Source organism: Undibacterium sp. 5I2 (assembly GCF_035019605.1).
Lineage (GTDB): Bacteria > Pseudomonadota > Gammaproteobacteria > Burkholderiales > Burkholderiaceae_D > Undibacterium.
This window is the reverse complement of record NZ_JASJVS010000038.1, coordinates 1-42892: the sequence shown is the minus strand read 5'-3', so window position 1 is coordinate 42892 and position 42892 is coordinate 1. Positions and strand designations below refer to the sequence as shown.

The window sequence follows — 42892 nt, the reverse complement described above, 5'->3', positions numbered from 1 at the left end:
GACGATGGAAAAGACTCTGGAAGGGGTTTGCATCCCCTGCCATCGCGTCGCTCCTTCGAATGCGAGCGTTGGGTATTCGCACAAAAAAACAAAAACTTAATTAAAAATCCCACGGAATTTGACGAACAGCCAAAAAAAGAAGGGCCAGTGATTTTCACTGGCCCTCTTTGTTTAAATCAAAAAGAAGCTGTTTTTGCTCGCAAACTGAAAATATCAGATTAGTCGCAACTTATGGGTCCCCCCACATCAAACCCGCGCTCCCCTATACCCTACAATCAGCCACAAGCACCAACATACCCGCAAGACACGCAACGGCTGCAGCCATCGATTTTTTGCAAGGCGTAAGCGCCGCAGTCCGGGCATTTTTTACCGGTGGCGACATAGCTGATCGGGGCATTGTCGCCCTCGTATGCGAGGTCGTCGAGGCCGTATTGCTGCATGCGCGAGCGGAAGCGTTCGGCCAGTACATGCACCGGAATCTGATTGCCGGCGGCATCGAGATAACCGCGTTTCATCAAGATGCGTTGCAAGGAATAACCGATCGCCGCGACTTCCGATTCATGGAACAGCGGCGCTTGGCTGCCATCGTCCTTGGTCAAGGTGCCGCAGCGTACCGTGCCTTTGTCCCACACCACTTCGCGCATGTCGGCCAAGGCTTTGGAAATTGAACCACCGGAACGCGCGGCCATCGACAGCAAACGCATGCTGGCAGTAATCCATTGTTGGCCATCGTTTTTCTGCCCGGCCGGCATGAAGAATTCGAACGGTCGCTCTATCGTTACGCGTTCGCCGCCGACCATGCCTTGCACATGAATGAAGCTGACCGTCAGGTAGACGGTTTTTCTGCCTTCGTAAGTCATGTACTGTACTTTTGAGGTGACCGATTCGAGGTCGCCGAATGGTCGGCCATCGAATTGTCTGCGCAATAAATCTTCGTCGGCAATGACTTTGTTTTCGACGGCGGCGCTCGCTTCCGGTGCGGCACCTGCCACCGATAACACGCTGCCGAGTATGCTGTTAGGGCGATACGTGGCTAAACCTTTGAGGCCGGCTTGCCAGGCTTCCATGTACAGATTTTGGAAGTCGGCGTACGGATAATCGGCCGGTACATTGACGGTTTTGGAAATCGCCGAGTCGATGTAGGGTTGCACTACTTGCAGCATCTTCATGTGATCGCTGGCCGACATATTGAGGGCCGTAACAAATTGCTGCGGCAATTTACTGTCATCGCTGACATCGTTGCCCATGTGACGATACAAACGCCAAGCGTGATCGGCCACTTCGTAAATGCGCGCATCGCCGACGGCCATGCGTTTTTTACGGTTGTACACCCAGGAAAATGCCGGCTCGATGCCATTGGAGGCATTGTCAGCAAAGGCCAGGGTGATGGTACCGGTCGGCGCGATCGAGAGCAGATGCGAATTGCGCAAGCCGTTTTTCTTGATCGCTGCGCGTACCGCTTTCGGTAAGCGTTGGGCGAAACTGCCGGCCAAATAGTTTTTGCTGTTAAATAAGGGAAATGCGCCTTTTTCACTGGCCAGATCAGCCGAAGCCAAATACGCGGCGTCGCGCATCGCTTCCGATACTTGGCGTGCAAATTCGCGGCCGTCGTCGCTGTCATAGCGAATCCCGAGCATTACCAAGGCGCTGCCGAGGCCGAGGAAGCCAAGGCCGACGCGGCGTTTGGCCATGGCTTCGGCTTCTTGGCGATCGAGTGGCCAGGCCGTGGCGTTGAGTACATTGTCGAGCATGCGCGTGGCGACCGTGACGACTTCGACGAAGGCGGGGAAGTCGAAACTGGCGGCCGCTTCGAAGGGGGCGCGCACGAAGCGGGTCAGGTTGACTGAACCCAAGCAGCAGCAACCGTAATCGGGCAAGGGTTGTTCGGCGCAGGGATTGGTGGCTTCGATGGTTTCGCAGTAGTACAGATTGTTTTCCGCATTCATGCGCGAGAGGAACAGGATGCCCGGTTCGGCGTGGTCGTAAGTCGACTTCATGACAACATCCCACAAATCGCGTGCGCGTATGCTTTCATACACCCAGATGCCATCGTCGCGGCGATAAGCGCCGGCTGCTTTCTTACTTTCACTCGGTTCGGCCTTGTGCACCAGCGCGTAATCAGCATCGCTGGCAACGGCTTGCATGAATTCGTCGGTGACACCGATGGAGATATTGAAGTTACTCAGGCCGCCTTGGTCTTTGGAACGGATGAATTCGAGGATGTCGGGGTGATCGCCACGCAATACGCCCATCTGGGCACCGCGGCGGGCACCGGCTGATTCGACGGTGGAACAGGAGGCATTGAAGACTTGCATGAACGAGACCGGACCAGAGGCGCGTGAGCGGGTACCGCGCACCAAGGCGTCTTTCGGACGAATGCTGGAAAAATCATAGCCGACGCCACCGCCGCGCCGCATGGTTTCAGCGGCATCGGCCAAGGCAGCATAAATGCCGGGCTTGCCGTCAGTCGGGCTGGAAACCGAATCGCCGACCGGTTGCACGAAACAATTGATCAGGGTGGCGTGCAAATCCATGCCGGCGGCAGAATTGATGCGCCCGGCCGGGACGAAGCCGCTTTGCTGCGCCCATAAAAATTGTTCTTCGTAAAATTCGCGTGCTTCTTCCTGCTCCACGCTGGCCAAGGCTTTGGCAACACGGACTTGCACATCGTGGATGCTGGCTTCTGTGCCTTTAGCATATTTTTCGAGCAAGACGTCGAGGGAGATTTCCTGTGGGGCCATGTGTGTGATTCCTTGGGGGTTGATTCGGGAGCAGCGTGTATTGTATTCCAGCGCGAGCAAGTCGTGTCGGACGCCCCTCTCAGCGGTACTTGAATCGCTGACAAGATTGACTGTTATCAATTTTTGATCACGGCTTCCAGCGGTGCTGCCAGGATGTTTATTTAATAAAGGTTTGTAACAGTGCCATGGTTCTGGCCGTCGCGCCTTGGTGGTGAAGAAAGAAGGCATGGGCCGCTTGTCCCATGCTGTGGCGTGGTTCGGTCTTGGCCAGCAGGGCCAGAGCCTGTGCCAGCATGGCATCGGCATCGGCCACCCGTACGGCGGCACCGGCGGCGATGGCTTGATCGGTAATTTCCGAGAAATTGAAGGTGTGCGGACCGGTTAAGGCCGGCTTGCCCATGGCAAAGGCTTCAATCAAATTGTGGCCGCCGAGCGCGACCAGACTGCCGCCGACAAAGGCCAAATCGGCCGCTGCGTAGTACATATACATTTCGCCCATGCTGTCGCCGAGCAAGACATCAATGTCGCTCATGGGGCTGCTGTCGCTTTCCAGTTGCGAACGACGGACAGTGCGCAGGCCGCGTTGCATCAGCAATTGCGCCACCTCATCGAAACGTTGCGGGTGGCGTGGTGTGATGATGAGCAGTGGCTTTTCGGGCGCGCTGGTAGTCAGGCGCATCCAGGCGTCGAGTATCAGGCTTTCTTCGCCGTCGCGAGTGCTGGCGCACAGAAAAATCTGACGTCGACCCAAGCGCTCGCGCAAGGCCGCGCCATGTTGCGCCATCAAGGGCGGTGGGGTAACGTCAAATTTCATATTGCCAGTGATGGACATGCGCGTCATGCCGAGTGCCAGCAAGCGTTCGGCATCGGGCTGTGATTGCGCACCGACGATGGCCAGAGCATGCGCGGCCGGCACCATCAAGGCGGCTAAACGGCGCGCCTTGCCCAGTGATTTTTCTGATAAACGGGCATTGACCAGGCACACCGGTATCGCCTGTTTGCCACATTGTGCAATCAGATTCGGCCAGACCTCAGTTTCCATCAAGATACATAGTTGCGGGCGATGATGGCGCAGGAAACGCCGCATCATCCAATTGATGTCATACGGCAAATACACCTGGCGCAAGCGCGGGGCCACATCGGCAAACAAGCTTGCACCGGTGGCCCGGCCGGTCGCCGTCATATGTGTGAGCAGTAGCTGATGCTGCGGATAGGCCGATAGCAGAGCGCGGATCAGCGGTTCGGCAGCGCGCGTTTCGCCGGCCGAGACGGCATGCACCCACAGGCAGGCCGGATGATCGCCGACACCGCCAGCAGCACCGAAGCGCTCGCCGATATGCCGACGATAACCGGGTTCCTGACGTCCGCGCAGCCATAAGCGGAGCAGGGCAAATGGCAGAGACAGACCCCAAGCCAGAGAATAGAGTAGACGCATGACTTATCTTTTTTTTTAAATTCACCAACACGATACCAATCAGGACGAGCAGATTTAATCGCAGCGGATTAAGTCCGTTCCTGCCGCAGTCAAACAGAAGGGCGGTGGCTAAAACAGGGTAGCGCAAAAGCCTGACGGATAAAACACAGTAGACCGCGTTATTGCCCCCAGACCGCCCGTTTGGGGTAATGATACCGACTAACAGCCCTTTTGCGACAGCTTCTGAAAGAAGCAGGACTATACCCTAAGTCCGGTCGCGCATCATTTTCTTATTCAATAAGCGCCAGATGGGTGCCAAGCCGACGCGCCGTTGTTGTTGGATCAAGCGACGTTTGGCCCACATCTTCGGTAGCCCGCGCAAGGCATCGCGTTTGGCGCGCAGAATCACGGCAGCCTGACCATGGACGATGAAATACCCTATCGTCAGCAGATTGAGTAACAAGTGCAGTGGCAACAGCAGCCAAAACAAAGCGCCCGGCATATTCTTGATGAAGGTCCAGACCAGATTGCGATGGCCATGGTAGACCGAGAAATCACTGCGCTTGCCGGTGATGGCCGAGCCGAGATGGAAGGCGACCGAATCATGCACGTACAGGCAGCGCTGGCCGAGTAATTGGTAGCGGAAACCGAGATCAATATCTTCAACATAACAGAAGTAATCTTCATCGAAACCACCGATCTGCTCGAACACATCACGACGGTACAGGCCGGCGGCGGCACAGGTGGAAAAAATTTCGCGGTCTTGCAAGTGCTCCGGCTGTAAAGCTTGGCCATGGGCTTCGCGCCAGACCAAACCACTGATGTGGTAGGCGTCACCGACGCCATCGAGCAGAGTGCCGGTATTGGCATCCATCAGGCGGCTGCCGAAAATGGCGAACTCGGGATGGGCGACGGCGGCTTCGGCCAATTTGGCCAGCCAATCCGGTTCGGCGAAGGCATCGGGGTTCAGCAAGGCGATCCAATCGCAGGCCGGGTCAGCCAGCCGTACCGCTAAGTTATTGCCGGCGGCGAAGCCGAGATTACTGCCGGCGTTGATCACGCGTACAGTCGGAAACTCCAGGGCTACGGCAGCCCCTGAGCCATCGCTGCTGGCATTGTCGATGACCAGAATTTCATGCGGCGCAAAAGTTTGCCGCAGCAAGGCGGCGACACTACGGCGCAGCATGTCGCCGCCATTCCAATTGACGATGACGACGCAGATTTTCGGGCTGGCAGGAGTGGCGATGACGGGCATGGATACTTTACAAGGAAGACGGGGTAGCCGGCGGATACGCCGCCAGCAGCGACTGCAGCGCCTGCAATACTGCAGTCGGCGACGGTGGGGTGCCGGCGTCGCCGAGGTTGATGATTTTGTTCGACCAGTTGCCGGCGGTTTTCCATTTCGGTGAGGCGCAATACAACTCTATGGTCGGGGTTTCATAGGCGGCGGCAATATGGGTCAAGCCGGTGTCGACGCCGATGGCGATGGCAGCGGCTTGCGCCAAGATAATCGCTTCGGCCATACTCAGGGCTGGCAGCACGCGCGCGTTGGGTAAGGCGGCGGCCATGGCCTTGGCTTCGGCGTGTTCCTCAGCAGTCCCCCACGGTAGCAAGACCGGTAAGCCGAGTTCGGCCAAGTGGCCACCGATGAGCAGCCAATTTTCACGTGCCCATTTTTTGGCGGCCCCGGCGCTGCCATGAAAAAATACGGCATATGGCGTGCTCGGTAACCAGTCCGGCTGCCCGGCTGGTCGCGTAAGGCCGAAGCTGGCCGGGCTGTCGACCGTATAGCCACCAGCGGCCGCTGCGACCAGCCGGCCGCGCAGCACAGCATGGGTCTGGCGTGCTACCGGCACGCTGTGATCGTGAAAAATTCGCGAGATACCTTCGTAACCGGAGCCGGTGGTACCGTTGGCCAAGCCGATTTTGCGCCCGCCCGCGGTGCAGCGTGCCAGTCCCATGATGAGACCGGTTTTCAGCAAGCCTTGGGTATCGAGGATCAAATCATAGCACTCGCGTCGCAGCTCGCGATAGAACTGCTGGATTTCCGCACGGGTGCCGGCACTGCGCAAGCTCTTGCGCCAGCGCCGCAACGCAAAGGGAATGATGCGTGCGACACCGGGATGCAGGCGCACCAGGTTGACATAGGCTTCTTCGACCACCCAATCGATGCTGGCCGTTGGGAAATGGCGTAATAAATCATCGACGACTGGCAGATTATGCAAGACGTCGCCCATGGACGACACGCGGATGAGCAAAATTTTCACGTGCAGGCGCTCACTCAGAATGGCATTTTGGCATCTGGCTTAACGGCCAGAATAGCTTGTTTCAAGGCGTCCTGAATGCGCGCCAATGCCGCCGGCGTTTCTGCTTCGAAACGCATCACCACCACCGGTGTGGTATTGGACGAACGGGCCAGGCCGAAACCATCAGGATATTCGACGCGCAAGCCGTCTATGGTGATGATTTCATCGGCGCCAGGAAAGTTCGCATTGGCTTGCATGGCGGCGATGAGTGCGAAGTTTTCGCCTTCAGCCAATTGTAATTGCAATTCCGGTGTCGAATTCGACTGTGGCAAGGCGTTGAGGGTGGCGCTCATGTCGGCCAGACGGCTGACGATTTCTAACAAACGTGCACCAGCGTAGAGGCCATCATCGAAACCATACCAGCGGTCTTTGAAGAAGATATGACCACTCATTTCGCCACCGAGCGGGGCACCGGTTTCACGCAATTTCGCTTTCACCAGCGAGTGACCGGTTTTCCACATCAAGGGCACACCACCGCGCGCTTTCACCCAAGGGGCGATATGGCGGGTACATTTGACGTCGTACAGAATTTGTTCGCCCGGGTGACGCTTGAGTACATCTTCAGCAAACAACATCAATTGGCGATCTGGGTAAATGATTTGACCATCTTTGGTCACCAAGCCGAGACGGTCGCCGTCGCCATCGAAGGCCAAGCCGATTTCGGCATCACTGCTTTGCAAGCAGCGTATTAAATCTTGCAGATTTTCCGGATGTGCCGGGTCAGGGTGGTGATTCGGGAAGCTGCCATCGACCTCGCAGAACAGTTCGGTGACTTCGCAACCCATACCACGGTACAGGTCGGTGGCAAAGGCACCGGCCACACCATTACCGCAATCGATAGCGATTTTAACCGGGCGGCTGAGTTTGACATCATCGATGATACGCGCCAGATAGGCGGCACGGATATCGTGGGTGCGGTAGCTGCCGCTGCCGACTGCGAAGCTGCCGGCGACGATGGTGTGGTAGAGCGCCGTGATGGTGTCGCCGTAGATCGCTTCGCCAGCCAAGACCATTTTGAAGCCATTGTAATCAGGTGGATTGTGGCTGCCGGTGACCATGATGCCCGAGCGTGCTTCGAGCACATTGGTGGCGAAATACACCATCGGTGTGGCGACCATGCCCAGATCGATGACATCGACACCGCTTGCTTGCAAACCGGCCGCCAACGCGGCGAGTAATTCCGGGCCGGATAAACGGCCGTCACGCCCGATGACTACCGTGGTTTCACCCTTGGCGCGGGCGGCGCTGCCGAAGGCCAGACCGATTTGGCGGGCCACGGCGGCATCGAGGGTTTTGCCGATGATGCCACGGATATCGTAGGCTTTGAAAATACTCGGTGATAGTAGGGACATGATGACCTTCAGAGAATAAGTAATTAAATGGAAACGGGGAGCTGTACAACATTATCGGCAGCGACCTTGCCTGCCGTGGCTTGCCAGATCAAATCTTCAATCCCGCATTGCGGTTGGTACTCTGTCACGATCTGCATCAGTAACTGGCGCATGTGTTGGTAATCGAAGGCATCGCAGGCTTGTTGCAATTGCTGCAGCCATGCGGATAAGGCTTCCCAAGCGATCTCGCTTTCACGCGCGCGCATGATGAGCGGATGTGAAGTGCCTTCGACATTGTCGCCGATCAGCAGTTCTTCGTACAGCTTTTCACCGGGCCGCAAGCCGACGTGCTCAATTTCTATGGTGCCTTTGGGGTTGCTGTCGGTTTTGACTTCGAGTCCGCTCAAGTGCACCATGCGGCGCGCCAGGTCGATGATACGTACCGGTTCACCCATATCGAGCACGAAGACATCGCCGCCTTCGCCCATGGCGCCGGCTTGCAGTACCAACTGTGCGGCTTCCGGGATAGTCATGAAATAGCGTGTGATTTCCGGATGAGTCAAGGTGATCGGGCCGCCGGCCATGATTTGTTTACGGAATAAGGGTACCACCGAGCCCGAAGAGCCGAGCACGTTACCGAAGCGTACCATGCAAAAACGCGTGCTATGCTGACGGCGCGCGCAGGCTTGCAGGATCAGTTCGGCCAGGCGTTTGGTGGTGCCCATGACATTGGTTGGGCGAACCGCTTTGTCGGTGGAAATGAGCACGAAATTCTTAACGCCGGCGCGCATCGCCGCTTCGGCCGTGGCCAGCGTTCCAAACACATTATTCCGTATGCCTTCGGCCGGATTATGCTCGACCAGCGGCACATGCTTGTAGGCGGCAGCGTGATACAGGGTGTCGACGGCGCAGGCGGCAAAAATTTTATCCAGCTTGGCTGCTGCCAAGACACTACCTAAAAACGGCAGAATTTCGACATCGAGGGCGAGCTGGCTGCGCAGGCTTTGTAATTCCTGCTCGATTGCATACAGCGCGTATTCTGACATTTCCAGCAGCACTAAGCGCTTCGGGCGCTGGCGTAAAATTTGGCGACACAATTCAGAACCGATGGAACCGCCGGCACCCGTCACCATCACATGCTTATTGCGTATGCATAGTGCCAGCAGGCGTTCATCGGGGTCGACTTGATCGCGCCCGAGTAAGTCTTCGATTTCTACATCGCGCACATCTTGCACCCGCAATTCACCATTGACCAAGCTTTGTATCGATGGCGTAACCTTGATTTTGATTTTCAAATGTTCGAGTTGATCGAGAATTTGTTTTTGGCGAATTTTTGAAATCGATGGCAAGGCTAATAAGATTTGGCGGATGTCAAAGCGCGGTAACAAGGCATCGATCTCGCTCGGGCTGTACACCTTGATGCCGGCGATGGTGGAACCCTGTATGTGTTTGTTATCATCGACGAAAGCGACGCAGGCATATTCACCGCTGGCACGCAGGGCCCCGGCTAACTGCGCACCGGCTTTGCCGGCACCGTAAATACAAACCGCGATGGCATTGTCAGGCATGTCGGCGCGTTGCAGCCAGGCGCGCGCGAGAAAGCGGCTGGCACCGAGATACAAGATCGAGCCGGCCCAGAAAAATGCAAAGATGGCGCGTGAAATCGGCATGATATGCAGCATCACGCTGATGAAAGCGAGCAGCAGTACCGAAGTGCTGGCACCTAAAAACAGTACGCTGATGATTTTCTGGTCGATGAAACGTACCACCGCGCGGTACAAACCGATGCGCAGGTAAATCGGAATCGACACCAGCGGAATCGAGACGATCAGCCAGAAGTAATGGGTGAACAAGGCCGCGGTGAAGGTTTCGTAACGCAGCCAAATCGCGACGATAAAGCACAGCGGCAGACACAGCGCATCGAGGGCGGCCGCCAACGCTTGTTTTTGCCAACGCTTGAGATGTAACAGGGAATGCAGCATTGGTGCCGGCCTCAATGGGTAATGCCGTCGCGCCGCAAGACCTTGAAAAAGGTCATCAGCAAGATACGCAGATCAAGCAACAGCGAGCGGTGTTGCAGGTAATAGACGTCGAGCGCTACTTTGTCCGGAATCGCCAATTCGTCACGCCCATTCACCTGAGCCCAGCCGGTCAGTCCGGGTGGAATCGTATGAACATTTTTTTCGGTGCGCAGGGCGATCAAATCATGTTGGTTGAACAAGGCCGGGCGTGGGCCGACGAAGCTCATGTCACCGCTGAGTATGCTCCACAATTGCGGCAGCTCGTCGAGGCTGGACTTGCGCAAAAAGGCCCCGATCGGGGTCAGATACTGCTGCGGATTGCTCAACAAATGGGTTGCCACGGCCGGCGTATCGATGCGCATGCTGCGAAACTTTGGCATGCGGAACACCCGATTGGCTATGCCGACCCGGTCCGACCAGTAAATGGCCGGGCCACGTGAAGTCAGTTTCACGCACAGCGCAGTCAGTAATACCGGCAGCAGCAGCAGCAGCGCGGCGACGCTGGCGAGGAGTAAATCGAACAGTCGTTTCAGCATAATTCAGCAGTCTTTTCAACGGTCACTTGCAGACCTTGTTGCAGGGAAAACGGCGGCGTCCAGCCCAGCAAAGTCTGCGCTTTACTGATATCGACTTGCAATGACCAGCACAGGCGTTCGGCCGCGCCGCGCCGCCCTGCGGCTTGTGCCAGCCACAGCAGCAGGGCCGGCGGACAGGGCCACAGGCGTGCCGGTCGCCGCAAGCTGTGGCCACAGGCGCGCAACAAGTCGGCGGTGGAGACATCGCCGCCATCGGAAACCAAAAACACTTCGCCGCGCGCGCGTGGATGAAACAGGCAGGTATCGATCAAACTGAGCAGATTCTCAATATAGACGAAACTGCGACGGTTATTGGTGCTCGCCAGCGGCAGTGGCAAGCCACGCTTGAGCCAGCGCAGCATGCTGAGGAAATTGGCTTTGACGCCGGGTCCATAAATCAGCGGCGGGCGGATGATGGTGATGGCCATGCTGCTGCTGGCAGCCAGTGCCAGCAGCGCCGTTTCGGCTTCGCACTTGGAGACGCCGTAAGGGTCACTAGCCTGTGGTGTATCAGTTTCGCGAAACGCGCTACCGGCTGCCGTGACTTCGCCATTGACCTTGACCGAGCTGATGAAAATGAAATGCCGGACTCCGGCCGCAGCGGCTTGGCGTGCCAAGCTCAGGGTGGCGGCGACATTGACTGCGCGGAACTGTGCCAGCGGATCGCTCGCAGTTTCCTGCATCACATGCACCCGCGCGGCGCAATGAATGACGGCCGCGACGCCGTCCAGCGACGGCGACCAGTCATTGTCGGCGGCCAGTTCCGGCATGATAGGATTGTCCATGCCCGCGGCTTGCCACGTCAGCGGCTGCCGGCTAGGACAAACCAAGCGCTGGCCGCGCGCGAGAAAATAGCGCGCCGCCGCCGAGCCAAGAAAGCCGCTGGCACCGGTGATCAGTATCGTTGTTGGCATCGATGCGGTCCTTCCGACTCAGGCGACACGGGCCGGACGCCGCGCATAGACAAAGTATTTGCGCGAGATAAATTTGAGAAAACTGCGGATAAACCAGTTGGCATGCGGCGAGAGTATGCTGCGATTCTTGTGGGCGGCGAAATGCACGGCCTTGAGTTGCGGATAATAGCGCACCCGTTTGCCGCGCAACAGATACGAGCGGTAACAGAGGTCAACATCTTCAAAATACATGAAATAGCGTTCGTCGAAGCCCTGCAATTTTTCGTAATATGCGGCATCAAAGGCGAGGAAAGCCCCCGAGGCCCAGTCGACTTCGCAGTCGTGCGGCAGATCGGCTTTGTCATAGGCTTGAGTGAGCGAACGCACCCACGCCATCCGGACTGGTGAGAGAAAATCGGGAAAGTGCCGGACATTCGCGTCCGCAGTCAGAAAGGCATGATCTTTACATAAGTTCAGCGTCGCGATCGGCGTGCCGTCACGACGCATCGCAGCGATCAAGGCGCGCAGCGTCGTCGGGCTGATGGCAATGTCGGGGTTCATGACGACGAAACTGTCGTGCGGCTGGAAGCCGACACTGTTTTGGATTTGCCGGAACAGAAAGTTATTATTTTCGCCAAAGCCTAGGCCGGGCGTGCTGTCGGTATAGGAAATCCCATGTTCCAAGCAATACGCCTTGAGCTTGGCCGATGGTTGATTATCTTTGATCGATAAATGAAAATCATCGGCGCGCTCGCGCAGGCCGCCGAGTGCGCTGGCGATCAGCAAATCTTCATGGCCGTGACTGATGATGGCAACATGAATCATAGGGCCAGCCAAGCAGCACAACAATGAGCACAACAGCGAGTAAGAACAGATGACATGAGAACGAAGCCGGTTGACACGACGGTCCGCCAGAGCGGATCAGGTCTTGTTGGTACAGTAATTTCAGTATTGTAAGCTGATACGCGTGTGTCGTAGTGAAATTTGGCAAGGCCGCTCGCGCAGTGCAGCGAACGGCCGGCCGGGGCGGAGCAGGCGCGGACTGACGCAGTGTTTGTCTTAATCAGTCAAACACTGCGCCAAAGCTTGTTGCCAAGATGGTAGGGTAAGACCAAAACGCGCGCACAGGGCACGGGTATCGAGACAGGAATTGACCGGTCGGACGGCCGGTACCGGATACTCCGAGGCTGGAATGCCAGTCAGACTCGGCGCTGCTTTACTGAGCAAACCGGCGGCCTCGGCTTGGGCCAGAATTTCTGCCGTGAAGCCGTACCAACTGGTATGCCCCGTGGTGGTCAGGTTGTAACGACCGCCGTGACTATCCCACCAAGCTTGCGCGGCCTCGCCCGATGGCAGCATGGCGATGATGCTGGCGGTGGTGGCGGCAATCGTCATGGCGGAGCTTGGCGCACCCCATTGGTCGTTGACTACGCGCAGGGCATCGCGTTCAGCCGCCAGACGCAGCATGGTCAGTAAAAAGTTTTTACCGTAGCGTGAATACACCCAACTGGTGCGGAAAATCAGATGCCGGCAACCGCTGGCGATAATCGCTTCCTCACCGGCCAACTTACTGCGGCCGTACACATTGAGCGGATTGGTCGCCGCGTTTTCCGGGTACGGCAGTAAAGCGCCTGCGCTATCGCGTAAGCTACCGTCGAACACATAATCGGTCGAGTAGTGAATCAATCCTATGCCAAGTTGGCGCGCCTGCTGCGCCAATACCCCAGGAGCGGTGGCATTGATCGCCATCGCGCCGGCGACATCTTGCTCGGCCTGGTCGACCGCGGTATACGCGGCAGGATTGATGATCAAGTCAGGTGCGGCAGCGCTGACATAGGCGGCGATGGCAGCCGGATCGGCCAAGTCGAGCTCGGCGCGCAGCGGTGCCAGCACTTCATGCTGCGGCGCGAGCAAGCCCAACAGGGTGCGACCGAGCTGGCCGTTGGTACCGGTCAGCAGGATTTTCATGCAAACACCTCGGCTTGGTCGAGCGCGACACCGGCTTGATCTTTGGCCGATAACTGCGGCGTGCCGCTGATCGGCCAGTCGATGGCCAGTGCCGCATCATTCCATTGCAAGCAACGTTCATGTTCCGGCGCCCAGTAGTCGGTGGTCTTGTAGAGAAATTGCGCGCTTTCGCTGGTGACCACGAAGCCGTGCGCAAACCCGGGCGGCACCCACAACTGACGCTGGTTCTCGGCCGACAGCTCGACTCCGGTCCATTGGCCGAAATGCGGCGAGCTGCGACGCAGATCGACGGCGACATCATAGACGGCACCGGCAATCACGCGCACCAGCTTACCCTGCGGTTGCTTGATTTGATAATGCAGGCCGCGCAAAATATTTTTTGCCGACAGCGAATGGTTATCCTGCACGAAGGGCAGGTCGACGCCGGTCAATTCGGCGAATTTCTTGGCGTTGAAGCTCTCGTAAAAAAAACCGCGTTCATCGCCGAACACGCGTGGTTCGAGGATCAGTACGCCGGGCAGCGAGGTAGGGGTTATTTTCATGTTTTAAAAAGCCTTTTTATCCAACAACTGCAGCAAATAACGGCCGTATTCATTTTTCTTCAGTGGCTGCGCCAGTGTTTCAAGCTGGGCGGCGCTGATGTAATTGCGCCGGAATGCGATTTCTTCCGGGCAGGCTACCTTGAGCCCTTGACGTTTCTCTATGGTTGAGACAAATTGGCCGGCTTCGAGCAGCGATTCATGGGTGCCGGTATCAAGCCAGGCCATGCCACGCCCCATCAACTCGACCGTCAATTGTCCCTGTTGCAGGTAGACATTGTTGACATCGGTAATTTCCAGCTCACCGCGCGCCGATGGTTGGATCGCAGCCGCGATGTCGCATACTTGCGTGTCGTAAAAATACAAGCCGGTGACGGCATAATTCGATTTTGGCTTGAGTGGCTTCTCTTCTATGCTGATGGCTTGGCGGTTGGCATCGAAATCGACCACGCCGTAGCGTTCCGGATCTTGCACGTGGTAGGCAAACACGGTCGCCCCTTCAGTACTGTTGTCGGCGCTGCGCAGTTGCGCATCGAAGTCATGACCGTAGTAAATATTATCGCCAAGAATCAGTGCCGACGGTGAATTGCCGACGAATTCCTTACCGATGATGAAAGCTTGCGCCAAACCATCGGGTGAGGGTTGCACCGCGTACTGTATCGAAATGCCCCATTGCGAACCGTCGCCAAGCAATTCGGCAAAGCGCGGCGTGTCTTGTGGTGTCGAAATGATCAGAATATCGCGGATGCCGGCTAACATCAACGAAGTCAGCGGATAGTAAATCATCGGCTTGTCGTACACCGGTAGTAATTGTTTCGATACCGCCTGAGTGACCGGATACAAACGGGTGCCGGAGCCGCCAGCTAAAATAATTCCCTTGCGTTGCGATTGGTGCAGACTCATAGCGCTTCCTTATTGTTGTATTGCATATCGACCCACTTGGTGTACTCGCCTGATTGCACTTGGCTGACCCATTCATCATTAGCGAGGTACCAGGCGACGGTCTTGCGCAGGCCGGTAGTGAAGGTTTCGGCCGGCTTCCAGCCGAGTTCGCGTTCAATTTTGCGTGCATCGATCGCATAGCGGCGGTCATGCCCGGGGCGGTCGCCGATGTGTTTGATCTGATCGCGATAGCTGCCGACTGCTTTGGCTTGCAATTCATCGAGTAAATCGCAGATGGTATGCACCACGCTCAGATTGGTTTGTTCGTTCCAACCGCCGACGTTATAGGTTTCACCGAGGCGACCGGCTTCGAGTACGCGGCGGATAGCGGCGCAGTGGTCGGTCACATACAGCCAGTCACGTACTTGCAAACCATCGCCGTAGACTGGCAAATCTTTACCGGCGCACGCATTGGTGATGATCAGCGGGATCAGTTTTTCCGGGAAATGGTAGGCACCGTAATTGTTCGAACAATTCGTCGTCAGAACCGGCAGACCGTAGGTGTGGTGGTAGGCGCGTACCAAATGATCGGACGCCGCTTTCGAGGCTGAGTACGGGCTATTCGGCGCATACGCGGTGGTTTCCGAGAACGGCGGGTCTTCGGCCGACAAGGTGCCATAAACTTCATCGGTCGACACATGCAAAAAGCGGAAGGCGCTGCGTTCCGGTTCGGGTAAGCCGTTCCAGTAGGCGCGGCTGGCTTCGAGCAGGGCAAAGGTGCCGTTGACATTGGTGGTGACAAATTCGGCTGGGCCGAGTATCGAACGGTCGACATGGCTTTCAGCGGCAAAATGTAGAATCGCGCGCGGGCGATGTTCGGCAAACAAGGCTGACAGCTTGGCACCGTCACAAATATCGCCCTGCACGAACAGGTGGCGCGCATCGTCGCGCAGGCTGGTGAGATTATTCAAATTGCCGGCATACGTCAATTTGTCGTAGTTAAGAACTGCTTCATCAGATTGAGCCAGCCAGCTCAGGACAAAATTGGCACCGATAAACCCGGCACCGCCAGTGACGAAAATCATTCCAGACTCCTGTAATAAGGATTAATAATGCATTGAATGTAGTTAGCCTGCAATTTTACCTGAATTCAAGCCCACTGAAGCAGAACGCTGTGCTTGATTATGTTGAAAATACAATTTTTTTGCTTTGGAAAAGCTTTTTCCGGCTGCCCTTGCACGCTTTTTAAAAATAGCCTGTGCCTCATGCTTGTCATGGCATAAAATCGCAGCAGCACAAATGGGTGGGGTCGGTTGCGCAGTGTGCAGCCTGTGATTTGCTTGACACGTACTCTATCGTGTAAAAAAATCCAGTAAAGACGCACTTTTTCTCTTGAAAAAGGCGCTGATCGCCCCAAATGCTAGAAAATATGTCATTGAATGGAGAGTAAGGATGCAAGATCAGGAAAATCAAGCAGTCGACCAACATGCCAACGCAGCGGCCGAGCCGCTGATCGACAGCGTTGCGGCAGAAGCGGCGAGCGAAGAAGTGAGTAATTTGGCTACTGAGCAGGCCAAGCTCATCGCCAGCCTTGAAATGAAACTCGCTGAGATGCAAGACGCCTTCATGCGCGCCAAGGCTGACGGCGAAAATATCCGTCGCCGGGCGCAAGAAGATATTTCTAAAGCGCACAAATTTGCCATCGAAGGTTTTGCCGAAGCCATGGTGCCGGTGAAAGATAGCCTGGAAATGGCACTGAAAGTGGAAACTCCTTCGATTGATTCGCTCAAAGAAGGCGTGGAAATGACGCTCAAGCAACTCAGTTCAGCCTTCGAAAAGAACCGCTTGCTCGAAATCAATCCGCAAGCAGGTGAAAAACTCGATCCGATGAAGCATCAAGCCATTTCCATGGTGCCGGCGGAACAAGATGCCAATACGGTGGTAACAGTATTGCAAAAAGGTTACAACATTGCTGACCGCTTGCTGCGTCCGGCTTTGGTCACGGTAGCGCAAGCGAAGTAAAGCAAGTTGCAAGCGTCGGTCGGGACGGGAGCTTGCAGCCGATTGTCCTATATCAAAGGACAGGCATGAAAAGTGTAAAAAAGCCGCAAAATCTCCTTGAAAAGCGGGTTTTTTGCCAAATATCCGAAACAGACGAGTCTTTGACGGTGCCGATGAACAGATCGGACCAGCCAAGTGATTCACCAATATTGTCATATAAATAAAATCTAAATTCTGAGGGAAAATCATGGGAAAAATGATTGGTATTGATTTGGGTACAACCAACTCCTGCGTCGCCATTATGGAAGGCGGCCAGCCGAAAGTCATCGAGAACGCCGAAGGCGCGCGCACTACGCCGTCTATCATTGCGTACCAAGAAGATGGCGAAATCTTGGTCGGTGCTTCGGCCAAGCGCCAGGCAGTGACGAATCCTAAGAACACGCTGTTTGCGGTGAAACGTCTGATCGGCCGTAAGTTTGAAGAAAAAGAAGTGCAGAAAGACATTGCACTGATGCCGTACACGATTTCCAAAGCCGACAATGGCGATGCTTGGGTTTCGGTACGCGATAAACGCTTGGCACCGCCACAGATTTCGGCAGAAGTGCTGCGTAAGATGAAAAAAACGGCCGAAGATTATCTCGGTGAAGAAGTGACTGAAGCCGTCATCACGGTACCGGCTTACTTCAACGATGCACAACGTCAAGCGACTAAAGATGCCGGTCGTATCGCTGGTCTCGATGTCAAGCGCATCATCAATGAGCCGACTGCGGCAGCGCTGGCGTTTGGCTTGGACAAAAAAGAAAAAGGCGACCGTAAAATTGCCGTGTATGACTTGGGCGGCGGTACTTTCGACGTCTCCATCATCGAAATCGCCGACGTTGACGGTGAAATGCAGTTCGAAGTCTTGTCGACCAATGGCGACACCTTCTTAGGTGGTGAAGATTTCGATCAGCGCATCATCGATTTCATCATCAGCGAATTCAAGACCATCAATGGTCTCGATTTGTCGAAAGATCCTATCGCTTTGCAACGCATCAAAGCGTCGGCAGAACGCGCCAAGATCGAATTGTCGAGCGCGCAGCAAACTGAGATCAATGAGCCGTACATCGCCATGGCCAATGGCGCACCGGTTCATCTGAATCTGAAAATTACTCGCGCCAAGCTCGAAGCCTTGGTGGAAGAACTGATCAAGAAAACCATCGAACCATGCCGCATGGCGATCAAAGACGCCGGCGTCAAAACTTCCGACATCGATGACATCATCCTCGTCGGCGGTATGACACGTATGCCTAAGGTGCAGGAACTGGTCAAGGAATTCTTCGGCAAAGAACCGCGCAAAGACGTCAACCCAGATGAAGCAGTGGCGGTAGGCGCGGCGATTCAGGGTTCGGTCTTGTCCGGTGATCGCAAAGATCTGTTGTTGCTCGACGTTACTCCACTGTCACTCGGTATCGAAACCTTGGGTGGCGTGATGACCAAGATGATCCAGAAAAACACCACGATCCCGACCAAGTTCAGCCAAGTCTTTTCGACTGCGGACGACAATCAGCCGGCCGTGACGATCAAAGTCTTCCAAGGTGAACGCGAAATCGCCGCCGGTAACAAAGGCCTCGGTGAATTCAATCTCGAAGGCATTCCACCATCGGCACGCGGTACACCGCAAATTGAAGTAACCTTTGATATTGATGCCAACGGTATTTTGCATGTCGGTGCCAAAGACAAAGCTACTGGCAAAGAAAACAAAATCACGATCAAAGCCAATTCCGGCCTGACTGAAGAAGAAATTCAGAAAATGGTCAAGGATGCCGAGTTGAACGCCGAAGAAGATAAAAAGGTCAAGGAATTGGCTGAGTCGCGCAATCAGGGCGATGCACTGATTCATTCGACTAAAAAAGCGTTGGCCGAACACGGCGAAAAACTCGAAGCTGGCGAGAAAGAGAAAATCGAAACAGCGATCAAAGAACTTGAAGATGTCTTGAAATCGGGCGATAAGACCGAAATCGATACCAAACTCGGCGCTTTGTCGACCGCTTCGCAAAAACTCGGCGAAAAAGTCTATGCTGATATGCAAGCGCAACAGGCTGCGGCCGGTGCGGCCGGTGGTGCAGCGGGTGCCGCGCCGGGTGCTGAGAGCAAAGCAGCTGACGACGATGTGGTTGATGCTGATTTCAAAGAAGTGAAAGACAACAAGTAATCCCTAGTCTGACGGGGCGCGCTGGAGTCATACTCTGTTGCGCTCTTGTCATCACTCGCCGGGTGGCTCGCGCAAGCGGTGCCGGCCCGGCGTTTGCGCTTAAGTCGGCGCTTATTAAAGAGGTTAACAAGAGATGGCGAAGCGTGATTTTTATGAAATTCTCGGAGTCGGTAAAAACGCCTCAGAAGAAGAAATCAAAAAGGCTTATCGCAAGCTGGCGATGAAATACCATCCGGACCGCAATCCGGATAACAAGGCCGCGGAAGAAAAATTCAAAGAAGGCAAAGAAGCCTACGAGATGCTGTCCGACAGCCAGAAGCGTGATGCTTATGACCGTTACGGTCACGCCGGTGTCGATCCGAATATGGGTGGCGGTGGTGGCGGTGGCAATGGTGGCGGTTTCGCCGATGCCTTCGGCGATATCTTCGGCGATATCTTCGGTGGCGGCGGCGGTGGCCGTCGCAGCGCCGGTCCGCAGGTATATCGCGGTGCCGATTTGCGTTACAACTTGGAAATCAGCTTGGAACAGGCTGCCAATGGTTTCGACACGACTATCCGGGTACCGAGCTGGGATGGTTGCGACACCTGCCACGGCTCCGGTGCCAAGCCGGGTACCTCGCCGGTCACTTGCACCACCTGCGCCGGACATGGCCAGGTACGCATGCAGCAAGGGATGTTCAGTATTCAGCAAACTTGTCCTAAGTGCCATGGCACTGGCAAGATGATTCCGGAACCATGTCCTACTTGTGCCGGTGTCGGTCGTATCAAACGCAACAAAACTCTGGAAGTCAAAATCCCGGCCGGGATTGATGACAGCATGCGCATTCGCTCTTCCGGTAACGGTGAGCCCGGTGTTAACGGTGGCCCGCCGGGCGACTTGTATGTGGAAATTCACATCAAGCAGCATCCGGTGTTCCAACGCGAAGGCGACGATCTGCATTGCGAAATTCCGATTTCCTTTGTCAAGGCAGCGCTGGGCGGCGATATCGAAGTTCCCACTTTAAGTGGCAAAGCTTCGTTTACCGTGCCGGAGGGTACCCAGTCGGGTAAAACTTTCCGTTTGCGTAGCAAGGGCGTCAAAGGGGTACGTTCCGGTTATGCCGGCGACTTGTTCTGCCACGTCGTGATCGAAACGCCTGTGAAGCTGACGGATAAACAGAAAGATTTATTGCGCGAGTTTGAGTTGCTGACGGTAGAAGGCGGTGCCAAGCATAATCCACAGAGTAAAACCTGGATGGATAAAGTCAAAAAGTTCTTTGAGTAAAACCTGCGCCACACAAGGCGCACGGGAAAAAACCTGCCAGATCTTGATCTGGCAGGTTTTTTTTTAGAAGAAGTGCTCGGGAAATGAGCACAGCAAACAATGAGGGATAAGGTAAGCTAACCGACCACCCTGACAAACTGTCGAGTGGACCATATAACAGGACGGCGTACACCGGAGCATACCGGTCAGCAGCGCTGCCACATCCTATCCGGAGACATGTAATGAACTACCACGCTTACCCTCGCTGTATCCTGGCGCTGTTGCTTGCTGTCAGCGCTACCTTGTCAACTGCCACCGAAGTCGCCGGCATCAAGCTCGATGACACGGTGCATGTGGCCAATACCGAATTGAAACTCAATGGTGCCGGCATCCGCTACAAGGCGATATTCAAAGTCTATGTGGCCGGCCTGTATTTGACCGAGAAAAAAACCACGGTTCCTGAAGTGCTGGCCGCAGCCGGGCCTCGACGTGTCACCATCGTCATGTTGCGCGACCTGAGCAATGAAGATTTTGGCCGTGGTTTCATGGATGGCATTCGTAAAAATACTGATAAAGTCGAAAAATCAAAACTGACGTCGCAATTTCTGCGTTTCGGCGAGCTGTTTGCTTCGGTACCGGAACTGAAAAAAGGCGATATCATGACCAATGATTGGATTCCTGGCGTGGGCACCATCGTTTCTTTGAATGGCAAAAAAATGGGCGAACCGTACCCCGATATCGCATTTTACAACGCCTTGCTGCGCATCTGGCTCGGTGAAAGCCCGGTCGACAGCGGTCTCAAGAAAGCCATGCTGGCCGAGAGCGAAGGACGCAGCACCTTCCGTTAATCTGCCCGACAGCGACCGGACTGATATAGTTTGCGCCAAGTCCGGGCGCAGCGCGGCCAGAAAGGTTAAAATCACGCCTGTTTCAAATACAGGGCCAGATGATGACAGACCAAATGCGTAAAGAATTAAGTCCAGCGCAACTATTCGAAAATAATCGACTGTGGGCTCAGGCGATACGCAGTAAAGATGCTGATTTTTTCAAAAAACTCGCCGCCCAACAAAATCCTGAATACTTGTGGATAGGCTGCTCTGACAGCCGAGTGCCGGCCAATGAATTGCTCGGCTTATTGCCCGGAGAATTATTCGTTCATCGCAATATCGCCAATGTCGTCGTACATTCCGATCTTAATTGCCTGTCGGTTTTACAATTTGCCGTCGACGTGCTCGGCGTGAAACATATCATTATTTGTGGTCATTATGGCTGCTCCGGCGTGCATGCTGCCATGACCGGACGACGCGTCGGCCTGGCCGATAATTGGCTGCGCCATGTGCAAGACGTGCATCAAAAGCATGAACGGTATCTCGGTGAAACGCTCTCCATGCGTGAACGCAGTGAGCGTTTATGTGAACTCAATGTGATCGAACAAGTCGTCAATGTCTGTCAAACCACAGTAGTGCAAGATGCCTGGTTACGTGAGCAGCCCTTGACTGTGCACGGTTGGGTCTACGGCTTGCAAGATGGTTTGCTCAATGAATTGGGCATGTCGATTGCCTCACAAGACGTGCTGGCGGCACAAGTTGAAGCGAGTTTGTTGCGCTATCAAGCCTAGGAGCTGACGATGACCGCCACCACCAGTCGCCTGCGCCTGATCCTCGGTGATCAGTTGTCGCCGCAGCATAGTTGGTTTCGACAATGCGATGAGACGATTTTGTATGTGCTCATGGAATGTCGCTCCGAAACCGATTATGTGCTGCATCATGCACAAAAAATTCTGGCCATCTTCGCCGCCATGCGTGATTTTGCGCGTCAGTTGCAAGCTGCTGGCCATCGCGTTCACTATCTGGCCATCGATGACGTGGCTAACCGTCATAGTTTTGCTGGCAATCTTGATCTGCTGCTGGCGCAGTATGCGGCCAACCATATCGATTACCAAGCTCCTGATGAATATCGGCTAGATCAGCATCTGGCGGCGTATCGTCCGGACGGTGTCAGCGTGAGCATGGTCGGCAGCGAACACTTCTATACCGAGCGTGATAGCGGCACGCAATTGTTTGCCGGACGTAAGAAATGGTTGCAGGAGCATTTTTACCGCAGTTTGCGCAAACAATACCGGGTCTTACTCGATGATGACGAGCAGCCGCTCGGCGGCCAGTGGAATTTTGATGCCGACAACCGTGGTAGCTGGAAAGGTGTGCCGGCTGAGCCGGTCGACCGCCGGCCACGGCATGATCATAGCCAATTATGGCAAACCATCACAGCCGCCGGCGTGGCCAGTTTCGGTGCGCCGAATGCCGAACAATTCGGCTGGGTATTGAATCGTAGCGAAGCGCTGCAGCAGCTTGATGCTTTCATCGAGCATGGCTTGCCCTATTTCGGGCAATTTCAAGATGCCATGAGTGTGCATGCCTGGCGTATGTTTCATTCGCTGTTGTCGTTTGCCCTCAATACCAAGATGCTCGCCCCTTACGAAGTGGTGCAAAGGGTCGAGGCCGCGACACGCGCCGGCCACGCCCCGCTGGCGGCGGCCGAAGGCTATATTCGCCAGATCCTCGGCTGGCGCGAATACATACGTTGCGTGTATTGGGCGCGCATGCCCGGCTATGAAGAAGAGAATTTTTTTCAGCACCAGCGGCCGCTGCCGAGTTGGTTTTGGAGCGGTGCGACCAAGATGCGCTGCGTGGCGAGCGTGCTGCAACAATCGCTGCAACAAGCCCATGCGCACCACATTCAACGCTTAATGGTGATTGGTAACTTCGCCTTGTTAGCCGGCTTGGACCCGGCCGCCTTACACCGCTGGTATCTCGGTATTTACATCGATGCCTTCGAATGGGTGGAATTGCCCAATACTCTGGGCATGAGCCAATTTGCCGATGGCGGCATGCTGGCGACCAAGCCCTATGTCAGTGCCGCCGCCTACATCGATAAAATGAGCGACTATTGTAAAGGCTGCCATTACGATAAGAAGCAGCGTATCGGTGAACGCGCTTGTCCCTACAATGCCTTGTACTGGGATTTTTTCAGTCGCAATGAAGATAAATTGGCGAGCAATCCGCGCATTGGCATGGTGTACCCACAATTGCGTAAAATGGATCCTGACATGCGTCAACAAATCACCGCGCAAGCCGAGTATTGGCGTGTCAATCTTGAGCAGTTGTAAGCGTCTGTCTGGAAACAAATATGCCACGAGCAAACCAACACTTTCTCTTGATCGCCGCATTGTTGACTGCGGCGACACTGTGCCAAGCGTATGAAGATCCGGTGCAGCCCGAACATGGTGGTAATAAAAAAGGCCTCGGGCTGGCAGAGAAAAGCGGTCTCGGTGCGGCGCAATTAGAAGCGCTGCAGCTTAGTTGGTTTTATAACTGGAGCGCGCAAACGGCCATCACGACTCCGGTCAAATTTGTACCGATGATTTTTTCTCCACGCAGCCTGAATCAGCCCATCCATACCGATACGGTGCTCGGCTTTAATGAGCCGGATAATGCCAAACAAGCGGCCTTGTCCGTGCCCGAGGCGCTGCAATATTGGCCGCAGTTGAGTCAAAAAGCCGCAAGGCTCGGCAGCCCGGCGATGGCCGGTAATCCCGTCAGTGGTACGTGGCTGCCGGCCTTCATGAAGGCTTATCCCAAAGTCGATTTTGTGACCGTGCATTGGTATAAAGGCATCGACGCCAAGAAATTTATCAAGGATATTCAAGCCGTCTGCGACACTTATGGCAAACCGGTATGGGTGACGGAATTCGCGCCCTCTACGGCGGCTAACGGTCGTCTCCATCCCGATAAATTCAGCCAGGCAGAAGTCAATCAATTCATCCGCACGACGGTGTCGTGGATGAATCAGCAAGCCTGTGTGCAGGCATTTGCCTGGCATGATGCCAAAGTCGGTAGTTCGGCTTTGTTTGATCAGCAGGGTGCGCTGACGGCGACAGGGAAAGCATATGCGCAGGCCAATTGATGTGTGCACTCCTGTGAAAGTTTGAGCGATATCGTAGCTGATACTCCCAAGTAGGTATGCCAGCTTGTCTGCAAAACACGCCCTGTCATACGCAAAAATCGCGCATCCCTTACAATCGACACATGCCTGTTATCATGCATCAACACTTCCTTGCCACATTGATCAAAAATCTGACTAGGGTTTGAAACCCCGGCCTTCAGGCCGGTGAGCGACGAAGGAGCGACGCGATGGGAGGGGATGCAAACCCCTTCCAGAGTCTTTTCCATCGTCGCTTGCGACGATCCATTAAGTTGTTAAAGAAGGACAATTCATGCACGCCACGCAAGTGAAAAAAATGCTGCAGTCGAAATGGACTGCACTCGACATCGTCGCCAAACAAAAGCATTTTCTGGTCACGCGCCTGATCACGCCGGACGCACCAAACACCCCAGACGCGCCCATCGAACAGCTAGAAATCGAAGCGGTGTACAGCGGCGCACGGCGCATCGTGCCATGGCAATCGCTGCTCGATGAAACGCAATGGCGGCGCGGATGGCTATGATGCTTACTTCCTTCCCTACGCCACTGCGCGCACTGGTGATCGGTTCCAGCGGGGCTATCGGTAGTGCTTTCGTCGAGTTACTCAGCCAAGCCGGTGCCGAGCTGACGGCGCTGCACCGACATTCCGAGCCAGCGCTGGACTTCGCTGATGAAGCCGGCATCGCGGCGGCAGCCGCAGCCGTCAGCACGCGCGGCCCGTTCCATCTGATCATCAATGCCAGCGGCCTGCTGCATACCGAGCAATTCATGCCCGAGAAAAAACTGGCCGAACTCAGTTATGCGCAACTGCGTGCTACTTTCGAAGCCAATACCTTCGGGCCGGCGCTGCTGATGCGGCATTTCAGCCCTTTGCTCGATCCGCAGCGCGGCGTGATGGCGCTGCTGTCGGCCAAGGTTGGCAGCATCAGCGACAATCGTCTCGGTGGCTGGTACAGTTATCGCGCCTCGAAAGCGGCGCTCAATATGCTGATCAAAACTGCTGCGATAGAATTGCGTCGCACCGCACCCAACGCGGTGCTGCTGGCACTGCATCCCGGTACCGTCAGCTCGGCGCTGTCGCAACCGTTTCGCGGCGGTGCCGGTGCGCGTCCGGCGCTGGTGGCGGCGGCGGAAATGCTGGCCGTCATCGATGCTAAAACGGCGGCGCAATCGGGGCGCTTTTATGCTTACGATGACAGTGAGTTAGCTTGGTGAGTGCAGGCGCGGCGCTTATTGCGTGATCAGGCGATAACCGACCCCGGTTTCGGTCAGAAAGTACTTGGGCTGAGCCGGTTGCTGCTCGAGTTTTTGGCGCAGATTGGCCATATAAATACGCAGATAGTGGCTGCTCTCAGAGTGGTTCGGCCCCCATACCTCCTTGAGTAATTGACGGTGCGTCAGGACTTTGCCGGCGTTGCGTGCCAAAACACACAGCAGCCGGTATTCGAGCGGGCTCAGATGCACGGCCAGCCCGGCCCGTGTGACGCTGCGCAGGGAAAAATCGATAACGATATCGCCGAAGATAAAATTCGCATCGGCCAGCGCATTGAGCGGCTGACGTCTACGCATATGGGCGCGGATACGCGCAATCAATTCTGCCGCGCCGAACGGTTTGCTCAGGTAATCATCGGCACCGGCATCGAGCGCCGCCACTTTTTCTTGTTCCAGGGTGCGCGCCGAGAGGACGATGATGGGCACGTCACTCCAACTGCGCACATCGCGGATGACGGCGATGCCATCCATATCGGGCAGGCCGAGATCGACGATGAGTAAATCCGGTTTGCGCGTGGCGCAAGTGATCAAACCTTGCTTGCCGGTTTCACTTTCATACACTTGCATGCCTTCGGCTTCCAGCGCGGCGCTGAGAAAACGGCGTATCTGTTTTTCATCCTCGATCAAGACAATGTGAATTTTACTTTCGCTCATGGCTATTCGGTTTCTATTTCAGGAGCATTCCCGAGTGGCAGTGAAAAATAGAAGCGGGCACCACCTGAGTGGCCATCCGTGCCCGGTAAATCTTCCGCCCATATTTTACCGCCATGCGCGCTGATGATGCCCGCGCAAATCGCCAAGCCCAAGCCGACGCCGGGGCTGGCTGATTCCATAGTACCGCGCGTGAATTTTTCAAAAATAGGCACCCCCACCGGCAACCCCGGGCCATGGTCAGTGACACTGACCCAGACTTCGGCGGCATGTTTGGCGGCGCTGACGCTGATGCTGCCGGCCCCGTATTTGGCCGCATTTTCGAGCAGATTGCACAAGACCCGTTCCAATAATACTGCGTCGAAGTATAGCAGTGGCAAATCGGCTGGAATCTGCGTCTCTACCGGCCAGCCGGTGAGGCTATGGCGGCAGGCCCGCAGTGCGCTGCCGACCACTTCTTCGAGTGGTTGCCACTGGCTGTTCAATTGAATTTTACCTGATTGTAAGCGTGCCATATCGAGCAAATTGGCGACCAAGCCGCTCATCCGCAGCGCTTCTTCGTGAATCGCCCGGCTCAGTTCGGCACGCGTGGCCGGTGCCAGCTCGCTTTGCTCGTGCAAGGTGCTGGCCAAGCCGACGATGGCGGTCAGTGGCGTGCGCAAATCATGCGAAATGGCCGATAGCAGAGAATTGCGTAGCCGTTCGGCTTCGATGTTGAGCAGGGCGTCCTGCGCTACCTCGACATAATGGACACGTTCCAGCGCCAGCGCGATCTGACCGGCGAAGGTATCGAGCAATTGCTGCTGTTCCGGTTGAAAAATTTGCTCGGGATCGAGCGGGGCAATGGCTAACACGCCGCGGGTGCGCATCGGCGCTTGTAGCGGCAAATACAGCACGGCATTCGAGGGCAACGTGGGCGTGCCAAGCCCGGCCGGCTGGGCATGTTGATACACCCACTGCGCTACGCTGTTGTCGAGTTCTGTCAAGTCGGCGGCATGGCTGCCGGCGACGATGGGGTCGCGTACATTCTCATGACTATCGGGTAGCAAGACGGCGATGCGGGCATGGAAAATCGGTGCCAGATGGGCAATGCTGATTTCCAGAATTTGTTCCACCATCAGCGCCCCCGAGAGCGCACGCGTCATGGTGTAGAGCGCATCAGCGCGGCGTTCGCGCGACTGCGCGATGCGTGCTTGAAAATGCAGATTGGCCATCAGATTACTGATAGTCAGAGAAACGGCCAACATGATCACGAAAGTGAATAAATACTGGCTGTCGCTGACACTGAAAGAAAAACGTGGTGGCACGAAAAAGAAATCAAACGCCGCCACACTGAGAAACGAGGCGAGTACCGAAGCGCCACGGCCGAAGCGTATCGCCACGAACACCACCGTGAGCAAGTACAGCATGACCACATTGGCTAAATCAAAAATATGTGTCAGCCCGGCGCAGACCAAGGTGGCAGCGAGACACAGTGCGGCGCTCCACAAATAAGCGCGGATGCCGGTCGGGGTCTTGCTTTCTCCACTTAAAAAATAGGCTGCCGCCATGCCGCCGCGACTGCTGCCGACCACCTGGTCATGCCCCACCATCACCACATCGATCGTGCTGCTGCGGTTCGCCAGTTCGTCGGCCAAACTGTTACGCAGTAAGCGTTGCCACAGCGGGCGCAGCGACTTGCCGACCACCAGCTTGGAAACATTGCGACTGCTGGCATAACTGAGTAATAAAGTTGGCAGATGTTCACCGGCCAGAGTAGTCGTTTCGGCTCCGAGTTCCTGCGCCAACTTGAGCGTCTTGACGATGGCTTCGCGCTGTACCTTGCCGAGATTTTGTAACTGCGGCGTTTCGACATAGACGGCGATCCAATCGGCCCGCAAGCTCGCGGCCAGGCGTGCCGCGCCGCGTACTAACTTGCTGGCGCTGGCATCGGGACCAATGCAGACCAGCAGCCGCTCTTTGGCTTGCCAAACTTGATTGATAGCTTGGTCGGCGCGGTAATCGCGCATTTGCACATCGACTTGATCGGCGGTACGCCGCAGCGCCAGTTCGCGCAAGGCGATCAGATTACCTTTACGGAAAAAATTTTTCGCCGCGCGCTGCGCCTGCTGTTCCAGATAAACTTTGCCATCCTTCAAACGCCGCAGTAATTCATCGGGTGGCAGATCGACCAGGGTAATTTCATCGGCTAAATCGAAAAACTGATCGGGTACCGTTTCCCACACGCGCACGCCAGTGATTTGGCCAACCACATCATTGAGCGTGGCTAAATGTTGAACATTGACGGTGGTATAGACATCGATGCCGGCCACCAGTAATTCTTCGATATCTTGCCAACGCTTGGCATGGCGCGAACCGACGACATTCGAATGCGCCAGCTCATCGATCAAAATCAGCTCGGGGCGGCGCGCCAACGCAGCGTCGAGATCGAATTCGGCGAGAAATTTTTGTTTGTATTCGATCTGTCGCAGCGGCAGCAGCGTCAACTCGCGCGTCATTTGCAGGGTCTCTTGGCGGCCATGCGTTTCGACTACCCCCACCACGACATCGACACCAGTCTTGATTTGCGCATGGGCGGCCGCCAGCATCGCATAGGTTTTGCCGACGCCGGCGCAGGCACCGAAAAAAATCTTTAAGCGGCCACGTTGCTGCTTGTGTTCTTCGCGTTGAATTTTATCGAGCAAGGCATCGGGATCGGGGCGCGCGGTCATCATTACTGCTCATCATAGTAGGATTATTCGGGTGCCGGCGCAGTTATGCACCAGCGTAGGACTTAGCTTAGCGCAGCTTACCGCATTTTATTGAGTGCCAGATTCAATTCCAATACATTCACGCGTGCTTCACCGAACAAGCCTAGTTGCGGGCCGACGCTGTGTTCGGCGACCAGTGCAGTGATTTGCGCCGAACTGCGGCCCCGTGCCCGCGCGACGCGAGCAATTTGATAGGCCGCTGCGGCCGGACTGATTTCAGGGTCGAGGCCGCTGCCGGAAGCCGTCACCAAGTCGACCGGAATCGCCAAGGTATTACTGGGATCGGCGGCGCGCAGCGCTTTGATGCGCTCTTCCAGCGCTGCTTTGAGGGCCGGATTGGTCGGACCCAGATTGGAGCCGCCGGAAGACATACCATTGTAAGCAAAGGTTCCGGCGGCCGAAGGCCGACCCCAAAAATACTCAGGAGCGGAAAAATTTTGGCCGATCAGGCGTGAACCGACGACCTTGCCATGCTCGATGATGAGGCTGCCGTTGGCTTGATCACTGAAGGCCACTTGGCCGATGCCGCTGACTACCAGCGGGTACAGTAAGCCGGTGAGACAAGAGAGGGTGAAGAAGGAAACCAGCAGGGGACGTAAGAGTTTCATGATGATGATTCCTGTTTATACCAGACCGAACAGCGTCAGGATGAGGTCGATGAGTTTGATGCCGATGAAGGGAACGATCAGACCGCCGAGACCATACACCAGCAAATTGCGACGCAACAGCAGGGCGGCACCGAGGGCGCGATATTTCACTCCTTTTAACGCCAAAGGAATTAAAAACACGATGATGAGGGCATTGAAAATCACCGCCGACATGATGGCGCTGGCCGGGCTGCTGAGCTGCATCAGGTTGAGGGCATTAAGCTGCGGGTAAGTGCTGGCGAAAGCGGCTGGAATGATGGCGAAATATTTCGCCACATCGTTGGCGATACTGAAGGTCGTCAGCGAGCCGCGCGTCATCAGCATTTGCTTACCGATTTCGACGATCTCGATCAGCTTGGTCGGGTTAGAATCGAGATCGACCATATTGCCGGCTTCCTTGGCCGCCTGGGTGCCGCTGTTCATCGCTACGGCGACATCGGCCTGGGCCAAGGCCGGTGCATCATTGGTGCCATCACCGGTCATCGCCACCAGTTTGCCTTCGGCTTGATACGAACGGATCAGTTTGAGTTTGTCTTCCGGCGTTGCTTCGGCCAGAAAATCATCGACGCCAGCTTCAGCGGCAATCGCCGCCGCGGTCAAGCGATTATCCCCGGTGATCATAATGGTTTTGATACCCATTTTGCGCAATTCGGCGAAGCGTTCTTTGATGCCGCCTTTGACGATATCCTTGAGCTCGACCACACCCATTACGCGTTGATCGTCGATTACTACCAAAGGCGTGCTGCCTTGACGGGCCACTTGCTCAACCCGTTCGGTGACAGCCAGCGGGAAGCTGTGGCCGAGGGCGGTAAAGTAGCTGCGGGTGGCTTCAACTGAACCCTTGCGTATCGCACGCTGCACGCCGCCCTGCTGCAGATCGACGCCGCTCATGCGGGTTTGTGCCGTGAAGGGAATGAATACCGCGCCGAGCGCGCCGATATCGCGTTCCCGGAGCGCGAATTTTTGCTTGGCCAGAATCACAATGCTGCGGCCTTCCGGTGTTTCATCGGCCAGTGATGACAATTGTGCGGCATCGGCCAATTCATCTTCGCTCACGCCCGGTGCTGGATAAAAGGCACAGGCCTGACGATTGCCGAGGGTAATCGTGCCGGTTTTATCGAGCAATAATACATCCACATCGCCGGCCGCTTCCACCGCCCGGCCCGAAGTGGCAATCACATTGGCCTGCATCATACGACTCATACCGGCGACACCGATGGCTGACAGCAAGCCGCCGATGGTGGTAGGAATCAGGCACACTAACAAGGCCACCAGTACCGTAATGCTGACCGCCCGGCCGCCGCCCGACGCGAGCACACCGAATTGCGAAAATGGCAGCAGGGTGACGGTTGCCAGCAGAAACACAATCGTTAAGGCCACCAATAAAATGGTCAGGGCGATTTCATTCGGGGTCTTTTGACGTTTCGCCCCTTCCACCATGGCGATCATACGATCGAGAAAGGCCTCGCCGGGATTGACCGAGACGCGCACGATGATCCAGTCCGACAGCACCTTGGTGCCGCCCGTGACGGCATTGAAATCGCCGCCCGATTCACGGATCACCGGTGCCGATTCGCCGGTAATCGCCGATTCGTCGACCGAGGCCACGCCTTCGATCACTTCAGCGTCAGCCGGCACCACATCGCCGGCTTCGATCAAGATGATATCGCCCTTACGCAGACTGGCACCACTGACCAGCATTTGCGTCGCATCGCGTTTGGCTACATTGAGCTTTTTGGCGCGCACATCTTGCTTGGCACCGCGCAGTGATTCCGCCTGGGCTTTGCTGCGCCCCTCCGCCAAGGCTTCGGCGAAGTTGGCAAACAAGACCGTAAACCATAGCCACAGGCTGACCGCCAGGATGAAGCCGGCCGGCGCTTCACCCTCGGCGATAAAGGCTTGTACCGTCAGGGCTGTGGTCAAAATACTGCCGACGTAGACCACAAACATGACCGGGTTTTTCATTTGAATTTGCGGCTGCAGCTTGCGCAAGGCATCGACCATCGCGGGTTTGACGATGCTCGCAGTGAGCAAAGACAGTTCGTTTGTATGACTCATATTTTGCTTTCTGAAATTCTAGTGCGACAGCATGATCAAATGTTCGACCACCGGACCGAGCGCCAGCGCCGGGATATAGGTGAGGGCACCGACGATGACGATGGTACCGAGCAGCAGCATGACGAACAGCGGACCATGGGTAGGCAGTGTGCCGGCGGTAGCAGTCAGGCGTTTTTTGCGCGCCAAGGAGCCGGCGGTGGCCAGAATCGGGATGATGATACAGAAGCGTCCAAACCACATGGCAATGGCCAGCATCACGTTGTAATACGGCGTATTACTGGAGAGACCGGCAAAGGCGCTGCCATTGTTATTCGCCGCCGACACGAAGGCATACAGAATTTCACTGAAACCGTGTGCACCGGGATTGGCGATGCCGGCCACGCCAGCAGCCAGACTGACTGACAGCGCGCTGCCGACCAACACCAACAAAGGGCCGATCAATATGGTGATGGCGATCATCTTGATTTCGAAGGCTTCGATTTTCTTCCCCAAATATTCCGGTGTGCGACCGATCATCAGGCCGGCGATAAACACCGCCAGAATCGCGAAAATCAACATGCCGTACATACCGGCACCGACGCCGCCGAACACTACTTCCCCGAGCTGCATCAATACCAGTGGCACCATGCCGCCCAGCGGTGTGAAGGAATCATGCATGGCATTGACGGCACCGCAGGATGCGGCCGTGGTAATGGTGGCAAACAAGCCCGAAGCGGCGATGCCGAAGCGGCTTTCCTTGCCTTCCATATTGCCGCCCGCTTGCATCAGGCTCATGCTTTGGTCGAGGCCGAGTTGCGTGAACAAGGGATTACCCTGTTGTTCGGCATACATGGCGGTGCCGGCGAGAGCGACAAACAAGACGCTCATGACGGCGAAAATCGCCCAACCCTGACGCCCATCACCGACCATCAAACCGAAGCTGATGCAGAGCGCGGCCGGGATCAGAAAAATCGCCAGCATTTGCAAAAAATTAGTCAGCGGCGTTGGATTTTCAAACGGATGCGCCGAGTTGGCGTTGAAAAAGCCGCCGCCATTGGTGCCGATCATTTTAATCGCTTCTTGCGAGGCCACCGGACCCATAGGTAAAGTCTGGGTGGTACTGCTGTGCGCTTGCAGCAAGGGTGCACCGGCGGTATCGAGCATGGGTGTGCCAGCAGCGTCGACTTGTGGCGTGCTGTAAGCGAGTTTTTCCACGGTGTGCGCGGTTTCATAAGCGCTGAAATTTTGGATCACGCCTTGGCTCATGAAAGCAAGGGCAAACACCAAGGCCAGCGGCACCAGCAGGTACAGCGTGCCGCGTGTCAGGTCGACCCAGAAATTGCCGATGCCAGCCATGCTGTGACGTGCAAAGCCACGTATCAAGGCGATTGCAACGGCCAAACCGGTGGCGGCAGAAAGAAAATTCTGTACCGACAGACCGAGCATCTGCGTCAGATAACTCATGCTCGCTTCCGGCGTATAGCCTTGCCAATTAGTATTGGTGACAAAGCTGATGGCAGTATTGAAAGAGGAATCGACGCTGACTGCCGGGAAGGCTTGCGGATTCAAAGGCAGTTGCAGTTGCAGACGTTGTAGTCCATATACCGCCAACACCCCGAGCAGGTTGAAGGCGAGGACGGCGATGGCATACTGCTTCCAGCTCATTTCCTCCTCGGCGCGGATGCCGCCAAGTCGGTATAACAGCCGTTCCAGCGGCTGCAGCAAGCGTGTCAGCAGGTTGCGTTCGCCTTGCATGACTTGCTTGATATAGCGTCCCAGCGGCACCGCCAGGATAGTCAGCACCGTCATGTACAAGGCGATTTGGAAAAAAGCAGAATGGTTCATCAGAAGGCCTCCGGTTTGAGCAAGGCATACACCAAATAGATGAACAACAAGGCGGCGGCTACGGCCGCGATCAGTTGAAACAGGCTCATACGCCGCCTCCGAGCAGGCTGCAGCCGGCAATCAGGCCAAAGCTGCTGGCGGCGAACACGGCGATGCCGGCCAAGTATAAAAATTCCATAAGGACTCCGTGAGAGTGGTGACAGTCAGCACACAATAAGCAAACGTCGGTAAAGATGTCGTATAGCTTGGGCGCTGTGGTGTAAAGATTGTGTAAACGCCCAGCGCGCCTTACTACCGCGACGATGTTGCCGTCAGAAGCTTTTGCTCAGCATCAGAACCAGTGCGTTCTTACCCATGAATTTGCCATTGACCGGGGAAGCATAAAAGGTCTGATCAGCATTCGTGCCTACCGCTGCGATGCTGAGTACCGCGCCGTCGAGTTGCGTGACTTCTTGTGACAGGCCGATTTTGAAATCATGGTAACTGGCGACAGCGCTGTTGATCCCATGGACTTTCTGGTAACCGACATGCAGATTGAGGACCAGCCCGGGGCGCAGGTCGATGTTGGCACCAACATCGAGATAGCCGCTGTGTTTGCTGTCGACCAGACCGAACAAAGGTGTGCTCGCGTGCGAGTACTTCAGATAAGCCGGGCCGACCCCGATTTGGCCGTAAATTTCCAAGGTATTGGCATCATTGAGGCCGACTTGATCGAGATGGTTATGCACATAGAGATAGCCGAGCAAGCCGACATCATAAGAAAGCGCGGCATTGATCTGGCCCTTTTTACCGACGTACACATCCCATTCCAGTGGTGTGCTGCCAGCCGCCGGCGTATCCTTGATCCAGCTGATCGTCGATAACCAGGTGCCGGCATACAAACCGCTGGGATTGTGGTTGATATCGGCGCCGCCTTGTGCCGCCGCTTGCAGACGAGTTTGCGAGATGCCACGATAGCGGTAGTCGCTCGTCAGGGCAGCATTAAAGCTCAGTTCGGTCTCGGCTTTGACTTCGTCGGCCGCCGCAGCAGCAGTGGCAAACAGCGTGGCGCACAGCGCCAGCATTGGTAAGGCGTGGTTCATGAAAAAATCCTGTCGTTAGCACCGCATGGGTGGGAATCGACAGCATAGACAGTGCCATATCAAGATAGTGCAAAGAGCGCGGGCGTCAGTATATAGATGGTGTTAAGGAAGCGCAGAATTTAATCTACCTCCTTGTACCGCATGCAAGCTGCGTCTCCTTAACGCATTTCGAGCTGACCGTCGCGTAATTTCCAACGCTGCACGTCGGGCAGGGCAATCAATTCGCGGTCGTGGCAAACCAAGACCACGCTGCTGCCGGCCGTGGTTAAAGTGGCGAGTAGGGCGATGACTTGTTCGCGTGCGCTGCCGTCGAGGTTGGCAGTCGGTTCATCGAGCAGCAGCAAGCGCGGTCGCAGCACCAAGGCGCGTGCCAGTGCGACGCGTTGCTTTTCGCCGCCCGACAGCGTGCTCGCGGCCTGATCTTGTAAATGCATAACGCCAGCCCAATCCATCGCTTGTTCGACGCGCGCCGCGCAATCCGGCGCGGCCTGCAAACGCAAACCATAGGCGATGTTGGCGGCCACGCTGCCGGAAAACATCAAGGGATGCTGATGCACATAGACGACTTCTTGGCGCAGCCGGCGCGGGTAGGGGGTAAGCGCACAGGCTTGGCCATCGTAGTGACAACTGCTGATGCTGGCGCTCTCGAGGCCGGCCAAGATGCGCAGCAAACTGCTTTTGCCACTGCCATTCATGCCCGTCAGTATGTAAGTCTGAGCATGGGCGATGCGTAGTTCTTCGATGTCGAGCAAGCGACGCGTGCCGAAGGATTTGCGGATTTCTCGCAAGTGTAGCAAGGGCTTCATTGTCCTTGCTCCGCGTGACTGGTATCGCCTTGCAAGAGCATGAGGGCGGCATTGAGCAGCAAGGCCAGCACGATCAGCACCAGGCCCAAGGCAATCCCGGCGGCGAATTCGCCCTTGCTGGTTTCGAGTGCAATTGCCGTCGTGATGGTGCGGGTCACGCCAGCGATATTCCCACCGACCATCATGGCGCAACCGACTTCCGACAACACCCGGCCGGCACCGTTGATGACCGCCGCCATCACACCGAAGCGTACTTCGTACAAAATTTTCACCATCACTTGCCAGCGTGTGGCACCGAGTGTAACGGCGGTTTCTGCCAAGCGTGGATCAGCCGCCTGCACCGCGCTGAGGGTGAAGGCAGTCAGCACCGGTATGGCAATCAGCGCTTGCCCGGCGATGATGCCGGATTGGCTGAACAACCAGTGCCAATTGCCAAGCGGGCCTTGCCGACTCAGCAGTAAATACAATAACAAACCGATTAGTACGGTCGGCAGCGATAAGGCTGCCTGCACCAGCCAAATCAGAATACGGCGGCCGGCAAAGCGATGGCTGGCGATCAGGTAGCCGCCGACGATGGCCGGTGCCAGTGCCAGACACAGGCCGATCAGTGAGGTTTTCAGCGTGACGGCGATGATGGTCCATAAGTCTGCATCTCCTGTTAATAACAGGAACAAGGCTTGCCGAACCGCCGCGCCGATTTCCATGTTCAGAAGCTGTGTTCAGCGGCCGGAAAGCTCTGCTGTTTTACGGCGCTGACGTAGGCCAGCACGGCCGCATCGATGCTGGTTTGGCCATCCATGAAGTTTTTCACGAAACGCGCCTTATGGCCGGGGAAGACGCCGAGCAAGTCATGCATGACCAATACTTGGCCGGAGCAATCGACGCCAGCCCCAATGCCGATGGTAGGAATGCTCAGGCTGTCGGTGACTTCCTTGCCTAAGGCTGCAGGAATGGCTTCGAGCACCAGCAGCGTCGCCCCGGCCGCTTGTACTGCCAGTGCTTCGGCTTTGAGTAAATCGGCCGCTGCCGAGGTTTTGCCTTGCACTTTATAACCACCGAGTTGATGCACCGATTGCGGTGTCAAACCGAGGTGGGCGCACACCGGAATCGCGCGCTCGGTAAGAAAACGAATTACCGGCACCAGCCAGGTGCCGCCTTCGAGTTTTACCATTTGGGCACCGGCTTGTACCAGTTGTACGGCATTGGCATAGGCGGCCTCGGGAGTGGCATAACTGCCGAACGGCATATCGGCCACCAGCAAGGCTTTGTTGTTACCACGTGCCACCGCTGCGGTATGGTAGGCAATATCGGCCAGCGTCACCGGCAGGGTCGAGTTATGCCCCTGACAAACCATGCCGAGTGAATCACCGATCAGCAAAACCTCGACGCCACAACGATCCATCAGCGCCGCAAAGCTGGCGTCATAACAGGTGAGCATGGTGATTTTGTCACCCTGTGCGCGCATCTGCAGCAGGGATGGAACGCTGACCGCTTTGCGGTCTTCCAAATAGTTAGCCATTATCTACTCCAAAGTAATGCTGTCGTCGGTTTGTTTATGATCTGACAGCGGTTGATTGCTTACCTTCGATGTGCGCGCTGGGCACAGCTCAGTTTCTGAAAATAAAATATACGGCGCCGACCATGCACAGCCCGGCCCAAACAAAGTCGAGTTTGAACGGCTGATCCATATACAGCATGGCAAACGGCACAAATACCACGAGCGTGATCACTTCCTGCAAAATCTTCAACTGCGCCAAGCTGTATTCGGTGTAGCCGATACGGTTGCCCGGTACTTGTAACAAGTATTCAAATAGCGCGATGCTCCAACTGATCAGTGCGGCGACCCACCAAGCCTTGCCGGCCAGATTTTTAAGATGGCCGTACCACGCCACAGTCATGAAGACATTTGACAGAGCCAGCAAGCCTACAGTTTGCCAGATTACGGGGATGTGCATGTGCGGGCCTTGCCGGTTGGTGGAGGAAATTCAGTGTGCGCGCTCAAGCAGGCGAATACGTTGCGAGGCGACGCCGGCCAAAAAGCTTTGTGCCGGGCCTTGCCCGGGGATGACAATATCCGGTGCCAGATCGAGCAAAGGCCGTAGCACGAAGGCGCGCTGACACAGGCGCGGATGCGGCACAACTAAGTGTGCGCTGACGATGTGCTGCTGGCCGTAGAGCAGAATGTCGAGGTCGAGCGTGCGTGGGGCATTGCGATATGAGCGTTCGCGGCCGCAAGCCAGTTCCAGCGCCTGCAAGCTCGCTAACAAAGCCTCGGCGCTCAGCGTGGTAGCGCAGGCGGCGACGGCATTAACGTAATCATCACCGACGGCGTCGACCGGTGCACTGGCGTAACGCGGCGAAGCCTGCAGCAGCTGTACGCCGGGCAAGCGTGCCAGTTCGGCCAAGGCATGCGTCACCATGTCGGCGGCGGCACCGAGATTGGCACCGATTCCGATATACGTGGTAATCATTCTGCCGGCGTGCTGGCGGCCGGGCTGCGGCGGCGCGGCTTGCGTTTTTTGGCCGGACCGGCGGCGGCCGGTGTTTTCGGTTTACTCTGAATTAACTGTTCGCGCTGGTCTTCATTGCCGTTGATGAAATCAGTCCACCAAGTACCGATTTCGGCCTCGATTTCACCGCAAGCGCAGCGCAATAACAGAAAATCGTAACCGGCGCGCAGGCGCGGATGCTCAAGCACTTTGTACGGCGTTTTGCCGATCCGTTTTTCAAAGCGCGGCTGCATCGCCCAGATGTCGCGCATATCAGCGCCGACCTTACGCTGTATGGCCAGTGCATCGGTTTGAGTATTGAGTACATCGTCGGCGGCTAAGTGCAGTGCCGGTATCGAGAATTCACCGGCGGCTTTGTAGGCATCCCATTTTTCCACCACTTGGTGCCACAGCAGGGCGGCGAACAGGAAGCTTGGTGACACCGGTTTGCCTTGCAAGACGCGTTCATCGGTATTGGCCAGTGCCAGCGTGACGAATTTTTCGCCATGCGGTTGTTCCAGCACCACGTCGAGCAGCGGCATCAAACCATGATGCAAGCCTTCTTTGCGCAATTGCTGCAGGCAAGCCATCGCATGACCGCTGGTCAGCAGTTTGAGCATTTCATCGAACACGCGCGCGGCCGGCACATTATTGATCAAAGGTGCCATGACGGCGATCGGCGCACGGGTCGCAGCATCGATACTGAATTGTAATTTGGCGGCAAAGCGGACCACGCGCAGCATGCGTACCGGATCTTCACGATAGCGCGCTTCGGCCACGCCGATGATGCGCAAGACTTTTTTGCGTATGTCTTTCATACCGCCGTGATAATCGAGCACGGTTTCGGTAGCTGGATCGTAATACATGGCATTGACGGTGAAGTCGCGGCGCACGGCATCGTCGTGTTGTTCGCCGAAGGTATTGTCACGCAAGACGCGGCCATGCTCGTCTTTCGGTGCCGCTTCGTTGGATGGACCGCGGAAGGTGGTCACTTCGAGCAAATCCTGGCCGAACATCACATGCACGATTTGAAACCGTCGGCCGATGATGAAGGCGCGGCGGAACAGGCGTTTGACTTGTTCCGGCGTGGCATTGGTGGCGATGTCGAAATCTTTGGGCTTGACGCCGGTGAGTAAATCACGCACCGCGCCGCCGACCACGAAAGCCTTATAGCCATTGTCTTGCAGCGTTTGCGTCACACGCAGCGCATTGGCCGACACCAACTGCGGGTTGATGCCGTGTTCTTTGGCCGAGAGTACGGTCGGCTTGCGGTTGGCTTGGCCAGACTCAGTCGGATTACTCACGCCGAGGATTTTGCGAATAAATTTCTTGATCATTGCGGGTACAGGTTGATTTGAGGCCAGCCGTGTGCCAACGCATGGGCGCGCAAACTGGCATTCGGGTTGGTGGCGACCGGATTGGTCACGACCTCGAGTAAAGGGATATCGTTGTGCGAATCGCTGTAAAAATAACTGCGCGGGAAAGCCTCCAAGCTGGTGCCGCGGCTGGCTAACCAGTCGTGCAGGTGGATTACTTTACCGCGCCCGGAAGTCGGCACGCCGAGCAGTTTTCCGCTCAGCGTACCGGTTTCATAGCCTTCCGGTTCGGCCGCCAGCAAATGCGTAACCCCGAGCGCGGCGGCGATCGGTGCGGTCACGAAGCGGTTGGTGGCGGTGATGATGGCGATGAGATCATCCTCATCGCGATGCCGCTGCAGCAAGTCGAACGCGGCCGGCAGCAGCGCCGGCTGTATCACTTCTTGCATGAATTGCGCGTGCAACTGATCGAGTCGCGGGCGTGGAAACTGTGCCAGCGTGCCGAGTGCGAACTCCAGATACTCGACCGGGTCGAGCGTACCAGCCTGGTATTGGGCGAAGAAAGTGGCATTGCGGGCGGCGAAAAGCGCGGCGTCGACGGCGCCGACGCGGCATAAAAACTGCCCCCATTCATAATCGGAATCGATGGGGAGCAGGGTGTGGTCGAGGTCGAATAAGGCTAAGTCGCGCATGTTCCGGTTCTTGTTCAGGGCTGTTGTTGCAGCATTAATTCGCGCAGCAGCGGCAGAGTGATCGGCCGTTTCGTCACCAATGAGTAATGGTCGAGGTGATCGAGCATGGCCGACAGCGAACTCATGTCGCGCTGATAGTGCGTAATCAGGTAGGGTAACACGCCGGCAGACAATTGAATGCCACGCGCATGCGCAGAACGCTCCAAAGCGTCGATTTTATCTTCGTCGGTCAGTCCGTGCAGCTGATAAATCAAGCCCCAGCCCAAACGCGTGCGTAAATCGTCGCGTACCGTGAGTATCATTGGCGGGTGATTACCGGCCGCAATCAGAAAGCCACCATGGGCGCGCGCCTCATTGAACAGATTGAATGCGGCGATCTGATTGAGCGGCGAGAGTAAATCACAATCGTCAATCAGGTAGAGGCTGACCTCTTCGCTGAAGTCGAACGCGCTCTCGGGGGCATTGAAAGGAATGTAACGCGCCGCGCCATCATCGGCCAAGGCATGTAGTAAATGTGTTTTACCGGCCCCGGCCTGACCCCATAAATAGACCGAGCGCTCGCCATACTGGCTGGCGATACGCTGGGAAAATAAATCGAGCAATTGCGCGAGTTCAGCGTTTTGTCCGACCACGAAGGTGGTCAGCGATGGCAGTTTTTGCGCATCAAGATCTAATAGTAATTGCCTCATGACTGGCGATAAAAAGAGCTGTTAAGGTAGGCAATGCGTAAGTGTTTCACGGCGACGGAAATAATGGCCGAGGCCGGTAAGGCCACCAGCACGCCGATGAAGCCGAATAACTGGCCGAACGCCATCAGGGCGAAAATTACCGTCAGCGGGTTCAGACCGATCCGTTCGCCGACCAAGCGCGGGGTGAGGAAAAATGATTCCAGCACTTGGCCGATGCCGTAAATGATCGCGACCGCGAGCAAACCCTCGAAGCCGTTGAACTGTAAAATCGCGCCAACCAAGGCCAGCGCCAAGCCCAAGCCATAACCGAGGTAGGGAATGAACACCAAAAAACCGGTGATGAGACCGACTGGTAAGGCCAGATCGAAGCGCGCGATCGACAGTGCGATCGAATAATAGGCCGCCAAGACCAACATGACCAGAATTTGGCCGCGCAAGTATTGCGCCAAGATATCATCAACTTCGATGATGGCAGCGGTGGCACCGTGCACAAAGCGGCGCGGGATGAAATTCGCCAGTCGCTGCATCAATGGATGCCAATCGAGCAACAAATAAAATAAAACGATGGGAATTAACAACAGATTGGCAACCATGCCGAGCACTGCCGTACCGCCGACGCGGATCGAGGAGAGGATGGCTTTGCCGATGACATCGCCGCTGCCGGCCATTTGTTCGGCTAACAAGGCTTTGATGCCGGTACTGTCGAGGCGGATGGTGTAGCCATATTTGGCCAGCAGGGGGGCGATGACTTGATCAAACTTGTCGAAGAAGCGTGGAATTTGGGCTTGTAACTGCGGTGCTTCCTGCTGCAGGATAGGCACGATAATGAGCAGCATCGCCAAGCCCGACGCCATGACGAATACGATCAGCAAGCTCGCCGCCACGGCGCGCGGCAGACGCAAGCGGCGCAGCCGCAGCGCGCACAGTTTGTCGACCCAAGGGTTGAGCACGTAAGCCAGAATCGCCGAGACGATGAAGGGCATCAGTACCGGGCCGAGTAAAGCGAACAAGCTCAGCAGAGCGGCACCGAGCAGCAGCCACAGCAGCGATTGTTTTTGTTCGCTTGAAAAAGAAAAAGGCATGGTCAGAGAGTCGGAATGAAAGTCAGTAAAATCATTGTTTTATCACGTCTTGTCCAAATATCGGTCAAGATGCGGTCATTTTGTTAAAATAGCGTTGTTGCCGGCGTTTTTCCGGCCCTTCCTCTATTTTACCGCCTCAAGCCCCTACTGACGACTATCATGAGCACTTCTCCTTCTGTTTCTCTCTCTTACGCCGACGCTGGTGTCGATATGGTCGCCGGCGACGCCTTGGTCGATGCCATCAAACCTTTTGCCAAACGCACAATGCGCGAAGGCGTCATGGCTGGCATTGGCGGTTTCGGCGCCATGTTTGAAGTCAGCAAAAAATTCAAAGAACCGGTGCTGGTTTCCGGTACCGATGGTGTCGGCACCAAGCTCAAGCTGGCGTTTCATCTCAATAAACACGATACGGTCGGCATCGATCTGGTCGCCATGAGTGTCAATGATATTCTGGTGCAGGGTGCCGAACCCTTGTTTTTCCTCGATTATTTCGCTTGCGGCAAACTCGATGTCGCCACTGCCACTGCCGTCATCAAGGGTGTCGCCTTCGGTTGCGAGCAAGCCGGTTGCGCTCTCATCGGCGGCGAAACGGCTGAAATGCCGAGTATGTACCCGAACGGTGAATACGATTTAGCCGGTTTCGCCGTCGGTGCCGTGGAAAAATCGAAAATCATCGATGGCAGCAAAATCATGCCCGGTGATGTGATCCTCGGTTTGGCTTCCTCCGGTATTCACTCCAATGGTTTTTCCTTGGTCCGTAAGATCATCGAAGTGGCCCAACCTGATCTGCAAGGCGATTTCCATGGCCGCACGCTGGGCGACACGCTCATGGCACCGACGCGTATCTATGTGAAGCCGCTGCTGGCGCTGCTCGAAGCGATGGAAGTCAAAGGCATGGCGCATATCACCGGCGGTGGCTTGGTCGAAAATGTGCCGCGCGTGTTGGGTGATACGCTCACCGCCGTATTACATAAAGACAGTTGGGTCATGCCACCGTTGTTTACCTGGTTGCAGCAGCATGGCGGCGTCGCCGATGCGGAAATGCACCGGGTGTTCAACTGCGGTATCGGCATGGTTGTCATCGTCGCCGCCGATCAGGCTGACGCAGCCATCGCTCATCTCACGGCTTCCGGCGAGACGGTCAGCCGCATCGGCGAAATCCGTGCGCGTGTCGGTGCTGAGCATCAGACCATCGTGATTTAATTTAATTCAGTTCGTGTGCGGCAGTCAGCGCACACAAAGATTGCCCTCGCCTACTGTTGTAGCGAGGGCAATTTTTTTTGCCTGACGCGCGATACACTCGATAGATTGCTATACAATTAACTTTGCATCAGGGCACTTGTCCTGACATCGACGCATTGCTGCCAGATTGCCCATTCATGAAAATTCTCTTTGTTCCGCTGTGTCTCGCCGCTCTTCTGACTGCCTGTGGTGGTGGTGGTGGT

At 55.9% G+C, this 42892-nt stretch carries 41 protein-coding genes; 11 read left to right on the top strand and 30 right to left on the bottom strand.

Annotation, left to right across the window (positions count from 1 at the left end; all coding sequences use genetic code 11):
- Positions 1-222: hypothetical protein (locus QN359_RS13485; protein ID WP_323493586.1), on the top strand; the 222-nt coding region annotated here is incomplete at its 5' end.
- 53 nt (positions 223-275) lie between these two features.
- Here QN359_RS13485 and QN359_RS13480 read toward each other — a convergent pair.
- From QN359_RS13480 to rfbB, 13 genes are all read right to left on the bottom strand, one after another.
- Positions 276-2741: an adenosylcobalamin-dependent ribonucleoside-diphosphate reductase gene (locus QN359_RS13480; protein WP_322249574.1), complete on the bottom strand. Its 2466-nt coding sequence runs from the start codon at positions 2739-2741 to the stop codon at positions 276-278.
- 157 nt (positions 2742-2898) lie between these two features.
- Complete coding sequence (gene waaA / locus QN359_RS13475) at positions 2899-4176, bottom strand: lipid IV(A) 3-deoxy-D-manno-octulosonic acid transferase (protein WP_322249573.1); 1278 nt, start codon at positions 4174-4176, stop codon at positions 2899-2901.
- Between the two features lie 244 nt (positions 4177-4420).
- On the bottom strand, positions 4421-5410 hold the full coding sequence (locus QN359_RS13470; RefSeq protein WP_322249572.1) for a glycosyltransferase family 2 protein: 990 nt from the start codon (positions 5408-5410) through the stop codon (positions 4421-4423).
- Positions 5411-5417: 7 nt separating this feature from the next.
- Entirely contained in the window at positions 5418-6422 is a 1005-nt protein-coding gene (gene waaC / locus QN359_RS13465) for a lipopolysaccharide heptosyltransferase I (protein ID WP_322249571.1), read from the bottom strand.
- A 14-nt stretch (positions 6423-6436) separates the two neighbouring features.
- Positions 6437-7813, bottom strand: a complete 1377-nt coding sequence (locus QN359_RS13460) for a phosphomannomutase/phosphoglucomutase (RefSeq protein ID WP_322249570.1) — start codon at positions 7811-7813, stop codon at positions 6437-6439.
- A gap of 23 nt (positions 7814-7836) precedes the next feature.
- Positions 7837-9774 (bottom strand): nucleoside-diphosphate sugar epimerase/dehydratase, encoded by a 1938-nt coding sequence (locus QN359_RS13455; protein WP_322249569.1) that lies wholly within the window; start codon positions 9772-9774, stop codon positions 7837-7839.
- Positions 9775-9785: 11 nt separating this feature from the next.
- A complete protein-coding gene (locus QN359_RS13450) occupies positions 9786-10346 on the bottom strand; it encodes a sugar transferase (RefSeq protein WP_322251026.1) in 561 nt (186 codons plus the stop codon).
- Positions 10343-11302 (bottom strand): NAD-dependent epimerase/dehydratase family protein, encoded by a 960-nt coding sequence (locus QN359_RS13445; RefSeq protein ID WP_322249568.1) that lies wholly within the window; start codon positions 11300-11302, stop codon positions 10343-10345. Before QN359_RS13445 ends, QN359_RS13450 begins: the two co-directional genes overlap by 4 nt.
- Before the next feature lie 18 nt (positions 11303-11320).
- Positions 11321-12106 carry a glycosyltransferase gene (locus tag QN359_RS13440; protein WP_322249567.1) on the bottom strand — a complete coding sequence of 262 codons (786 nt, stop codon included), beginning with the start codon at positions 12104-12106 and terminating at the stop codon, positions 11321-11323.
- Between the two features lie 234 nt (positions 12107-12340).
- A complete protein-coding gene (rfbD, locus tag QN359_RS13435) occupies positions 12341-13249 on the bottom strand; it encodes a dTDP-4-dehydrorhamnose reductase (RefSeq protein WP_322249566.1) in 909 nt (302 codons plus the stop codon).
- Entirely contained in the window at positions 13246-13791 is a 546-nt protein-coding gene (gene rfbC / locus QN359_RS13430) for a dTDP-4-dehydrorhamnose 3,5-epimerase (protein WP_322249565.1), read from the bottom strand. Before rfbC ends, rfbD begins: the two co-directional genes overlap by 4 nt.
- Before the next feature lie 3 nt (positions 13792-13794).
- Complete coding sequence (gene rfbA, locus QN359_RS13425) at positions 13795-14691, bottom strand: glucose-1-phosphate thymidylyltransferase RfbA (RefSeq protein ID WP_322249564.1); 897 nt, start codon at positions 14689-14691, stop codon at positions 13795-13797.
- Entirely contained in the window at positions 14688-15755 is a 1068-nt protein-coding gene (gene rfbB, locus QN359_RS13420) for a dTDP-glucose 4,6-dehydratase (protein ID WP_322249563.1), read from the bottom strand. The genes rfbA and rfbB overlap by 4 nt, the downstream gene beginning before the upstream one ends.
- A gap of 367 nt (positions 15756-16122) precedes the next feature.
- Here rfbB and grpE point away from each other — a divergent pair, with 367 nt between their 5' ends.
- The 9 genes from grpE (at position 16123) to QN359_RS13375 (ending at position 25304) form a co-directional block, all read left to right on the top strand.
- On the top strand, positions 16123-16692 hold the full coding sequence (gene grpE / locus QN359_RS13415; RefSeq protein WP_322249562.1) for a nucleotide exchange factor GrpE: 570 nt from the start codon (positions 16123-16125) through the stop codon (positions 16690-16692).
- Positions 16693-16918: 226 nt separating this feature from the next.
- Positions 16919-18865 carry a molecular chaperone DnaK gene (dnaK, locus tag QN359_RS13410; RefSeq protein ID WP_322249561.1) on the top strand — a complete coding sequence of 649 codons (1947 nt, stop codon included), beginning with the start codon at positions 16919-16921 and terminating at the stop codon, positions 18863-18865.
- Between the two features lie 133 nt (positions 18866-18998).
- Positions 18999-20129, top strand: coding sequence for a molecular chaperone DnaJ (gene dnaJ / locus QN359_RS13405; RefSeq protein WP_322249560.1), 1131 nt, complete (start codon positions 18999-19001; stop codon positions 20127-20129).
- 221 nt (positions 20130-20350) lie between these two features.
- Positions 20351-20956 carry a chalcone isomerase family protein gene (locus QN359_RS13400; RefSeq protein WP_322249559.1) on the top strand — a complete coding sequence of 202 codons (606 nt, stop codon included), beginning with the start codon at positions 20351-20353 and terminating at the stop codon, positions 20954-20956.
- Positions 20957-21057: 101 nt separating this feature from the next.
- Complete coding sequence (gene can, locus QN359_RS13395; RefSeq protein WP_322249558.1) at positions 21058-21726, top strand: carbonate dehydratase; 669 nt, start codon at positions 21058-21060, stop codon at positions 21724-21726.
- Positions 21727-21735: 9 nt separating this feature from the next.
- Positions 21736-23274: a cryptochrome/photolyase family protein gene (locus QN359_RS13390; RefSeq protein WP_322249557.1), complete on the top strand. Its 1539-nt coding sequence runs from the start codon at positions 21736-21738 to the stop codon at positions 23272-23274.
- A 20-nt stretch (positions 23275-23294) separates the two neighbouring features.
- Positions 23295-24071 carry a glycosyl hydrolase gene (locus QN359_RS13385; protein ID WP_322249556.1) on the top strand — a complete coding sequence of 259 codons (777 nt, stop codon included), beginning with the start codon at positions 23295-23297 and terminating at the stop codon, positions 24069-24071.
- Between the two features lie 310 nt (positions 24072-24381).
- Positions 24382-24612: a TIGR02450 family Trp-rich protein gene (locus QN359_RS13380; RefSeq protein WP_322249555.1), complete on the top strand. Its 231-nt coding sequence runs from the start codon at positions 24382-24384 to the stop codon at positions 24610-24612.
- Positions 24603-25304 carry an SDR family NAD(P)-dependent oxidoreductase gene (locus QN359_RS13375; protein WP_323493219.1) on the top strand — a complete coding sequence of 234 codons (702 nt, stop codon included), beginning with the start codon at positions 24603-24605 and terminating at the stop codon, positions 25302-25304. The genes QN359_RS13380 and QN359_RS13375 overlap by 10 nt, the downstream gene beginning before the upstream one ends.
- Positions 25305-25319: 15 nt before the next feature.
- Here the strand turns inward: QN359_RS13375 and kdpE are convergent, their stop codons facing one another.
- The 17 genes from kdpE to QN359_RS13290 form a co-directional block, all read right to left on the bottom strand.
- Positions 25320-26015, bottom strand: a complete 696-nt coding sequence (gene kdpE, locus QN359_RS13370) for a two-component system response regulator KdpE (protein WP_322249553.1) — start codon at positions 26013-26015, stop codon at positions 25320-25322.
- Between the two features lie 2 nt (positions 26016-26017).
- Positions 26018-28723 (bottom strand): DUF4118 domain-containing protein, encoded by a 2706-nt coding sequence (locus QN359_RS13365; RefSeq protein WP_323493218.1) that lies wholly within the window; start codon positions 28721-28723, stop codon positions 26018-26020.
- A 77-nt stretch (positions 28724-28800) separates the two neighbouring features.
- Positions 28801-29370: a potassium-transporting ATPase subunit KdpC gene (gene kdpC, locus QN359_RS13360; protein WP_322249551.1), complete on the bottom strand. Its 570-nt coding sequence runs from the start codon at positions 29368-29370 to the stop codon at positions 28801-28803.
- Positions 29371-29385: 15 nt separating this feature from the next.
- Positions 29386-31467: a potassium-transporting ATPase subunit KdpB gene (kdpB, locus tag QN359_RS13355; RefSeq protein WP_322249550.1), complete on the bottom strand. Its 2082-nt coding sequence runs from the start codon at positions 31465-31467 to the stop codon at positions 29386-29388.
- An 18-nt stretch (positions 31468-31485) separates the two neighbouring features.
- Complete coding sequence (gene kdpA / locus QN359_RS13350; RefSeq protein WP_322249549.1) at positions 31486-33291, bottom strand: potassium-transporting ATPase subunit KdpA; 1806 nt, start codon at positions 33289-33291, stop codon at positions 31486-31488.
- Positions 33291-33380: a K(+)-transporting ATPase subunit F gene (gene kdpF / locus QN359_RS13345; RefSeq protein ID WP_322249548.1), complete on the bottom strand. Its 90-nt coding sequence runs from the start codon at positions 33378-33380 to the stop codon at positions 33291-33293. Before kdpF ends, kdpA begins: the two co-directional genes overlap by 1 nt.
- Positions 33377-33469 (bottom strand): potassium ABC transporter ATPase, encoded by a 93-nt coding sequence (locus tag QN359_RS13340; protein WP_322249547.1) that lies wholly within the window; start codon positions 33467-33469, stop codon positions 33377-33379. The genes kdpF and QN359_RS13340 overlap by 4 nt, the downstream gene beginning before the upstream one ends.
- A gap of 133 nt (positions 33470-33602) precedes the next feature.
- Positions 33603-34373, bottom strand: coding sequence for a TorF family putative porin (locus QN359_RS13335; protein WP_322249546.1), 771 nt, complete (start codon positions 34371-34373; stop codon positions 33603-33605).
- A gap of 158 nt (positions 34374-34531) precedes the next feature.
- A complete protein-coding gene (locus QN359_RS13330; protein ID WP_322249545.1) occupies positions 34532-35179 on the bottom strand; it encodes an ABC transporter ATP-binding protein in 648 nt (215 codons plus the stop codon).
- Entirely contained in the window at positions 35176-35883 is a 708-nt protein-coding gene (locus tag QN359_RS13325) for an ABC transporter permease (RefSeq protein ID WP_322249544.1), read from the bottom strand. The genes QN359_RS13330 and QN359_RS13325 overlap by 4 nt, the downstream gene beginning before the upstream one ends.
- A 2-nt stretch (positions 35884-35885) precedes the next feature.
- On the bottom strand, positions 35886-36698 hold the full coding sequence (gene panB / locus QN359_RS13320) for a 3-methyl-2-oxobutanoate hydroxymethyltransferase (RefSeq protein ID WP_322249543.1): 813 nt from the start codon (positions 36696-36698) through the stop codon (positions 35886-35888).
- Positions 36699-36786: 88 nt separating this feature from the next.
- Positions 36787-37134: a DMT family protein gene (locus QN359_RS13315; RefSeq protein WP_322249542.1), complete on the bottom strand. Its 348-nt coding sequence runs from the start codon at positions 37132-37134 to the stop codon at positions 36787-36789.
- 30 nt (positions 37135-37164) lie between these two features.
- Positions 37165-37650 carry a 2-amino-4-hydroxy-6-hydroxymethyldihydropteridine diphosphokinase gene (gene folK / locus QN359_RS13310; protein WP_322249541.1) on the bottom strand — a complete coding sequence of 162 codons (486 nt, stop codon included), beginning with the start codon at positions 37648-37650 and terminating at the stop codon, positions 37165-37167.
- Positions 37647-39005, bottom strand: coding sequence for a polynucleotide adenylyltransferase PcnB (gene pcnB, locus QN359_RS13305; protein ID WP_322249540.1), 1359 nt, complete (start codon positions 39003-39005; stop codon positions 37647-37649). The genes folK and pcnB overlap by 4 nt, the downstream gene beginning before the upstream one ends.
- The gene (locus QN359_RS13300; protein ID WP_322249539.1) at positions 39002-39676 is read right to left on the bottom strand and encodes an HAD family hydrolase; all 675 of its coding nucleotides are present in this window, start codon (positions 39674-39676) and stop codon (positions 39002-39004) included. The genes pcnB and QN359_RS13300 overlap by 4 nt, the downstream gene beginning before the upstream one ends.
- 14 nt (positions 39677-39690) lie before the next feature.
- Positions 39691-40365 (bottom strand): DnaA regulatory inactivator Hda, encoded by a 675-nt coding sequence (gene hda / locus QN359_RS13295; RefSeq protein WP_322249538.1) that lies wholly within the window; start codon positions 40363-40365, stop codon positions 39691-39693.
- Complete coding sequence (locus QN359_RS13290) at positions 40362-41447, bottom strand: AI-2E family transporter (RefSeq protein ID WP_322249537.1); 1086 nt, start codon at positions 41445-41447, stop codon at positions 40362-40364. Before QN359_RS13290 ends, hda begins: the two co-directional genes overlap by 4 nt.
- A gap of 159 nt (positions 41448-41606) precedes the next feature.
- On the opposite strand from QN359_RS13290, the gene purM reads away from it, so the two are divergent.
- A complete protein-coding gene (gene purM / locus QN359_RS13285; protein WP_322249536.1) occupies positions 41607-42650 on the top strand; it encodes a phosphoribosylformylglycinamidine cyclo-ligase in 1044 nt (347 codons plus the stop codon).
- Positions 42651-42892: the final 242 nt, after the last annotated feature.

Excerpts from the sequence above, each read along its gene's own strand:
- dnaK (WP_322249561.1), top strand. The coding sequence starts at position 16,919 with ATGGGAAAAATGATTGGTATTGATTTGGGTACAACCAACTCCTGCGTC.
- kdpF (WP_322249548.1), bottom strand. The coding sequence starts at position 33,380 with ATGAGCCTGTTTCAACTGATCGCGGCCGTAGCCGCCGCCTTGTTGTTC.
- QN359_RS13290 (WP_322249537.1), bottom strand. The coding sequence starts at position 41,447 with ATGCCTTTTTCTTTTTCAAGCGAACAAAAACAATCGCTGCTGTGGCTG.
- QN359_RS13470 (WP_322249572.1), bottom strand. The coding sequence starts at position 5,410 with ATGCCCGTCATCGCCACTCCTGCCAGCCCGAAAATCTGCGTCGTCATC.
- QN359_RS13340 (WP_322249547.1), bottom strand. The coding sequence starts at position 33,469 with ATGGAATTTTTATACTTGGCCGGCATCGCCGTGTTCGCCGCCAGCAGC.
- QN359_RS13325 (WP_322249544.1), bottom strand. The coding sequence starts at position 35,883 with ATGGAAATCGGCGCGGCGGTTCGGCAAGCCTTGTTCCTGTTATTAACA.
- waaA (WP_322249573.1), bottom strand. The coding sequence starts at position 4,176 with ATGCGTCTACTCTATTCTCTGGCTTGGGGTCTGTCTCTGCCATTTGCC.
- QN359_RS13300 (WP_322249539.1), bottom strand. The coding sequence starts at position 39,676 with ATGCGCGACTTAGCCTTATTCGACCTCGACCACACCCTGCTCCCCATC.
- can (WP_322249558.1), top strand. The coding sequence starts at position 21,058 with ATGACAGACCAAATGCGTAAAGAATTAAGTCCAGCGCAACTATTCGAA.
- QN359_RS13480 (WP_322249574.1), bottom strand. The coding sequence starts at position 2,741 with ATGGCCCCACAGGAAATCTCCCTCGACGTCTTGCTCGAAAAATATGCT.
- QN359_RS13375 (WP_323493219.1), top strand. The coding sequence starts at position 24,603 with ATGGCTATGATGCTTACTTCCTTCCCTACGCCACTGCGCGCACTGGTG.
- QN359_RS13335 (WP_322249546.1), bottom strand. The coding sequence starts at position 34,373 with ATGAACCACGCCTTACCAATGCTGGCGCTGTGCGCCACGCTGTTTGCC.
- QN359_RS13330 (WP_322249545.1), bottom strand. The coding sequence starts at position 35,179 with ATGAAGCCCTTGCTACACTTGCGAGAAATCCGCAAATCCTTCGGCACG.
- kdpA (WP_322249549.1), bottom strand. The coding sequence starts at position 33,291 with ATGAACCATTCTGCTTTTTTCCAAATCGCCTTGTACATGACGGTGCTG.
- rfbC (WP_322249565.1), bottom strand. The coding sequence starts at position 13,791 with ATGAAAATAACCCCTACCTCGCTGCCCGGCGTACTGATCCTCGAACCA.
- QN359_RS13315 (WP_322249542.1), bottom strand. The coding sequence starts at position 37,134 with ATGCACATCCCCGTAATCTGGCAAACTGTAGGCTTGCTGGCTCTGTCA.
- grpE (WP_322249562.1), top strand. The coding sequence starts at position 16,123 with ATGCAAGATCAGGAAAATCAAGCAGTCGACCAACATGCCAACGCAGCG.
- panB (WP_322249543.1), bottom strand. The coding sequence starts at position 36,698 with ATGGCTAACTATTTGGAAGACCGCAAAGCGGTCAGCGTTCCATCCCTG.
- QN359_RS13390 (WP_322249557.1), top strand. The coding sequence starts at position 21,736 with ATGACCGCCACCACCAGTCGCCTGCGCCTGATCCTCGGTGATCAGTTG.
- kdpE (WP_322249553.1), bottom strand. The coding sequence starts at position 26,015 with ATGAGCGAAAGTAAAATTCACATTGTCTTGATCGAGGATGAAAAACAG.
- rfbB (WP_322249563.1), bottom strand. The coding sequence starts at position 15,755 with ATGATTTTCGTCACTGGCGGTGCCGGGTTTATCGGTGCCAATTTTGTC.
- QN359_RS13445 (WP_322249568.1), bottom strand. The coding sequence starts at position 11,302 with ATGCCAACAACGATACTGATCACCGGTGCCAGCGGCTTTCTTGGCTCG.
- QN359_RS13380 (WP_322249555.1), top strand. The coding sequence starts at position 24,382 with ATGCACGCCACGCAAGTGAAAAAAATGCTGCAGTCGAAATGGACTGCA.
- rfbD (WP_322249566.1), bottom strand. The coding sequence starts at position 13,249 with ATGAAAATCCTGCTGACCGGTACCAACGGCCAGCTCGGTCGCACCCTG.
- hda (WP_322249538.1), bottom strand. The coding sequence starts at position 40,365 with ATGAGGCAATTACTATTAGATCTTGATGCGCAAAAACTGCCATCGCTG.
- QN359_RS13440 (WP_322249567.1), bottom strand. The coding sequence starts at position 12,106 with ATGATTCATGTTGCCATCATCAGTCACGGCCATGAAGATTTGCTGATC.
- rfbA (WP_322249564.1), bottom strand. The coding sequence starts at position 14,691 with ATGAGTCTGCACCAATCGCAACGCAAGGGAATTATTTTAGCTGGCGGC.
- kdpB (WP_322249550.1), bottom strand. The coding sequence starts at position 31,467 with ATGAGTCATACAAACGAACTGTCTTTGCTCACTGCGAGCATCGTCAAA.
- folK (WP_322249541.1), bottom strand. The coding sequence starts at position 37,650 with ATGATTACCACGTATATCGGAATCGGTGCCAATCTCGGTGCCGCCGCC.
- QN359_RS13385 (WP_322249556.1), top strand. The coding sequence starts at position 23,295 with ATGCCACGAGCAAACCAACACTTTCTCTTGATCGCCGCATTGTTGACT.
- pcnB (WP_322249540.1), bottom strand. The coding sequence starts at position 39,005 with ATGATCAAGAAATTTATTCGCAAAATCCTCGGCGTGAGTAATCCGACT.
- kdpC (WP_322249551.1), bottom strand. The coding sequence starts at position 29,370 with ATGAAACTCTTACGTCCCCTGCTGGTTTCCTTCTTCACCCTCTCTTGT.
- QN359_RS13455 (WP_322249569.1), bottom strand. The coding sequence starts at position 9,774 with ATGCTGCATTCCCTGTTACATCTCAAGCGTTGGCAAAAACAAGCGTTG.
- QN359_RS13460 (WP_322249570.1), bottom strand. The coding sequence starts at position 7,813 with ATGTCCCTACTATCACCGAGTATTTTCAAAGCCTACGATATCCGTGGC.
- QN359_RS13365 (WP_323493218.1), bottom strand. The coding sequence starts at position 28,723 with ATGACCGCGCGCCCCGATCCCGATGCCTTGCTCGATAAAATTCAACGC.
- purM (WP_322249536.1), top strand. The coding sequence starts at position 41,607 with ATGAGCACTTCTCCTTCTGTTTCTCTCTCTTACGCCGACGCTGGTGTC.
- dnaJ (WP_322249560.1), top strand. The coding sequence starts at position 18,999 with ATGGCGAAGCGTGATTTTTATGAAATTCTCGGAGTCGGTAAAAACGCC.
- QN359_RS13400 (WP_322249559.1), top strand. The coding sequence starts at position 20,351 with ATGAACTACCACGCTTACCCTCGCTGTATCCTGGCGCTGTTGCTTGCT.